We start from the raw sequence: 53,239 nt of genomic DNA on the forward strand, positions 1-53,239 counted from the left end.
TCAGCGATATGGTAATTTGCCGCCAATTCCAGTTGAGTGCTGTAGTTCCGTAAGTAATTGAGCGTTAATAACAACTGATCCTCTAAATCTAAAGTATGAGGACGACCTGATTTCTTTTTGAGTGATTCTGCTTTTTCTAAAACATCTACCATTTCGGTAAAAACTGGTCGAGGTACGCCAACCAGGCGTTTAAATTCAGAATCTGAAAAACGGTTTAATTTCTGATATCTCATGAAATCTATATTGAGGTGGTTTTTACTTTCGCAAGAGGTCTATTAAATAAATTTTATCTATATAACTCTTGAGATATTCAATATTAGATTTTTGAAATCAGTGCTGACTTATTTCGTTGATTCAATTTTATACCTTTGTATAGAGGTTATCTCTACTTTAGACCTCTTTCAACAATCATTGTTTGCTCAGTTCCCCCCCATATAAATTCCAGCAATTAAATTGAATCTTTTTAGGCCCAATACGTCTTCTATTAGTTTTCTGGCTATCGTATTTTAATCCTGATAGTCTTTATCTTCAGGGGATAAAAGCCCTGACAGGAATATGCTGTAAATTACCTTTGAATAACTCAAATTCATGTAGAGCACAGTGAAAACATTGTGATTTTTTTAGTAAAGAGAGATATTAAATTGCATGAGGATGAACCACCGCCATCATCATGCAATACATTTATTCTTTAATTTAATTCAGTAGCTTTTCTCGTTGTCAGAACAGGAGAAATCGATTGCCCTAGAAGAATTAGTTATTTTTCATGGTTTTATGTTTGAACTGTCTTATCGTTTATTGTATTAACTTGCCTTTGACCAATTTTCAAATTCATTTTGAATCTCATCAATCATGAAACGCTGACAGTCGCCATTCCAAAAACTCATTACCGTTTCAGGGATTTTATAACCTTTTAGCGTTTTCTTATAGTGTGTATTAAAGCGCTCTAACTGATCTTTTGGTACTTCATTTGATTTAATAAGATTGTGTGCAATCATTGCACGATACAACCAAGACTCCCATGCTGCCTGATCTTCTTTCACAATAAACTGTTGTGTCTCTGTATTATAGCCAATATTTAAAACATGAGGCTGTAATTTGAGAAAGTGAATAAACATTTGACATTCAGTCTCTTTTTGATCTGCAGTTAATTCCCCAATCTTAATGGGCACTATAGATTTGCGACCTGAAAAGATAGGTTTGATCTCCATAGGATCAGAAAAAGATTCTTTGAGAATTGAGCCTAAGTGGACGAAGATGTTAACCAAATCCAATTCGTTTATTGTTGTTGGTTTACGAACTAACTTGTCGACTGTTTCTAATAGGTTGCGTTTTGCTTGAATTTCGTTCATATCATACCTTGTGAAAAATATATTTTTAGAATTTATTAAAAATAAGTTGGGAAAAAGATATTCCAACTTTAAAAATTCTGCTTTTAAGCAAACATTTCCTCAAAATACAAAGGAAGAGGCAAAAAGATTTCCCCTGATTTTTTTTCGCCTACATACAGAACAAAAATTTGAAATGTACGTTCATTCGATACAGTTTGAATCTGTATAAGCTGCTCGGTAACTTCGGAAAGATCTAACAGACAAGTAGCATAGCGAGGTGAGTCATAGAATTGGGCATTTGCATGGGTTTGTCCAGATTCGTCCATCTCATTGGAAATATTAGCGAAGGCAAATTTTTCCTCATGCCAAAAACCAATCACAAAACCTTCAAACTTTGCTTTTTTAAAAATTTTTTGGGTCTCATGATCGATACTGAGTAAATCCAGAACAGCCTGTTCATAATTAGGTTTTTTGAAAACCATCTTCCCGGCATGATATGAAACTGGGTCATACTCATTGTTAATTTCTGCTGACTTTTTTAGTGAGTCTAGACTGACTTCCTTATTGCCGTTCACGATAAAAGCAATTTTATCGCTTTCATCAACTTTCGGAATTTCCTTTAACGAACCGTTTAAATTGGAGTCTTCTATATTTAGCTGGTCGGTCGCTGGATAAATTTTATTAAAATCGTTAATTTTCATTATTTTACCTGCTATTCAATTGTTGTTTCATCATCGCTCAGTGCGGTTTCACATGATTAAAAATTCACTACATTTAGATAATAGTTTCAATTGCTTCACTCTTTTTGTGGAGGTGATAAAGAGGGAAACTGAATCATTACCGTCTGTAGTGTAAGAATTGATCTCAAAAGTATGAGTTTTTATTGCTTTTGTAGTAAATTCCATCTTGTTTGCAGCAATCTCAAAATTATTAAGTACCTCCAGAATTTATTTGGACTAATTTTTTCTAAATTCTATTTTTTAGTCTGAGTCATACGTTTTTTACTATTTATTTAATGCAATAACCCATTTCTCGTTATAGTTTACGCTTGAATTGTTAGCGTTTTATTTCAAAGAGAAATTCGTCTCGTAAATGTTTCATTTTCTTCTCATATACTGAATGGGTTATCATAATAAGTGCAGTATTTTAATTAATAAGCGTCAATATTGTTATGACATTAAATTTCAAAGGTAGATTATTTGAATAATAGTATTCTTATACTTTATGGATGAATTTTAGGGAATTAAATTAAATTTAGTTTTTCTATAATTTACTTGATTGATATTTTGTATGCAGAGTTACCCTATAGTTGTTTGAGTAGGCCTTAATCCTGGATATTCTATTCATCTTATATTTATTTAGAGACAGTCATCAATTAACTCGAAAAATCTCATACGTCCTTATTTTTCCATGAATAAACGCTAGGGATTTACAGAACATCAGGGGGGGACAGATTAAGCATCTGTTACCTGAAGGAACGGGTTATGTTGAGGTAACTACCCAAAGAATGATTTAAACCCTAAAATTTATGCATCGGACTGACTGCAGTAACCAATTCGCCAAGATTTTACTTCTAGGCAGGAGTCAACTCTGATCTATTCAATAATGAGGAACGGAATTCTGCAAAAGTAAGACTTGTATTCTAGTCATCTTCCAAAACAATATAACACCAAGTTGAATAATAATTACATGGAGCAATATGTATGAAAAAATCAGAAACGTAGTGAAAAATATTTTTTTTAAGACTTAAAAGTTTTAGAGAAATCGCAGATAGAAAATTAGTCCACTAAAAAGTAGACTAATTTATTGCTTATAAAGAATTATTTTGTGTGTTTTACCACCAGTACCGGTACATGGCTTGAGGTTAGAATCTCTTGCGCAATACTGCCAATAAAAGCTTTTTTAAAACCTGTACGTCCATGAGAACCGACGACAATTAGATCAACATTTAGTTCATCAGCGATTTTGGCGATGACCTCACCGGGTGATTGACCGCTGAGAAGTTTGGTATTGGTTTCAATACCCAGATTAGTAAATTTTAGTCCTAGCTCGGCCAAAATATTTTTAGCATGAGCTTTTGCTTCCATATAATAATCCGTTATTCCAGGTACATTTTTATAAAAACTTACACTGGTTAATGGATCTATCACGACAACGCTTGCTATGGTGACTTTACTTCCCAATGCTTTAGCTAAAATGATGGTTTGATCAGCTGCTGCAATGGCAATAGGGGAATCATCAACAGCGACTAAGATGTGTTGGTAATTCATGATACTTTCCTGTTGTTTCAAGATTAGTTATCTACTCAAAGATTAACATAACTGGAGTACAGTGATAAAAAAGGATAAAAGTCTATCTTTTAGCTAACACTTCTCTTATCTTGCAGAAGCATTTGAGGTGGAGCTCCCATAGTGGCTTTACTTCAAAATACCTGAATAATTGGTAGTACTCATTATCAGTGATTATTAATTCTATTTCACCCAAAACGCATAAAATTATGGTCTATAACCGAGAGGTTTAAATACAAGCATACAACTCGATTATTTAGGAGAATGCTTTAGATGCCAATCAATCCGACCATATAGATGTAGCCAGGAAATATTTCAAAGATTTTATTAAATCGGCACAATTGTCAAAACTATTAGTGACTTCTTTGAAAGCAGAATAATATTCACGTTTGTAGGGTTTACCTGTTAATGTTTCCCCGGAAGTATTTTCATAATCATAAATTGCAGTGCGCAGATAGATTTCTAATATTTTTTTATGTTCGGAAGAAGCACAGTTTTTCTGAACTATTTCACTTGTAGAATGGCAATCGAGTTTGACATGACCATAAAATTGACCTGAATTTTGATAAATATTATTTAACTCTTTTAATTCACTTGCTGATAAGCATTGGGTAGCATAAGCAAAATTATAAGTCACAACCATACAAATAATAAGTAAATTGAATTTCATTTTTTATTCCTTATTGTTTTTTAATGATCTAATCATATCGTCCAGACTTACACAACTACAACATTAGACAACCGGATGAATCAAAATTTTATTCAAACCGAGAACAGAGAAAGTAATGAAAAACAATAGCTCTAGATATTAATTAGGAGGCAGACATTTTGACTCTTATCTTAAACGCATCATTTTTGACTAAGTAGGTGATGGAAAGTTTTGATGAAGTAGGAGGACGTGAGTCATTTCGATTTTTGTAGATGGCTGCGCAATGGAATTGCATATCTGGGATTTAATCTGAAAGATTAACTGTGCTTCTGGATGTATTATGGAAGAAAGCACGACCTTATTTTACTTATAGTAAAAGAAATTAAGGTACAGTATCTTTTAACACTTTATCCAGCACATGCTGATGTATAAACCTGAATTTATCCAATACTACATTCGACAGGGTAAATGGGTAAGCATCTTCCAAACCCATGCTGCGGTTTAAAGCATTGAGGTTAAATGTTACCGTCATCCAGTTCTGTAAAATCTTTTCAAAATCCTTTGCACCAATCGGGTTTTCTATAAATTCCATATTGGACAGGTCAGGCTGGTTAGGTTTTACCACAAGACCCGCATAGTATGCTGTTTCCAGCGTATCCATCATATGCTGATAATGTGCCCAAGTTTCAGCCCAGTCTTCCCAAGGATGCGTACTAGCATAGGAACTGACAAAATTCTCTGGCCAGTTAGCGGGCGGACCTTGTTCATAATGCCGCTTTAAGGCTTCGCCATAATTTTGACGTTCATCGCCGAATACAGCGCGAAACTCATCAATCACTTCTGGGTGCAAATATTGCATTACATCAAAATAATAATGTCCGCTTTCGTGGCGGAAGTGTCCTAAAAGTGTCCGGTAATTTTCACCCATCTTAATACGTGTAGTTTCACGGTAAACGACATCTGCTTCACTGACATTTAATGTGATAATGCCATTAGCATGACCTGTCAGTACGGGTTGGCCCTCTACTGAAATTTTAAAATTAAACCACAAGCCATACCGGTCATCTGGGGAAATTTTAGGGCGGGGCATAATGTTCAGCCGCTGCATCAGATACAGAAAACGCTGTTTAGCGTGTTCGATGCGCCTCCAATAAATAATATTCTCCGGAATATCCAGGTCTGGGAGTATCTGGGTGAGCTGACAGGATTCACAGTAAATTTTCTCACTGTCCGCCGGTAGCATCCAGTTGCAAACCTGATAATTCTTATAGTTATAACAAGGCTTAAAGCGTTGCTGTTGAAAACTGGGATTCAACGCAATCCAGAGCTGATCAGACTCTTGCTGAAAACTACCCATATCTTTTTCAGAAGCAACATACCCTAATACGGTTTGACAGTTGACGCACATCGAATTTGCAAAAAACACCTGATTATTACAGCTAGCACACGAAAAATACTTCATAACAGGTCCAGTTTTTTATCATAAAGTCCCAAGAGTGGACATACAATCTCTACTTTTACACATATGTTTCTTATTTTTGTGAGTTTTTAACGGTTTTCTTGTTTTTAAAATTGGTACACTTTCTGCTTATCTTTAAGTAATAAAAACAGAATGTTGGTAATATCTAAAACAGGATGCACATGAACGTTGAAAAACAGAAAAAAGTACTCCATCCATGAAAATAATTTTTAATTGAACTTTTACTACACGTACCGGTTTATACGTGAAGTAGGTTCACCCGCGAGGATAACCTTGTGTCAAAACAAAATCAGTATGACTGTGCCTGAACAAATGATGCATCCTCTCGATCAAAAAATTGTAGAGCGCCACTATCAAAGTCACTCACAAGCCGTTGTTGACATGATCAATAAACATGTAATTGCCGGTCATACTGAGCATAACGCAGTGATGGTCGACATCTCGATTTTATTTATGACGTGAGCTGGATATAGGGGCAGTGGAGAACTACTGCACGTCAACCAACAATCTATTGCTTTAAAAGAGGTTAGCAGAGGGCATTTGGAGATGCTGGATGCGGTGATGACAACTATTCCCCGAAATGTTGAATAAAATCCCGTGTTAAGATCAGTACCTATAGTTGATACCTCAAGCTTTCAATAGGTTCAATATTCTTAGTTTCTAGAGTATTTGTAGTTGAATCCTAATATTCTGTGTTCTAGGTAAACCTGTCAGGGTGTAGACCACATGCTGATCACACAATCAAGCATCAACCATAGTAAGCTGTCGACTTTTTTAAAATGCATCGCCGTATATAAGTTTTTAATTTTTACTAATATATAAATTTATTTATCATAAAAATAAATAATAGACATAAAAAACTTGAATATTAATTTAATTCATGTATTATTAGCTCAACTAGAAAAAAAGTCTTGTTTCGGTAAATCTTCTTTAAGTATCGCAGTTTTAGTCATAATCCTTCGTTTTTCAGATTTTAAGTTTCATTCTTTATTATTTTCAAGTTATGAATAGTCATTAAATTGGCTAAAATTATTAAAAATCAATAGGATTTATTATGTCAAACTCAAATGTTGTTAAAGGTACTGTAAAGTGGTTCAACGAAACTAAAGGTTTTGGTTTTATTCAACAAGAAAACGGTCCAGATGTTTTTGCTCATTTCAGCGAAATTGCTAGTTCAGGCTTCAAAACCTTAATGGAAGGTCAGCAAGTAGAATTCAGCGTTGCACAAGGTCAAAAAGGCCCAAATGCCGTGAATATCGTTGCTATCTAAAAGATATTAATATACAGAAATTAGATGAATTAAAAGTAATGTAAATTACCAATTATTTTTAATTTTTGTATGCTAAAAAAAGTCGAGAATCTCGGCTTTTTTTATGCCTATATATAAGCTGATTTAATACCTTCAACCAAGTAGTAGCTGCTCTATTTAATAACAAACTGATTGCAAAAATCAGCTGCAAATTTTCAATCAAATCCGCCATGATGCTATATATGCGATCAATTTCCTGCGCAATGCTCATGGAGACTCTAATGAATCCAGATCAACAACAAAATATCCCTAAGCGAGAATCACGCGTTTTTTCAAAAAGTTTTGATTATTCTTTAGATTTTAAAAAAATCAATTTTAGAAAAAGACCCGAACTGTATCGTATTGGCCGCGGTGAACAAGGGGTACTTCTGGTCGAACCGTATAAATCAGAAATACTGCCGTATTGGCAATTTGCCGATGAAGTTAAAGCTACCCAAAGTAGTGAAAAGATTTATGCATTATTTTTAGAGTATTTAGAGCAGGCTGACTTTATTGGTGCGGATATGGCCAGAAAGTTTTTACAAATGGGCTATACTCGAGCACGTCGCTATGCCAATCATAAAGGCGGTAAAAAATATAAGGGTCCAGTTCCTGAAGACAAAAAAGGTTTGAGTGGGGCACATGGTCGGCCAGAGTTAGTACGTAGTGCAGAAGACCCTGTTAAAGCTGCGGCAGCACAAATTTTTAAGAAGAAATGGGATGACGCCAAGTCAAACCCCACGTATCTGGAATTAAAAGATCAATTTAATGCGTTTATTCAGAAAAATAGCCAAGTGTAAGCTGTAATAGATATTCTGATAAGTAGAATGAATCAACACCAGAAATTTAATGTATTACCTCCTATATATTCTAAAACTTATATGAGATTGAATTAGGGCTTAAGGTTAAATCAAAGCAATACTTAAACCAATAATGATCGGAGCGCTAGAGAGTCCTTACTTATCATATTTATTCTCTTATTTTGAAATACATGACTTGAGATTGTCCATATTTTTTCTAAGCTTTTCTTTTATTAAAGGTTTTTATAATTAATCTTTAAAGACAGAGAAAAGTTATCAATTAAACCAAATCCCTCTATAATATTGCCCATTATTGCAAATGTCGGATGTTCGGTGTGCTCACTAAACAGATGACGCTAGTTACTCTCTTTTTTAAGTCAATTTCTTTTTCGTGATTCGGCTTATGTTTCAATATTTAGAATCTTATGGGTCTGTCGTGACACATAAGAATAGTTAGGTGCCAGCAGCATGGAAATCAAGGTTAATTATCTCGACAACCTTCGACAAGAAGCCAAGTTCGATGATTTTTCGGTAATTGCCGACCAACCAATTCGTTATAAAGGGGATGGTTCGGCACCGGGACCCTTCGACTATTTTCTTGCATCTTCTGCTTTATGTGCAGCCTACTTTGTGAAGGTGTATTGTGCAGCACGTGATATCCCGACCGATAATATTCGTCTGTCGCAAAACAACATTGTAGATCCAGAAAACCGCTACAAACAGATTTTTAAAATTCAGGTGGAATTACCTGCGGATATTTCAGAAAAAGATCGCCAAGGTATTTTGCGTTCAATTGACCGCTGTACGGTTAAAAAAGTGATCCAGACGTGTCCTGAATTTATTATTGAGCAAGTGGAAAGCATTGATGCGGATGCACAGGCTTTGTTGATGCCAAGTTTAGCATCTGAAAGCAGCACCTTTATTCCCGGTAAAGATCTGCCCTTAGAAGAAACAATTGCCAATATGTCAGGGATATTGGCAGGTCTTGGCATGAAGATTGAAATTGCATCATGGCGCAATATTGTACCGAATGTGTGGTCTTTACATATCCGTGATGCGCAATCGCCAATGTGCTTTACCAACGGTAAGGGGTCAACCAAAGAAAGTGCTTTGGCATCAGCATTGGGTGAATTCATTGAACGGCTGAACTGTAACTTTTTCTACAATGATCAGTTTTGGGGTGAAGACATTGCCAATGCTGAATTTGTACATTACCCAGATGAAAAATGGTTCAAGCCAGGCCTGAATGATGAATTACCAAAAGAAATTCTGGATGAATATACTTTAGAAGTTTACAACCCAGACGATGAATTACTTGGCTCGCATTTGTATGACACCAATTCAGGTAATATTGAGCGTGGTATCTGTTCATTGCCATTTATGCGTCATTCTGATGGGAAGGTGGTTTATTTCCCATCGAACCTGATTGAAAACCTGTATCTAAGTAACGGTATGAGTGCCGGCAATACTTTGGCCGAAGCCCAAGTACAGTGTTTGTCTGAAATTTTTGAACGTGCGGTGAAGCGTGAAATTTTACAAGGTGAAATAGCACTTCCCGATGTACCAGAAGAGGTATTGTCGAAATATCCAAACATCGTGGCAGGTATCAAAGCTTTGGAAGAACAAGGCTTCCCGGTCTTGGTTAAGGATGCATCTTTGGGTGGGAAGTATCCAGTCATGTGTGTGACTTTAATGAATCCGCGTACGGGTGGGGTGTTTGCTTCTTTCGGTGCACATCCAAAGCTGGAAGTGGCTTTAGAGCGTAGTTTGACTGAGCTATTGCAAGGCCGTAGCTTTGAAGGTCTAAATGATTTACCAAAACCAACCTTCAGCAGTAATGCAGTGACTGAGCCAAATAATTTTGTAGAGCATTTTATTGACTCAAGCGGACTAGTGTCTTGGCGTTTCTTTAGCTCAAAATCTGATTATGAGTTTGTCGAATGGGATTTTACTGCTGATGGTGAAAATGCCAATGCGCAAGAAGCTGCCACCATGTTCGGCATTCTGGAAGAAATGGGCAAAGAAGTGTATATGGCGGTGTATGAGCATTTAGGTGCAACAGCTTGCCGTATTTTGGTACCCGGTTATTCTGAAATTTATCTGGTTGAAGATTTAATTTGGGACAACACCAATAAAGCTCTTCAATTCCGCGAAGATATCTTAAATATCCATCGTTTGGATGATGAGCAGCTTGAAGCCTTGGTTGAGCGTTTGGAAGAATGTGACTCTGATGATTACACGGATATTGTGACCTTAATTGGGATTGAGTTTGATGATAATACCGTTTGGGGTCAGCTTACTATTCTTGAGCTTAAACTACTGATTTATATTGCCTTACAGCAATTTGAAGAGGCAAAAGATTTAGTTGAGCAATTCCTGCAATACAATACCAATACGGTTGAACGTGGTTTATTCTATCAGTGCCTGAATGTCGTTCTTGAAGTTGAACTGGATGACGGTATGGATTTGAATGATTATGAAACTAATTTCCGCCGTATGTTTGGTGATGAGCGGATGGATGCCGTGATTGGTTCGATGGATGGCAGTATCCGCTTCTATGGTTTAACTGAAACCAGTATAAAACTGGAAGGCTTAGACCGTCATTTACGTCTGATTGAAAGCTATAAAAAGCTTCATGCAGCACGTTCTAAGTTTGCAGCTTTATCAAAATAGGAATACCACATAGCAGGAAGGGAGCAATCGCGCATATTACGCAGTTGCTCCTATACTTTTGATGGAAACTAAAGACAGTTAAGGAAATGTTAAATGCTTATGTATCAGCAATAAGCCTAATGATATTCAAAATATTAGGCTTATTTTTTGGCTTATGAATATATACATAAAAAAAGCATATCCAGATTAAATCACTGAAATAGATTTTTTGTACGTGTTAAGCTAAATTTTTGTTTTATCCATACTTTTCAATGTTTTATTTAACTTTCTTGACACATGCTAATCAGTATAAAATCCTTTGTAGCGAATTATATATTTGCTAAATTACTCAATTTTCATCAACATTCGAGAGCCATAAGATCAGCTTATTATATTGCTAAACTTTGATATCTCGAATTCGTCAACTTAAGGTAAGGGATCCAGACATAGTATTCATGTAGCTAAAAACAGAAAGACTTATAAATCAGATTTAACTACTAGGACATATCATCAATTAAACTAAATATTGGTTAACGTAAGATAGATCGTTGACCTAAATAAAGGATATGAACTTTAAAGATATTGTAATTAACTTATGTTCACTTAGAATCTAGTTCACAATTAAATTTATGTTTAATAAACAATAAATTTAATTACTTAGAGCACTAAATTATAAAATATTTGGTTCATGAACCTAGCTATGAATACATATTTTCCTACTAAAAAGATCTTAAGACTAGACTCAATTTGTCTGGGAGAGTGGTGGCAGGCCACCACTAATTAAAAGGTGTCTATAAAATTGGTGACTATTCAATAAGTGTAGGTTACTATTTGGTATAAAATATTATGCTGAGACTAGGATTTTGATAGCTACTAATTCTGTTTGGCTTTTTGGCGTAAGACATACAGATATAAGCTTTCTACTTTTTCACGTGCCCATGGTGTGGTACGTAAGAATCGCAATGATGATTTAACACTTGGATCTATGCAAAAACATCTAATTTCAATTTTACGATTTAAGCCTTCAAAGCCACCGTAGTAATCCAATAATTCATCCAAAATGTCAGCAAGTTTTTTGCCGTGTAAAGGGTCATTGGAGGTGTTCATAATAGATCAACCATATTTTGGGAGGCTATTATTATAACCTGAGCTAGTTAGAAAATGAGAGGGTTGGAATTTAAACGTAATTAACATAGAAAATTACAGCTTATCTTCTTATTTACAACAGTGCTGATGCATAAAATAGTTTAACTAATTAATAATTCAAAGAAAGCTTTTTAATATATGCTACCGTTAAAAAGCTACAAGAAAACGACTTCTTTCAGGTGCACACCATTTAACATAATATACATTATACGAAATCAAAGATTATTTATAAAAAGCCACATAAATGTAGCTCTTTATATACTTCATAGAACTTCGAATTCGATTCTACGGTTTTTCTTTCGTCCTTCGGATGTTGTGTTATCTGCAACTGGCTTGTTTGAACCTAGACCTTCGATACTTAAACTTTTTATTGGAATATTCTTTCCAATTAAATAATTTTTTACTGCAGCTGCACGTTCGTGACTTAAAGTTAAATTTTTAGCCGCGTCACCTGAACTATCCGTATGTCCAATAATTTTGACTTTCTTTCCAGTAACCTTGCTTAATGCAACTGCCATTTCATCCAAAATTTTGGTACCTGATTCAGCTAGTATTACACTGCCAGATTCAAACTCAATAATTCGATTTTTTAAAGTATCATCAAGAATTTTCTGTTCCGCCTGATTTACAGTTAACCGTATATTTAAACGATATGGTGCTTGAACCAAATTTTGCAAATTTGCTGTAGTTTGCGGTATATCGCTTTGATTTGAGACTTTTCCAATCAATTCAAGCTGTGTACTGCGTATAGATAATTTCCCTTGTTTAACTTTATTTAAATCTGATGTAATGATTTTTGCAACAGAATCACTCCAGCCATTAGGTGCAGATACAGTACGAACCTGAATTTTGTCAATTACTTGATCTGCACCGTAAATAGCATACATTTTATTTAAAATCGCTTGTTTACTTGTTTCATTAGGTACAGCGCCTTCAGCTACGATTGGTTCTGCATATGCAATGACGACCGCATTTAACATCAAGAAAATGATATTAAAAATAAATCTAATTATTTGTTTTTTCATATTTTTTATTCATTAATAAATGTTTGTTTAAATAATTTCATAGCTTGGCTTAAGCTCATTTGGCGTTCACTTAGGCATTATTCCAAAGCTGCTAAACCGGCATTTTGTTCTAAATACGGATCAATCCAGTCTGCATTAAGCAATGAAACCCAATGCTTTGAATCCATTTTTTGATTAAATATTTCGCTTAATGCAATAATATCAGCACCTTGGAATCCAAATAACAATACCGGTGAATCACTGTGTAAAATTCCAAAGAACAATTCAGTATTTTGTTTAGACACAAAACAGGTAATTAAATTGACCCAAAAAGCGGCAATTTCATAGCAATAACTTGGATTATTTACCGGTAAAATCAGTACCTTTTTTAATCTGTTTGTTCCTTGTTTAATTACGGGTTGCAACAATAATCCTAAACCGATCATACTTTGAGCAAAATCATAAGTACTTATTCTGATTAACTGTGAAAATGAATGAATCGTATGATGTTCATAAAATTCCGCACTTTCCGCATTGGTAAGTATTTGAATTTCATTACTTAATTTTTCTAATTTATCTAGCAGAACGTCTGGATCACGTACAGAATGTATCATCCTATTTTTTTGAAACAAATCAATCAAAGTTTGCTTATGATTATAAGGTGCATACAAAATATGATCGTATGCCGAATCAACCTGTAATAAATGACTCAGTAACATCGGAAATTGACGACCTGAACTATCTTCACTGGCGATCAAATTAGCTACCATAAACTTACTTTCTTGTAGATTAGCAATAAAAAAATCCAATGAGGGTATTTTTGCATACGTAGCACTAAAATCTGATGACTGCATTGCATCTTCAAGTGCCTCCGTAATCCATTGATCTATCGATTGAATTAAAGAAGACTGGCCTCGAGTTTTCAGAAAATCACCCCGTGCAGGACATTTACCATAATAAAGTGGGAAAGTTTTCATTTTATACATTAAAACTCTCCTCCTCTTTCTATTATTCTGATTAGTCGTTTATGATCAATCATGGCATTGTTTCATTAAAATCTGATAATGGAGAAGTTGCATTGGTTTTAAGTGATGCGACAGGTGTCGAGGTGGCTTGTGCAGTGACAACACGCACGGATTTATGATTTACGACTTGATCAACCAATTGCATGCCAGCATAACCACGGCTCGAACCAATTTGACCTGAATTGCCACTTATCAGACGAAAATTCACTTTCACAGCCAAGTTTGGATTTTGTGGATTTTTCCAAATCATTTCAAAACTACCATCGCGTTGAGTACGCTGCGCACGATCAATTAAACGGTTTATTCCATACTCGCCCGGTTCATCAAAAATCGTATGGGTCTGCCCTTCTAAATCTATAGCTGTAATACGTGCACCCGGAATAGCCCCTTGGTTTGGCCAGACAAAATTTACCCATTGCTGAATGCCATTTTCGTAGACCATTCTTTGTCCATCAATATCAATCGTATAAGAAAATAGCTGGGTATTTTCCAAGGGATAAAATTGGAAATTTGATTGATTCGTTGCAGCGGATACTGAAGCTGGATTCAACTCTCCTGTCGCCACTCCATTACTCGGTGCAACATAACTTTGGAAATTCATGACAAATTGAGGATTTAAGCTCAGTCCTAAATCCTTCCATGTTTTAGAGGTCAAGGTATATCCACGACGAATTACCAATGGATCAAGATGATCTTTCACAAAGCGTGCAATACTGCCATTTCCACCAAATATTTGGCTAATTTCATTGCTGGTCGCCTGCAAGCTCGCAGAGGAATTAAACGGATATTTTTGGCTTAAATTTGCTGTAAACGGTTGATTGACTTGCAGTCCCCATAAGTTATTAAGCTCATCCTGTGCAGGAATCAATAAACTATTAAATGCTTGCGTTAATGGACCCATCAATAGTTTTTGCAAAATCTGTTGATCCAGTTCATTTAGTCCAATGGACATTTTTTCATCAACAATTTTTTGGGTAGCGTTAAAGACTGAATTTTGATCATTAATGGTTTGCTTGACCAAGGTCATGGCTGAAGGACCAATATCCCCTGCACTTTTTAGATCATTAAACTTGCTACGAACTTGCGCAAGTGATTGCATATATTCATCCAATAAAGATTTATTCTGCTGATCATCCCGCTTACGCACCATTTGATAGAACATCGAGAATTCTTTTGAAATCACAGTTTGAGCTTGATTCGATGCCTGTTGGGCAATGTGAGCATCATCATTACTTAAAAATTTACGTTTAAACCAGGCCACAAAACCTGTTTGCGGTGCAGCGAGTTCTGCTTGAACGACTGGATTATCCCAACTGGTTTCTTTAGCAATATGATTGATAATAGAGCGAATCGGTGTATTTTCTGGTTCACCTAAAGTGTCTATATTCTTTGCCTGTTGTTTGAAATCATGGGGCTTTGCATAATGAATGCCATTCAAAAATTTATGCCATTCAGCGATATATTCCTGTTGATATAGTGCAGTCAACTGCTTGCGAATTTGTTCTGGACTGCCACTAAAAGTCAGATCGTCCGATTGCGTACTATTTAAAACCCAGTCTTTACTGTCCGTTGGACGGTTTGCAGCTACATCAATGGCTTTTTCTACATACTCCGACCATGCTTTATAGGTAAATATTCCAGGTAAGGCATAACTGCCCAGTAGTGTATTTTGGCTATTTGCCCCAACTAACTGCTTCACCGTGACTGCAGGATAACGCACGGCTGCACGCATTTTTATTTCGTTATATACACGATCGCGCGCAGGCATACTACGAATCATGGACAATAAAACTTGGCGAGTTTGATCTACCAGCAAAGTATCCGATTCAAGAATAGGAAATTTCTGCTCATTCGTTAGTGTCATACTGTAGGATAAAATTTGCTCCGCTTTCTGGACCATTTCCCCACGCAGCATTTGACCACGGTTTGTATCCAGCCAAGAGCGCCAGAAACGTGTGACTTGATCACTTAAATGACTTGAATCCATAAACTGTGGATTACTCATCATCAAATAAGCTTTTAATGCATTATAAGCATCTTGAGGATTGGTTTCAGATGGCTCTAAATATTGTTCATTTCTAGCAGTTTGCTTAATTTCAACATTGGTACGATTGGCTTTTAAAGTCGCTTCATTGCTTTTTACCCGTTGTAAATACTGGGCAATATTTTGCTGTGTCGGCTGTAAAACAATTTGCTTCACCCCTTTTAAATATTCCACTTTTAATTTATCACGCAATTCATGGCCTTGATACAAACCAAAACTAAATTTAATGGGTCGATCTTCATCAAACTGATCCAGTTGTTGTATGCGATGTTGTAAAATCAACAAAGCGTTCAATTGTGTCGATAACTCTTGTCCATGTTGTTTTTCTAATCGTACAATTTTGTCTAAATCCGCTTGAATATCAGCAATTAGCTGTTGATTATTTCGATAGGACCATACCCATAAACTGAGAATAATAGACATACCCAACAATGCGGCAATAAAAGCAAGATTACGTTGTCGCTTACGTTCTGGGTTAATATGCTGTTTAACTAAATTCTTGTCTTTTAAAATTACCTCTGAAAATAAACCTTTCAGGAAGTAACCATGATTTTGGGAAATCGAATTGGTCGATATGCTATTTTCAATATTCAGACTTCTGGATAAAAGAAAATCCTGTGCAATCTGTTCTGTCATTGGACTTTCGATCTTGCCTTCTTGCAAGGCACTGGTGAAATAGAAACCACGGAATACAGGTTTAAACTGGTAGGGATTTTCTTCAAATAAAGTTCCAATAAAGGTTTTTAGTGCCGGTTTTAAGCTCTTAAACTCTAAAGGAAATGTCATTACACTCGGTGAGATATTTTGTGAATGACGTCGACTAAGATGCGTGGTACTTACCTCTTTTAAACCATCATATAAAATAGAATAATGCTGTTCAAAAAGTTCAACCGCACTATTTGCAGAATTCGAGTCATATTTTAAGGTGGCACCCCATACCTGATCAAATTCACTGACTTCATAACACTCAAAAAAATCGGTAAATCCTGCGATCAAATCCATTTTAGAAAATACCAAATACACAGGTGCAAAAATCTCTAAACGTTCGGTTAAATCTTGGATTCGTGCTCTTAAATTTTTAGCCAGTTTGATTGATTTTTCAGGACTTTGACTGACCAGCTCCGCAATACTGACAATCACGATCAGACCGTTAATCGGTGCTTTAGGGCGGCTTTTCTTTAATAGACCTAAAAAGCCTAACCATTCAGAATGATCTTCAGCATAAACCGAATAACGCCCAGCCGTATCGAGTAACACCCCTTCAGTCGAGAAAAACCAGTCGCAGTTACGTGTGCCACTTAAGCTTGAAGAAACCATTTTTTGATGCGACTGTTCAAAGGGGAATTTAAGCCCTGAATGATAGATCGCTGAACTTTTACCTACTGCCGGATTACCAATCACCATATACCAAGGTAATTCATATAAGGCAGCATTACCCTTTCTATCTCCTAACTTCGACTTGCGAATCAGTTGAATAGATTCCTTCATTTGCTGATTAATCAGTTGTAATTCATCTTTATCTTTCTGCTTACCATATTCTGCATGCGTATTATTTTTTATTGCTTCAGCAAGTGCTTCACCCTGTTTAGAATGACGATATTTTTTTATCAGCCAATATATGCCATATCCGATGAGTATCAAAACATAGGCTGTGACCAAAGCCCACAAAATATTTGGGGGAATGACATTATATGAAGAAACCAGTGCTATTAAAAAAGATAGTGCAATAATGGCTTTAGGATGGGTTACATACTGCCAAACATAAGCTAAGAGGTTATAAAACATAAGATTCTCGTTATTCTATTCATTTTTATTAATATTTAAATGGTTTATTTTTCGAATTTATTTGATCCAGCAACCGCTTGAAAAATAGCATGAGTTGAGACTTGATCGATACTGTGTACCATTGCTATAAGATCTTTCGGCATATGCACGCCCAACATAAAGCTAAAAATTTTTGCAAGTGATTGTGTATGGCCAAAATTTTGTTGTGTATATAAAAGATGATATGTTTCTATTAAAATTGGGGCAAAAATCTGGTTGGTTTGTTTAATTACTCTGATATCAGTCGCATCATTTAAAACCAGTACAAAAGGCTGTTCGTGCTGGGTGTATTCCGCATGATGAGGCACGGCCTGATCTAGACATGCTGCTAGATCATGGACATTAAATGCAATTTTAAGTGACTTAATGGGTTCTGCATCGTTAATCTTTAGGTCCTGAGCAGCTACGCACCAGCTAGATGCAAATTCTGTAGCCAAATAATGATCTGACAACCATATTTTTTCATCTAGCCATTCTTGATCAATTTCAGAATCCACATTGATCATTAATGACACTTCATGTGATTGTGTTGATATTTTCTTCAATAAATTCAGCCAATTTTCATAGGAACTTTGCTGATTTATAAAGTAATGTTCGATATGCATATGCTGCGAAATAATGCCCAATGACTGCATAAAATTAAGCAACATTTTTTCGCTGAAATGTTCATTCCACACATGCAATAAACTGTCTGATAATAAAATATGAATATTCAGTCGATTTAAACGTGGTATTTGTTCAACTTGAAGCTCCCCTTTCTCTTCATTGCTAGTCGGATCGCTTACAGAGAAGTCCAGGTTGTTCCAGGCAGTATGCATACGATACTGATATGCTAGTTCGCTATCATAAAAAAATGCAGACTGTTTTAAATGTTCTGCCACTTGCAATAGAATTTCGCTTTGCTGCTCCAACTGGTGTTGAATTAAGGCTAGGATTCGTTGCAAACGCTCCTGCTTCTCTTCCATTTCCTCTTCATCGTTCTGTTGTTCCAATACATTATCCAATGCCGTAATTCTATAGGATAAGACAGGTAACCCATCACCATTGGTTAAGCTATGATCTAATTCTGGGCTTTTAAAGTTTTTCATTTCATCAATAATGGCTTCATTTTCACCAAATGCACTAAATGCCGATGAAGAGAAAATATGTAGATTTAAGCATTTAACATTTTCAACTTTTTCATTGGCTTCTGGTATTTCTTTATTCGATTGTTGCTCTAATAAAGCTATTGCTTGTTGTTGTTTACGTAATTTATATGCATGGTAAGCTTGATAAATTAGATAGGGTGAAAGCAGGATTAAAGATAAAACTAAAGGTAAAACGATAAAATATGACAATAAATCCAGGCTGGATGGATCGTATTGGATGTCACGCCAATAATAAATAATCGTTATGCTGACAATTAGAAAGATACTGCTCAATGCTCCTAGAATGAGTTTAATCATTGCATATCTCCCAATAATGCATAACAGGTTTCTGAATTATGTTGAGCAAGTTTAGGCATTAAAAAAGCCCCCTGTGACAAGCCAAACTGCGAGTTGGAATTTAGACAAAGAGGCTGCATTTCTTCTTTTTTTAGAATTAAACGTAAATCCACCACCACGGTTGGACTGCACCAAGTCGATAAAAAAAATTTAAGCTTTTCACTCAGCTTCTGTTTAGGCATAAAATTAAAATAATCTTTTTTAGATAATGGACCGACTTGTATTTCTATTTTCCCGTCGATTTGTCGAATACTTTCTCCACAAAAATTATTAATACCTAATAAACTGGTATTTAAACTGCCTAAAGTTGTTTTTTGTGTCTCATCTAATTTGAATTTTTCTTCAATAAACTCTTTTATTTCAAAATCAGCTTTAAAGATACAACTCAGCATTGTCTTTAAAGCATAGACCGTATTATTTTGCCCCTGCATTAAACCTGAAAATTCAGCGAAATAATCATCTAATTCAGCTTGATCCTGTTGCGAACTGACATAACCATTTAACGCATGCAGAATATCAAGATAATCATTTTCTTTTTCAATTTCATAACGTATCGGCAAATGATAGGTCAAGCTTGCGTCTACATATTGTGCAGTGAGCTTATGATTGAACAATCCCAGAAAGTTAATGATTTCTAATTTCTGCTGTCGACTACTGTGTTTCATTTTATGGGTATAGGTATACGGTAAAGCACCTTGCATCCCTGTTAAGCCAAAAATCAGATTGGTTAAATGAATCTGCCCATTTTCTAAAGTTAGTGTTTCGATTTCAGAAGCAGGAAAATTAAGGTTTAAAGAGCTGTTAAATTTAAAGTCATTTGCCCAATACTGTGTTGTAGCGGTATAAGGCATATGTCTTAATAAGCGTGTAGCTTGAATAAACTCATAAGCTGTAGGTGTATTCATCAGATCATCAATTACAGAAGCATCTTTCCACCAACGTTCTGAACGCATTGGTATAACTCCTGTTGTGTGTTTGCATCACTGACGATAATGTCTACATAACTATTCATTTGAACTTTTAAATTAAATACATGACTTAAAAGTTGCGAAAAAACATATAGGCTATGTCCTCTAAAAACCTGTGAATCGATGGCTAAATTGACTTTGACACCTCGCACAAATAAAGGAAATGGCTTAGTTTGAATAAGCTTTTGCGTTAAAGAAAAATCAATATTTTTAATGGAATCGATAATGAGATGATTTTCTTTTAATTTAGGTAAATTATACAACTCCAAAAGTTCCTTCATATGACTAATTGCATCGCCTTTCATGAATGACAATGTGTTTAGAGAAAGATGAGAAATAATGCGCCATTGTTCCTTTTTATTTTGTTCAAAATAATAGGGCTTAGTGGGCCTTTTTAACATAAGCGCACGCCGTGCCAAATTACTATCATTTACATAAAGAATATTATTGGCCTGACTTAAAGCCTCATGCGGTAAATCTCGATTGCAACACAATAATCTGATACTGATAAAATCAGACTTGGTGCTTTGAGGTGACAAGTGTTTCGAAATAATCGAATACCTCGTTTCAACCGGTTTATTTTGTAATTGGATGGGATTCAAACTATAAAAAAACTGAATACTCTCCTGATGATAATGACTCATCGCAAAAAATGGCAAAACAGGAAAAATGACCTGGTCTTGATTGCTTTTTTCCCGAATCATATTCATCTCATAAATTGAATAAACTTGATAAAAGTCGGGATGATGAGCATCTGTCACCAAGGAGTATTCTAGTTGTTTATGATTGATTTTCTGGGGTTCTGCTTGCTTATTAAATAGGTTCACCACTGGCGCTGAAAACAATTTAAAGTTAGCGACATTTAATTCAGCATAATTTCGAATACAAGCCTGATCATTCAGATTTAATTTTAAATGAATCCTCACTTCAAATTCGTTTTGCTCAGCGGGTAAATGCTTTAAAAAATTTAAATTGAGATTTAGATAATTAAATTTTTCAGGAAAGCAAAAATATTCCATTAACAAACGATAAGCATGATGAGTATGCTGATCGATGGGTAATAAACTTTCTGTTTCATCAAAACCCACCACTTCAAATGGGTTGGTGATTTCAATAAAATCATTCCCTGTTTTTAATGAAAATCCAGTACTTTTATTGAATATGTTATCTAAAACCTGTAACGGAAAGCTTGAAATTGCATCCAAATAAATCGGTAATTTTTCATTCGTTAAATTTTTTTTACTGTGATTAAAAATTTCAAAGCTGAAGCTCAAGGTCGCATTTTGATTTAAATGCATATGCGCACTAGGATTAGTTTTAAAGCTTAAATTATTCAATAAAATAGGCAGCAATCTAATGGGCCCCGTCGTCGTGAATTCACACTGTACCCCTTTAAAACTACGTGACTTTAATGCAGTTAATTTAGGAATTTCATGTGCTTCAGTCAATTGTTTGATCTTGTTGATATCCTCAAAACTCACCACTGAACATGCAGGGAAAGGTTTAAGATATTGAGGAAACATGACCTCGAATAATGAGCAGGTAAAAATATCATAACTGTCCGCTAGTTTTTTATCGATACGAGCAGCAACCAGTGAAAAAGCTTGAATCAACCGCTCAATATGCGGATCATCAATTTGTTCCTGATTAAGCGATAAGCGTTGAGCAATTTTTGGGTATTTTTGTGCAAATTCACGCGATTGTTGCCCAAATTCTTGTAATTGCTTTTCATAATACGGTAATAGTTCTTCAATCACGGAAAACCCACTTAAGCTCGCGCGGAAATAACATATTGTTGTGTTGTTGGTTTTAATGAAGCATCAAAAATAACCGGTTCAAATAGAGGATGAATGTTTAAATAGGCTTGAATGCTTAAACATAAAGCTCCCATATTATGACTATCGAGCAACATCTTTACTTTAATTTTTCTTAACCTCGGTTCATGTGCAGCTATTGATTGTTCAATCGATTGACAAATTTTATCCCGATCGGTTGGATTAGCGGTCGATAACCCAACAAAATCAATAATCCCAAATCGCAAAATAGATTGTTTCGCTAACGGAAAATCTTCAATGAAGTCATCTAATTTAGCCATGCGGCTATTGAGTAAATCCTCGAGATCAGAAGCAATAGATTCCCGTAGTTGTTGAAGCGATATCCCCTGATAATTTTTCTCTGTTTCAGGCAATAAACGGTCAAATAAAGTTGTTCTAAAACCATATGGATATAATTGATCTGGATTCATATTTTTCTTATTTATTCATGTGATTGATGAAAAAATAGAGGCCAACATAGGTTAGCCATTATCCTTATCATCAAATTATGCAGCGTAAGATGCTGTATTATTTGAAAGTGACCATTTCTTAGTTACAGCACCTTTTTGTGTGCCGTTAATATCTTGTTGATTATAGGTCCACTCTACCGCTGCATATTTCAATCCGAATGATTCAGTAGGTACACCTTCTTCATTTACATGTGGTATTACGCTTGATACCAGAACATGTTTTAGTTTTATTTGAAGATATTTAATACGTTTATCACCATTTGCACGATAAAAGTCGATTTGAACTTCATCAAAGGTATAACCGGCTGAACAGGCTTCCCAAAGTTTTGGGCTTGTTGCATCCAGATCTTTAACAAACAGCATATCTGAATGTTCAACACGTTCAGCAGTATGACCACCCACACTTGAAGATGTTGCAGATTTTGGTTGGCGGATATTGTGTGCCCAAGAGTTCACTTCTAGCCAATCTTTATGCTCTGAGTCACGAGATTCGCCATCAACTTTATATTTTCCTCGAAATTGTACGTATATATCTTTCATTTTTATAAATTTTCCTATTTTAATTTTAAGTTATTATAAATTGCACTCTGATTAATGAGAGGACTGAGGTAACTCAGTAACAAGTCGTAAAGAAACCGACAACTCATCCAATTGAAAATGTGGTCTTAAAAAAACCACAGACTTGTAGTGTCCAGGTTGAGCTGGGTTCTCTACAACTTTTACTGAAGCTTCACGAAGCGGATATTGTGCTTTCGCTTCTTGCGATGCTCCATCGTCCAACAAAACGTATTGCGATAACCATTCATTTAAAAATGCTTCAACATTTCCAGCAGAGGCAAAACTACCAACTTTGTCACGCATCATGGCTTTTAAGTAATGGGCAATACGAGAAACTGCCATAATGTATTGAATCTGGCTAGATAAAGCTGAATTGGCATTTGCAGTATCGCTATCATATTTTTTCAGTTTTTGAGTCGATTGCGCACCGAAGAAAGCGGCATAATTTGTATTTTTACAATGTACCAGCGGAATAAAGCCTAAATCACTGAGTTCTTTTTCACGACGGTCAGTAATGGCAATTTCAGTTGGACATTTAACAACAACTTCACCATCATGGGTTTTAAAAGTATGTACCGGTAGGCCTTCAACCAAGCCTCCACCTTCAACACCCCTTATGGCTGCACACCAGCCATGCATATCAAAGGCATTGGTTAAACGCGTCGCAAATGCATAGGCTGCATTCATCCATAAATATTCCTCATGATTTTGGCCCGAAACTTCTTCTACGAAGTTAAAACCTTCAGTCGCAGTACCTTCTTTAGGATGATATGGTAGACGACTTAATACGCGTGGCATGGTTAATGCGACATAGCGCGCGTCATTACTTTCACGGAATGAACGCCATTGTACATATTCAGCTGTTTCAAAAATTTTAGAAACTTCACGTGGACGATCAATGTCAGTAAATGATTCAAGTCCAAGCATATTAGGACTTGCTGCTGAAATAAAGGGGGCATGGGCCGCAGCTGCAACATGAGAAATTTGCTCTAACAAATACATATCTGATGGCGTGCGATCAAATTCAAAATCACCAATTAAAGTTGCGTACGGTGCCCCACCAAATGAACCATATTCTTCTTCATAAATTTTTTTAAATAATGTACTTTGGTCAAAATCTGTCGCACCCTGAAAATCTTTGGTCAGTTCTTTTTTAGTCGTATTGAGCATACGAATTTTGATTAGAGAATTTGAAGGTGTTTCTTGGCAGAAATAATATAAACCACGCCATGTTGATTCGATTTTTTGAAATTGCTCATGATGAATGATTTTGCTTAACTGGTTTGAAATTAAAGCATCAATTTCTGCAATTCGCTTATCAATCGACAAAACCATGTTTTCAGAAACTGTAATAGTTCCCGCCATGACTTCCTTTGCTAATTCGCCAATTAAGCTTTTTGCGCGGTCATGTTCTTCATCATTACGGGCAATACGGCTTTGCTCTACAATAGAGTCAAGCAAAGTAAATTCGTCAACATCTGTATGGGGCATACGAGCAGTTTGTAAATTATTCATGTTCTGCCTCCGCCCTTAATCTGCGAACTTGATCGGTATTGTGTAAAACTTCATCAAGTACGTCTTCAAGACGTTCATTATTCGAAATTTTGTTGCGTAACTCGGTTAAACGCTCACGCGCTTCTACCAATTTACGTAAAGGATCAACCTGCTGTACCACATTTTCTGGACGGAAATCTTGCATTGAGTTAAAAGTTAAATCGATCAACATACGCCCACCTTCTTCAGTTAAAGTGTTTTCAACCTGAAAATTTGCACGTGGCGCAAGTGATTCCATGACCTCATCAATATTATCCAAATCAACATTGATAAATTTTTTATCTTTTAACTTTGTTTTTTCTAATTCTGAAGCCGCTGAAAAGTCACCTAGCACTCCAATAACAAAAGGTAATTCTTTTACCTCTTTACCACCCCCCACTTCCACATCGTAAGTCAGTTGTACACGCGGTGGACGAATTCGTTGTAATTTCTTTTGCACACTTTCACGTTTACCCATGAATATTTCCCTATTTTAGTTCTTATTAAATGAAGCAAAAGGACTTGAACCAGAAGCTGCTGTATTACCGCTTTGTGGTTTTATCATTACTATTGTCTTTCTGGTGCTTGCTTTTATTGGTGTTGGATGAACATTAATATTTTTTGCGCGGTCTATTCGTGTTGTCTTATTGCCTGAACGATTTAATGAAACAGTTTTAGTTAATCTTTTTTGTTTAATAGATGCCTCCGTGATTGCTTTAGCATCAGATGTGTCAGGTTCAGGTAGTGAGGTATAAATACTTTCAGACAGTTTTTTCGCTGCAGGATAAGTCGTTTGCGCACTTAAATAACGCATTTCATTAGAACGCATATGCTGCAAAGAACTCTCAGCAATACCCACTCCTGCAAGAAAAGCAATATCCGTCAGTGCAGTACGTTGAACATTTTGTTGACCTAAACTTTCTATGAGCTGTAATGCTTTTAGATTCTTTCCAAGTTGTTGATATTTTTGTGCAGCTTGAATTAATAATTCATTTTGCAAGGCAATATTTTTCTTATTCTTTTTATCGCATATTTGGCTATAGATATTGAGTAAGTTTGGGTCAGTTTCGCCAATAACTAAAGGATAATCTTTCATACACCCTTTTTTTAGCTCGACTGGCCTTTCATCAGCAAAAGTTAATTGACTCACCGAGATCATTACAATCAAGGGGATAAAAAATATATTTTTATTCAAAAGATGCCTCTAATTATTCTAATTTTATTGTTTAGCTGAGTTAAATCATATTCCGCGATTTTCTCATTTTAGTTTAATTTTTATAATTTCAAATCAACGTTGCGAATTTAACAAAAAATAACCACTTAAAGTCAACAGGTAATTAACAAAAAATGATGCTTTTATCATTTTTATTGTTTATTTATGTAAAAGAGACTAATTTTTATCAAATATTTTTTAATATTTCGAAAGAAATGTGTAGAATGTGTCAGATGCTTTAACCAATAAAAAATAAACTATTGTTTTTAATATAAATTTATAAAAATAAAATCCGATCAATTCAGTATTGAGATAAAAATAAAAACTGATTGTTCTTTTAGCATGTTGAGTAACATATGAATAATTTAAAAATTTTAATTACAAAACTATCTTCTGGTGCCCGTTTAGCCTTGGAAAAATCAGCCAATACGTGTATTTCTCAACAAAATTATGAAATAGAAATTGAACATTTCTTTTTAGAACTTCTACAGAATAATTCAAAAAATGATTTACAGTGGTTATTAGAAAAATACAAAATCTCGGCTGATCGTTTAATTAATGATTTAAAAGAAAGTATTTCACATTTACCTAAAGGCAATACACGAACCCCTATTTTTGCAAAATCAATTATACGTCTATTAGAACAAGCCTGGTTGTTGGCCTCAGCAGAACAAAAACCACTCATTCGTAGTGGGCATTTACTGATTGCATTGTTGACTGGGCCGGATCTTTATCAAATTGCAGTTCGCGCTTCCAGTTTATTTGAGTTGTTCCCTTTGGATACCATAAAACATAAGTTTTTAGATATATGTTCACACAGTATTGAATGTAAGAATGAACAAAATGGAGATCAGCAAGATACAATAAAAACAAAGCAGCAATCCGAGCCAGTATTAAAAACCCCTGCTCTGGATCAGTACACCATTAACTTAACGGAAAAAGCAAAAAATGGTGCGATTGACCCCGTCATTGGTCGCGAGTTTGAAATTCGCTTGATGCTTGATATTTTAATGCGCCGTCGTCAAAACAATCCGATTTTAACAGGGGAGCCTGGAGTTGGAAAAACTGCAGTTGTTGAAGGTTTAGCCCTAAAAATAGCCAACAATCAGGTTCCTGATGCTCTAAAAAATGTCCATTTGCATGTGCTTGATATGGGGTTATTACAAGCAGGTGCGAGCGTTAAAGGGGAGTTTGAAAATCGATTAAAACAAGTCATTCAGGAAGTTCAAAGCTCAAGCTGCCAAATTATTCTATTTATTGATGAAGCACACACCTTAATTGGTGCAGGTGGTCAAGCGGGTCAAAATGATGCTGCAAATTTACTCAAACCCGCTTTGGCTCGTGGTGAATTACGAACTATCGCTGCAACCACTTGGACTGAATATAAGCAATATTTTGAAAAAGATGCTGCATTAAGTCGTCGCTTTCAGGTTGTCAAAGTGGAAGAACCAGCGACAGCTGTCGCAATAGATATGCTTCGTGCCATGATTCCTGTTATGGCAAAGCATTTTAATTTGCAGATTGAAGATGAAGCGATTGTGACGGCAGTACACTCCTCTCATCGATATATCAGTGGACGTCACCTTCCGGATAAAGCGATTAGCGTACTTGATACTGCAGCCGCTCGTGTTGCACTCACGCAGAATGCTCAACCAGTCAAGCTAGACCAGCTCAAAGCACAACAACATAATTTAAATTTGGAGCGTGAAATTCTAGAAAATGAATATAAGCACCTACCTATTCATCATGAACGTTTAGAAGCATTACGTCAGAAAATTCAATTACTTGAATCTGAAATTAAAGCTACAGAACAACAATGGCAAGCTGAACTTAACTTTTTTCAACAGATTCAATCTCTAGAACAACAAGAACAGTCTCATAAACCCGTAGATCAAAACAAAGGCGTTATCACTGCCCTTCGTCAGCAATTGGCTGACATTCAAGGAACATTCCCCTTGGTTTATGAACGTGTAAATGCACAAATAATCAATGAAATTATTTCGGATTGGACTGGTATTCCTGTAGGAAAGATGGTCAATAATGAAATTAAGCAGATTCTGGCTTTAGAAGGCAAGTTGGCTGAACGCATCATGGGGCAAGATTATGCATTGCAGCAACTGGTTCAGGGCATCAAAACTTCGAAAGCAAAACTTGAAGATCCAAATAAGCCGCAAGGGGTATTTTTATTGGTGGGTCCAAGTGGTGTAGGGAAAACTGAAACTGCACTTGCCCTTGCCAATGAATTATATGGGGGTGAATCTCATCTGATTACCATCAATATGTCTGAATACCAGGAAGCGCATACCGTTTCATCGCTTAAAGGTGCTCCTCCCGGCTATGTCGGATATGGTCAAGGGGGTATTTTAACCGAAGCGGTACGACGTAATCCCTATAGCGTTGTTTTGCTTGATGAAATAGAAAAAGCCCATAGCGATGTTCAGGAGTTATTTTATCAGGTTTTTGATAAAGGCATGCTTGAAGACGGTGAAGGTCGTTTAATTGATTTTAAAAATACCACTATTCTTTTAACGTCCAATGCAGGCTCAAGTGACATTATGCAAGCCTGTTTAAAGTTGCCTGTTACTGAATGGCCTACTGCAGAAGAATTAACAGATCAATTAAAACCTAGTTTATATAAGCAGTTTAAACCTGCATTTCTAGGTCGTATGCGTGTTGTACCTTACTTCCCTTTGCATGATGAATTACTGCTACGTATCATTAAGCATAAATTGGGGAAAATTGTTGCACGTTTAGAACAACAATACACAACTAAAGTTACCTATAGTGAAGATCTGCTTGAATTACTGCTTAGCCGGTGCACCGAAGTAGATAGTGGCGCACGCAATGTAGATAATATTCTTAATTCTTCGATATTACCTGCTTTAGCCACACACATTTTAGTGTGCTTAGCAGAACAAAAATTACCAAAGCAAATCTATATTGATGTTCAGGATGAAAAAATTATTTATCAGCTTGACCCTGTTGCGAAAACCACAAAAAAACGAACAAAAAAGACCAAAGCTACAGAAGCATAATTTATAAAAAATTTTTAAAAAAATAAAAGGCATAACATGAGTTTAGAACTCGAAGTATTATTAAAAGCAATTTCAGATGAAGCCCCGTGCGGGATGGATTGTTCATTTTCAAATGAGTTTCATGCCATTAAGAAAGCAAAAACTCAGGATGATCCATTATTAGATCAGGGTGATTGGATTGCTGAACCTAAACAGGCGGACTGGATTTTTGTAAATTCCAAATCAACTGAATTACTGACTGAGAAAACGAAAGATATTCGGTTATATAGCTGGTTGATTGAGGCATGGTCAAACCTATATGGTTTTGAAGGCATAGCCAAAGGTCTAGAGCTGATACAACGTAGCTTAAATGATTTCTGGATGTTATTACATCCAAAAATTGACGATGATGATTTGGATCAACGTCTGGGGTTGCTGCAGGGAGTGATTAATCAACTGCCAGCGCTAATCAAAAATACCCCCGTGGTGAATGTGTCACCTTTTTATTCTTTAATGGATTATGACGGCTTATTGCACCAACAAAATTTACGCCGTAAACAACCTGAAGATAATGAAAAGGTGCAAGAAAAATTGTCACTTGAGCAATTTGAACAGGCACTCATCAACACAACTCAATCTTTTCAATATCAAAACTATCAGAATTTTTTAGAAATTTTGAAGCAGTGGAATATTTTAAAAAATGTGCTGGATGGTCTACTAGGTTTAGATGCACCAAGTTTTGCGGCAATTGATATGCAAATGGAATCAGTTCATAACAGTCTGAGAAAAATATATAAAACAGAGGCTTTCGAATTACCATTAGTAGTAATGAGTCAGCCAAATACTATAGCAGGAATAAAAATTTCACCTGAAGCTATTCATTCATCCATTGAAATTGCATCCACAACGCATCCACAAAAATTTCAACCCCAAGCTCAAAATCATGTGGCAAATCGTGAACACGCCATGCAAGTTCTACAAGACCTCATAGATTATTTTCAGGCCAATGAACCGCATAGTCCAGTCAGCTATATGCTGCAAAAAACCATAAAGTGGAGTCAGATGCCATTACATGAATGGCTAAGCCAAGTCATAAAAAATGAAAATCCTTTAGAAACTGTACATGAGCTTTTAGGTGTACAAAAAAATAATCATGAAACAAATAATAATTGGTAAATTACATGTTTAAAGCAGAAAAAATTCTTTGGGGCGAAGGCTTATTTTTACGCCCACAACATTTTCAATTACAAGATGCCTATCATGAACAGCGCTTAAATCATACCATTCGCTCGACTATTCCTTTTGCTTATGGTGTGCAATCCATCCAGTTTGATGAAGTGCAATTAAGCACTCATGTCTTGGCTTTAGAAAAAGTGAATATGATTTGGCAAGATGGTGATATTTACCACGCACCTGCACGTGACTTATTACCACAACCGATTCAACTGAATGAGTTAAGTTTATGTGGTGAAATGACAGTCTATTTGGCCTTACCGATTATTCAACCTAATAAACGCAATGTCTCTTTTGAGGAGAGTACCCAACCAAGCCGTTATCATTCACATCTTAGCGAAACACATGATTTATTTACTGATGCAAGCGTAGCAGATATCACTTTATTACGACGCCGTGCGGAATTTAAATTATTTGAATTCGGTATTGAGCCTAACCATGAACTGGATGGCTTTTTATATTTACCTGTGGCTAAAGTTAAACGTCAAAGTTCTGGAAATTTTGAACTCGATCACAAGTTTATTCCACCAATCTTGCATATTGACGCATGTAAAACGCTGATTTCAGGATTAAAACGTACCTTAAATATAATTAAAGCCAAGATAAAAACCATTCAAAGCAATAATCGTGAAAACGAACAAAAACTGATTGAATTCCGTTCAGGCGATATTGTCTCTTTTTGGTTAGTCAATGCCTTAAATACCGCATATACTACTTTAAATCATCTCTTGCAGTATCCACATAGCCACCCGGAACGATTGTTTTTTGAATTATTGCGTTTAACCGGATCATTACTTACCTTTTCAACAGCATATGAAGTTGATCAATTACCGCAGTATAAGCATCATCAGTTACAAGAGAGCTTTTATCAACTCGATGTGATTTTACGTGATTTGCTGGACACAATTATTTCAAATCGCTATCTCAGTATCGCGTTGAAAGAAGCTCGACCATCTTATTGGATAGGGAGTCTTGAATCCGACAAAATTACGCGTGACACGCGACTTTATATTGCAGTTTCAAGTGGCATGATGCAAACCCATGAACTGGTAAAGTTCGTCCCGCTGCGTTTTAAAGTAGGTAATTCTCGCGATGTTGAACAACGCGTTATTGCCGCACTTCCAGTTATTCCTTTACATCACTTAATGCAGGTTCCAACCGCAATTCCGGTACGTTCTGGGGTAAGTTATTTTGAAATTGAACCGAACAATGACCTATATCAACAGATGCTCGATGCTGAATCAATCTGTATTTATATTCCTGCAGGTTTTCAGGATATTTCGATTGAACTGATTGCAGTAATGAAGAGCTAAGGAGGATTCAGATGAATCTAAATGATAATGCGCCTTCACTTTTTGATGATGGACAAATAGGCCTAGGTTCTAACTCAACCACAATTCAATTCAAAGCTAGCAGTACGACTAATCTTGTTGATTTATTACATGATGCTTTCTATATCGTTTTTTTACTGAAGAACCAATATATCCCTTCTAATGCAGATGAGTTTCGGGATAAAATTTTAAATCTTTTAAACCGCTTTGAAAATCAGGCAAAAAAACTGCAATTTTCAGCGGATGATATTCATGATGCAAAATATGCTTATTGTGCATTGCTGGATGAAACGATTGTAACCCAACAAGATGTTCAGTTTTTTGATTTGCAAAACACTTGGATGATTAGTCCTTTACAGTTAAGTCTTTTTGGTTCGCAACTTGCGGGTTATCGTTTTTTTGAAATTTTAGAATTGCTCCGTAGCTGTGGTAAAGAAAGACTTGCAGCATTAGAAGTATTTCACTATTGCATGTTACTCGGTTTTCATGGCAAATTTCGAATCGAGTCTATACAAAATTTAAATCATCTGGTCGCACGTGTCGCAGATGAAATCGACTTCCTGAAAGGAAAAAAAGCATCTTTCTCCCCTTTTTCAGGTTTACCTGACCAAATCAAACATATTATTCATCGTGAATTACCGTTTTTTGGAATTTTAATCTTTTTAGCGATTTTTGCCTTATCGTCATTTATTGGCTTAAATTTTATGCTTTCATATCAAAATAATAAAGCATTAGCAGGCTATCAGAATATTATTAGCTCACCTGCTGAACAGGCATATATCACCATACATTTACCCTAAGGAAATATAAAAATGGCAAATAAATAAATAAACTTAATAATATTAGATACTTAACAACAATAATCTATGCACCGACATTTTATTGATTTTAGGTTTCTGTAATGGGTTAGTTTTTAGCTCGATTGTGGGCTATGCGTATTTAAATACTTTAATTTAAAATGAAATTGAGCGAAACTTGAGACCTATTAATACCCCCTATTCAGAAAAAACTCTCTTAAAAAAGAAACAGCAGCTCGCTAAAGGGTTAGAAATCCATGTCACTTCACCCAATATTCAAATCAATCAGCCTATGCAGGGTAAGGAATCTCCTGTTGAATTTCCTCAACTCCAAGAGGATGATTTAAGTAATGTATTTATACATCAGAATCAGCTAAGGTCTATGGTAAAAAGCCTAAATAAAATTCCATTAGTATCTAAACAAACCGCCGTGTCTCCATGAGTATCATTATTCTTATTGGATTCATCTTAGTTTCTTGTAGTCTAGCATTCCTATCCTCCTATGAGTTGCGGGACAAAGTACAACAATTTTTCTTGGGTGTTATTCCTCAAAGTAAGAAACAATTTAATTTTGCAAAGCAATTTGCTCTACAGTTAAATCAGGCTGCTGCACCTGAGCAGATCCAGTCACATTGGCATTTACAACAATGGTGGATTCTGGTTTCAGGTTTTTTTCTATTCACCAGTATCTTGATTTTTACTTTTACGCGACCGATTAATCCAACAAAAATCGAAGCGGATTATTTAAGAGAAGCAGATCCTCAAATTTATGCCTTGCTGGATGGGCAGATGCTTTCATCACCACCAGAAGTGGAAGGATCATTAATTGAAGAAGCCATTATTGCTGCGACAAATATTGAATCTATTCAGACTACTATTCGGGCAGAAGTGTTTAACCCAAATGTTGCAGATGTACATATGCAATATTTGCATGGTGATCTTGCATCAGCTGATCGAAAATGGCACAAAATGAATCCGCGTTATAAACAGCGTTTACTGATGGTGTTTAAAATCATGCAAGAACGTCATGGATATGAAATGGTTTTATTAGAGGGCTATCGCAGTCCTGAACGTCAGAACACCTTGGCTGGAAATAGTAATATTACCCGTGCCAGAGGTTTTCAAAGCTATCACCAATTTGGTTTAGCTGCCGATGTTGCATTTAAGAGAAGTGGAAAAGTTGTTATTTCTGAACGTGATCCATGGGCAATGCAAGGCTACCAATTATATGGAGTAGTTGCAGAATCGGTTGGTTTAACTTGGGGTGGCCGCTGGAAGTCGATTCAGGATTATGGACATACGGAGTATCGTATACCAGGGCTCAGAAAAACAGCTGAAATGGCAGAGCAATTAACTTCTGAAGGAAATTTATTGACAAATCATATAAATTAATCACTTTAAGTAACAGCTCAATTTTTTCATTGAGCTGTTACTGTTAATACTTTAATTTAGTTTAAATATTGATTAATTTCATCAAGTACTTGCTGAGGTTTTTCTGCATGTAACCAATGCCCTGCACCTTCTATCATCTTAATTGTGGCATTTGGAAATTGCTGTTGAATTGCATTGAAATGTTGAGCTTTACTTATATAGGCAGATTTATCACCACGAATAAATAGTGCCTGTTTTTGCCATGGCTGAATAGTTTCCCAACTTAGAATATCTGAATAATGGTTAAATAAGGCTTCAACATTAAATAGCCACTGCCCTTGGCTAAAGGATTTCATTAAAAACTGAATAACCATTTCTTCATTTAAATATTCACGCATGATTTGAGTTGCTTGTTGTCGGTTTTCAGCCTTGGCATTTTGTACAGCAAATAATGCTTTAAAAATTTGATCATGATGATTTTCCGTATAAGCAAAGGGTGCAATATCCAGAATAACCAATTGTTCTAATCGCTCACCTGCTCTATTCGCCAATTGCATGGCAATTTTTCCACCCATTGAGTGACCAATAGCAGAAAATTTTGAAATATTTAAAGAATCTATAGTATCTAAAATATCCTGTGCCATATCCGCATAATTCATTTCTAGTGAATGTGTTGAATGTCCATGATTACGTACATCAATTTGAACAACCGAGTGTGATTCATAAAATGTACGCGCCAACATACCCAAATTACTTAAACTTCCAAACAGACCATGTATAAATATAAGAGGGGGTTTTATTGAAGTGGTTTCATTTAGATGAATTTGGTAATTTAAAATCATAAATATCTTTTATAACACTTTTAGTTGTAATTATTTTTGATGATAATTGAGATTTAATCAATTGTCATTTTTTGAAAACTTATTTTTTTTTGCTTAGGCTATTTATAGAATATCAAAAATGTTGTTTATTATTCAACATTTTACGTTTTAATAGTATTTAAATATGGCAAACCGTCTTTACGTACTCATAAATAAATAATCAAAAACAAATATTTATAAGATTAATTATAATATTTACTTAGGCTATATTCTAAAATAAGCTGCTATAAAACCCGCTATTACCGAGTCCATCTATGCATTAACTGTTTTAAATCTGCTCCACTCTTGAGCTATTTAAAATAATTCAAAGGTAATTTTAAGTAGCGAATACCGTTTGCTTCTGGTTCAGGAAATCTCCCCCCGTCCATATTGATCTGAATTGCAGGTAAAATTAGCTTAGGCATTGAAAGTGTTGCATCACGGCGGTTTCGCATTTCTACGAATTCTGTTTTGCCTGTATGCTCATTCAGATGAATATTGTTTTTTTTCTGTTCTTGAATACTGCTTTCATTTTGATATTCTTCTCTGCCTGTAGGTAAATAATCATGACACAGAAAAACCCGGAACTTTTCATCTAACTGATATAGTTTTTGCACTGAATCAAACAGAGTCTCGGAACTACCCTTGGGGAAATCACAACGTGCTGTTCCATAGTCTGGCATAAACAAGGTATCACCTACAAACACAGCATTTCCGATTACATAGCTTAAGCACGCAGGTGTATGTCCTGGAGTGGGGATGTTATACGCTGCCAACTCCCCTATTTGAAACTGTTCTCCATCTTCAAAAAGATGATCAAAAGTTTGGCTCGAATTAAAGTGTTTCATATCCAGATTATAAATTGCACTAAAACTCTCTTGTACAATGGCAATCTTCTTGCTCATTGCGATTTTTCCACCTAATTGCTCTTTTAGATATTGAGATGCTGTGAGATGGTCAGCATGTACATGGGTTTCTAAAATCCATTCTACGCTTAGGCTATTTTGACGAACATAGTTGATTATCAGATCTGCCTGCGCGGTTTTGGTTGTGGCTGACGGCGCATCATAATCCAAAACACTATCAATAATGGCACAACGCTGGCTGACAGGGTCTGTCACCACATAACTAAAGGTATTGGTCTGCTGATCAAAAAAATGCTGAACGTGTGGATATTGCATCATAAATGTTTTCCCATCAATTGGCGCTGAATCAACATACCGGTAAACATGGCAACAATAAAGTAAAGGGCCTGATAATGCCCTAGACTGATTAAAATCAGGCTAGGTGCAGGGCAAATTCCTGCAATTCCCCAACCGATTCCGAAGACTAGGCTCCCTATCAGCAAATTAGAATCGATCTTGTTATTTTTAGGTAAATCAATGAAGTCTCCATACACAGTTTTTGGATTCTGTTGATGTATCGCTCTTTGAAACGGAATAAATGCCACGGCGATTGCGCCTAACATGACAAATGCAAGACTTGGATCCCATTGACCAAAAAAATCTAGAAAATCTAATACTTTCTTAGGATTAGACATGCCTGAAAGCATTAAACCAATCGAAAACAATCCGCCAAATACAAAAGCCCATATATTTTTCATATCAGAATGCTCCTGTGATATGGCGAAGAATATAAACCGTTACAAAACCTGCAAACATAAAAGTTATGGTTGCTACAATCGAACGTTTAGACAGGCGGCTTATGCCACAAATGCCATGCCCACTGGTACAGCCAGAACCCATACGCGTACCAAAGCCAACCAACAAGCCAGCAATGATCATCATCAGCGGGCTAGCCTCCAATACAATATTGGGAGTTTGAACCATGCCATAGAAAAATGGCACGACGAACAGTCCTAGCAAAAACCATAAGGCAGGCGTTTTGACTAGAGCTTGAGGGTTTAATACTTGCGCAATTAAGCCGCTTACCCCAGCAATACGACCATTCACATACAAGTATCCCACTACAGATAGACCAAGCAGAATCCCACCGAGAAATGCGAGTAGAAAGTCATGCATAATCGCTGCTCCAAAAAACAATATATATTTATATAATATATTTTAAAATATATCAACTAAGGGAATTTTGTGGATAATGAATTGAAAGGTTTATTTTATCGAGATCATTTAACAATGCAGTTGAGTTTCAACAGTAGTCTTTGGAAATTAAAAATCCATCGATCGACATTTTTATACTGAATTATTATATCTAATCCATGGCGTATGCACTATGAGATAACGTTTAAGTCTTGTTTGATTTATTTCAAATTTTTTTTAACAGTCCAGATAGAGTGCACCCTTAGCTTCCTTAAGCTATTAATCAATACCCTGGCTTGTTATATCTCTTGGGATCAGATGATTTGTCAGACTTTTGTTCATTAATTTCTTGCCAGTTCTACTCAAAAGCTTATTGATATATATACAGTCTTTTATTTTTAGTCTTTTATTCTTCAGTGAAATTTTTCAAAACTTTGTCTGCAAACCACCATGGCAATTGCTGAACCTCAGGATTCATTTTTAAAGTTTCTGCCGATTGAATTTCTGCAATAAACGCTGCCTTTTCCCCATTAGAAGAGTTATCAAATAAATAGGTTCGATCACTGGCATCTACCGCCTGCATAAGTAAATCCATACTACGGTAATAACGTTCCACAATATTTTTTTCAGGTACAGGATGGCCACCGACACTGACTCGATACTTGACTCGAGCAATATTAATTATCGGATCGACAGTCGATACATAATACAAATAGGTTCTAAAACCCTGCCGCTTTGCTTCTTGCAGAAACTCTACTTTGGAAATATGTGACATCACCGTTTCAAAAGTAAAACTAATCTTTAAGCGTAAAAATTCTAAACGAATATAATCAATGATACGCGCGCAGAGATAGGAGTCTATTTCTGATGGATGAAACTGAATAATATTGCAATTATTCAATATCACCGATTCCATTTTTAGCAACGAAACCAGCTGTCCCGCATTAGGACGTTTTTTCTGTTTTAGAAAATCAATGAGATTGTGTGCTTGTAAAGCTGGATGATAAGTCATCAAATTTAGCTGATGACTGCTATGAAGGTTTTGTTCTAGTTCATCAGCATTTAAATAAGCCCCAATATGATGGGGCAACAAATATTCTTTGACTGTGCTTTTTCCAGATCCATTCGGACCCGCAAACATCCTTATTCTTGGTTGAGGCATTAAGTTATACAGCTGCCTCTTGTTTTCTGTTACGTTTTAAAACTTTAGGAAGATGATCCGCAGTGACATAAGCCTGAGACAAGTCATGAATCACGGTTTCGTTTCCATTGGCCTCGCGTCGTACCAACTGCTGTTCTTTTGCATAAACGACCGTCGCGACCGAACACGCTTTATTAAAAGCATGACGAAATGCATGTACAGCAAGTTTAGGAATCATATCATCCTCATATTTGCCTGCTTTCATAATGGTATAAGCTGTCATATCACAACTCCCCTTACACAAGGTATATTTCTCTAATATATTAACATAGTGCAAATAATTGTCTATTTATACACCAACATAGAAATGTAACCTGTAAGGGAGTTAGGGAAATAGATTCAAAATTTAATCGCGCTGTTTCATTACAAGCGATTAATGACTTATTTACTATAGAATCGCTTTAAGCATTCTAAAATATTTATTGGTGTCTTAATCGATATTTTAAATATTGTTACTTTTATCCAGATTCTTAAAAATAAAAGCCACTAACTCAGTGGCTCATATCATCAATTTGATTTGATCGGCTTATTCTTACTTAAGCTTGGCCTTCTTTCCATACATCTTCATAATCTTCACGATCAATCATAAAGCGGAAACCTTCTGCCAAAGCCAAGTACGGAAGCACTTCAGGTAAAATATCCTGTAACTCTCGAACAGTCATGGTTTGAAAAAAATCTTCACCCTCTCCCATTTCCCCCCCATAGATAAACCAAGCGACATTTTCTTCAGTTTCAGGCTTTTTACGAATTCCGACAATAGGTTCCTGATTTAATGTCTCTACAGCAACTGCAACGACATCATCCCCACTGACTTGGATATAAGCAGAGTCAAATTCCTCACACAATAGTTTTTGTTCTGCAATTAATTCTTCTAAAGGAGATTTCTGGTTCATGGCTTATACCTTGGTAAATTGAGCTGAATAGTGCATTTTATCCTAGATCATAAATAGGTAGGCAATCTTTTTATTTTCAGTGTTTTTTGTTAAACTTGAAAAGGTTACAAATTCAAGAAACAACAATGAAACTTAAAGATATAACGATAATCGAACATAGTCACGGCGGCAGACGTAAAAATGCAGGGCGAAAAACACAATATCAAGAAAAAACGGTAGTTATGCGTGTTCCAGAGTCAAAAGTGTTGGAAATCAAGGCATGGTTAACCCCTAAGCCTGAAGATGACCGTATTAAGAATATTGCACTCCAACCGATTCAAATCCAAACACCGTTAAATATTCCTTATCCTTTAGAATCTGATGCCGCAGGTTTTTCCTCATCCGTTCCGGATTACACAGAAGACTTTATCGACTTAAATGAATACTTGATACATAACCCACTTAGTACATTCATATTACGGGTGAATTCTTTGTCGATGGAAAATGCAGGGATAGATATAGATGACCAGATTCTCATTGATCGCAGCTTGACTGCAGAACACGGCGATATTGTTTTAGCCTTAATCAATAATGAGTTCACCGTAAAACGACTGATGAAAGAGAAACAAAAAAATGCCGAACTTAAGATCTGGTTAAAAGCAGAAAATCCAGAATATCCTGATATTTATTTACGTAGTGAAGACCAGTTGATTATTTGGGGAGTTGTGACCTGTATCTTAAAAAAATTAAGATAATGGAAGTTTAACCAGAGCAGAAATAAAAAATAAAAGTTACTTTTTTCATATTTAAATTAAAGCCATTCACTCGGTATTCAGTTTTACATTCGCTGTAGAAGTCTATAAACAGACAAAAGCCCCAAGAAAACCTTGAGGCTTTTTGTTTAACCCTTAGCGTTGTTGATGCTGTGGATTTTTTTGCTGTTGATTTGATTGTTGCTGTTTGTCTTGTTGCTGTTGTTGCTGTTTGTCACTTTGTGGGTTGTTTTGCTGTTGTTGACGTTGATTGTCATTCTGTTGATTAGGTTGTTGTTGATTAGCCATTTCCATATCCATCCTTTAGTTGTTAGGGATATGCCGTACTAATTACGACTCTTACTAATCTAGCGGATATTTCCGTTTCACCAACCCCCAAACTGTATCGAGTTAATTCATTGTAATATTCAAAATATTAATTTATTGATTCGTAGTAAGTAAGCCTTGCTCCTGTTTACGCTATTAACTGTAATTACACTGAAGCTTACATGAGGTTAAACCTCCTTATCTAATCCCCTATTGATTATTCACAAATTTTTAATTTGAGTTTTTAAGCATCTCTTTATCATTAACTTGATAAAGTTACAAAATCAAGATTAAAAATAATGGAACAATAATTGTTTGCTTTAATAGATATTAATAATTATTGGGTCTGCTGTGAGCGCGTATTTAATTCACTTTAGAATGAAAACCTGTAGTTGTACTCTCTAATAACGACGGCTGCGTAGTTTCACGTAGTAATAAAACATTAAATATTGGAATGACTAGTGCTTAGTATGAAATTGAAAAAAGGCTTTGCAGGCAGGTAAAAGTATTTTCCTTAAATTACTAGCTCAAATTAGGGATTATCTATGGACATAAAAATTTTTCAATTTGAAGTTAAATCATTAGCTTATTAAATGTCCATAGCACCTCAACTACCCCTTAAATAGATGAATGATTTATCCGTTTAACACCGTATGCAAAAAGCCTCGACATTGGATAACATTGCCATGATTTGATAAGCATCCTTGATTAATGAATTGGTTTATTCTGCTGTATAGGAATTAACATAACCATTCTACAAAAAAGTCAAACTAGCAAATCATTTTGTAAAAAAAGACTCTCTTTAATTTGGTCTGCTTTTTATCCGACTTAGATTTATATAGGCATATATGTAGTTATAAAAACCTACTTCAAGGAACACCGGTAGCAGATATTCGGGGGTATTGATCGTAAAATCAGCAAGCAACTTCAAGGTTATAAAATTTATAATAGCTATGACTTAACTTTTGCCAATGAACATCATCTTGCCAAGCAGTTTTCAGTAGTCATTGCACAGACTATCCGTGAGCTAAAAGGTCAGTCCTGTATTGATCTGGAGGATCCTTCAATTGCTTCAAAAAGAATCCTTTCCTCCCGTAGCTTTGAGTTAGTTTTAAGTGAAAAGAGCATCATAAAACAAGCGGTTACTTTCTATGTAAAGATTGCTCATAAAACGCTTAACTGCACAACAGCAACTTTGCGCATATGTGCATGTCATGCTGTATGGAAAAACACCCCTTCATCCCTATAAAAAGAGTGCTTCCCATGTATTATGGTTTGGAATCTGGAGCAGATGATTTCCTGAATTTAAACCCAGTTTAATTAAAGTAAATAGATGTTTTAATTAAGGAAAATAAAAAACATGTTAAACTCGAGGTTATATTTACTACGTTACAATCAAAGCAGCAATATATTCATGACTTATGGCAGCCATCAGAATTGATTCAATAACGTGAGGATTTGATGAAAACCTTATTAAAAATGAAGCAGCGATACGGTTCGGACTATATACAAGTTGGTTAGCATTGCAGCAGTCAAGCATGGCAAATGAAGTAACATCACCGATCTCCACTCTACACTACCTGCTGGCAGGAACTTCTGATAATTAATGATTCAGTAGTAACTGTTATACAAAATAAATGAACTGTTTTGGCCAATTGGGTTTACAATGTAAAAAATAGTAATAACTATAAAAAATTATAAAAAATGTCATTTTTTAACATTGCCAATTCCTTGCAAAGTTTTCATTATATAGCTCAGTTTTGACAGATAGCTTCCGCATTGATTCAAACAGTTTATAAAAACAATGTGGAAATATATGCCATAATACGCAAACTTTGCTGACATCTTGCAAGGTGGATTTGCAGACTTATAATTGGAGCAAGCTGAATGAGCTCGACCATTTTGGTTATTCATGGACCGAATCTAAATTTGTTAGGAAAGCGAGAACCTGAAGTTTATGGATATCTCACCCTAGAAGATATTAATAAGAAGCTCATCTCACAAGCTCAAAATGCATCTATTTCATTAGACACTTTCCAAAGTAATTGGGAAGGTGCAATTGTGGACCGAATTCATCAAGCCCAACAAGAAGGCATACAGTTCATCATTATTAATCCTGCTGCATTGACACATACCTCTGTTGCAGTACGTGATGCTCTTCTGGGTGTCGCAATCCCGTTTATTGAGGTTCATTTATCGAATGTACATGCTCGAGAGGCATTTAGACATCATTCATATTTGTCCGATAAAGCCGTTGGCGTAATTTGCGGTTTAGGTGCTCAAGGCTATGCCGCTGCACTAAATTACGCCATCGAAAAAATTCAACTTTCTACGCAATCATAATTAGGAATACTGTCTCATGGATATCCGTAAAATCAAGAAACTCATCGACTTGATGATTGAATCTGACTTACAAGCGATAGAAGTTAAAGAGGGTGATCAATCCATTGCCTTAACTCGTCGCAATCCAGTGGTTGCGGCAGGTGTTCCAACCATGCCTGCTGCTGTAGCAGCTCCTGTAGCTAAAACTCCACGTGGCGCTGTAGAAAATTCACCGATGGTTGGTGTGTTCTATGCTGCACAAAGCCCTGGCGAACCACCATTTGTTAAAGTGGGTCAAACCATCTCTGCTGGCGACACTCTAGGCATCATTGAAGCCATGAAAATCATGAACCCAATTGAAGCAACTCAAAGCGGTGTGGTTGAAGAAGTTCTAGTTAAAAATGGTGAAGTCATTCAATTTGGTCAACCACTTTTCCGCTATCGCGCGTAAAACCACGGGGATTTATAAATGTTGCAAAAGGTATTAATTGCAAACCGTGGTGAAATTGCTTTACGCATTACCCGGGCTTGCAAAACTTTAGGAATTAAAACCGTTGGTATTTATTCCGATGCCGATAAAGACCTCATGCACCTTCGCTTTGTTGATGAAGCTGTATGTATTGGTCCGGGTTCAAGTAGTGAAAGCTATTTAAACATTCCAGCAATTATTACTGCTGCAGAAATTACTGGTGCAGATGCCATCCACCCAGGTTATGGCTTCTTGTCTGAAAATGCCGAATTTGCAGAAATTGTTGAAAATTCCGGTTTTATCTTTATTGGACCACGTCCAGAACATATTCGCTTAATGGGGAACAAGGTTTCTGCCATTATTGCAATGAAAAAAGCAGGTGTACCCACCGTTCCAGGCTGTGACCATGCTGTAACCATTCACAATGCTCTTGCTGAAGCAAAAGAAATTGGCTTTCCGCTGATTGTTAAAGCGGCATCAGGTGGTGGTGGTCGTGGTATGCGTATTGTTGAACGTGTAGACACTTTACTTGAATCTGTTCAGGCAGCACAGCGTGACGCAGAAATGTGGTTCGGTGATGATACCGTGTACATGGAACGCTTCTTGCAGAAGCCGCGGCATGTTGAAGTACAGATTTTGGGTGATGGTAATGGTCATGCGATCCATCTTTTTGACCGTGACTGTTCTTTACAACGTCGCCATCAAAAAGTACTGGAAGAAGCACCTGCTCCAGGCTTACCGGAACAGGCACGCGCTGATATTTTAGAAGCTTGTGTTAATGCATGTAAACTTATGCAATACCGTGGTGCCGGTACATTCGAGTTCTTGTTTGAAGATGGTGAATTCTTCTTCATCGAAATGAATACCCGTGTTCAGGTTGAGCATCCAGTGACAGAAATGGTAACTGGTATTGACATTATTGAACAGCAACTGCTTATTGCAGGCGGTCTTGGTCTTAATATTGAACAAGCCGATGTTGAATGTCATGGTCATGCGATGGAATGCCGTATTAATGCGGAAGATCCAACTAACTTCCTGCCATCTCCTGGAAAAATTGAACATTATTATGCGCCAGGTGGTGCAGGTATTCGTTTGGATTCGCACATCTACCAAGGCTATAGCATTCCCCCTTACTATGACTCAATGATTGCCAAACTCATTGCACATGGTAAAGATCGTAAAACTTGTATTGCGCGTATGAAACAAGCATTAGAAGAAATGATCTTAACGGGAATTAAGACCAATATTCCTTTGCATAAAGACCTGATCTTACAAGATGAAAAATTTTGCGATCAAGCCATGGATATTCATTATCTTGAAAAGCATTTACTTCAGAAATTAGAAGGTCAGCAAAAAGAAGCCTCTTAATACTAACTTCTTAAATAAAAAACCGCTCCTAATGAGCGGTTTTTTATTTCTTTACTTTTATTCTTTAGTTTTTAGCTGTTACGGTAAAACACGGCGTAATGTCGCAAAACATTGTTCTGCTTTTTCATTACTACAAAAATTAATTGTTGATGGATTTTTCCATTGCACAAAATACTGAGAAATCTCGCCTGTTTGATCTTCCTGAAGACCCGAACAATCTTTTTCATTATTATCATACTTTACTTGCAAAACCAGTGCAGGTAACAAAGTACGTTCCTCTTGGGATGGCTGATAGTCATAAATGCCTGACGACCACTCTTGCCCACTTTTTATGATGACATTGTTATTACTTTTAAAATTATAGTATTCAATACATTTTTTATTATTGGCCACTTGCATTCCCCATAGGCCAACAATTTCAGGACGAGTTGCAATACGAATAGTATTTGAACTTTCTGTTTCAGCTGTGTCATCTTCTGTTGCCACAACTGCTTTATTGTCATTTGCCATCGTTACAGATGAGCATAATATAAGTAAAATTGTTAGATATGCGTTTTTCATACAGGAGTTCAATGCTAAAAATCTCTTTCTATAACTTAGCATATTTTTATGAAAAACCAGTATTTATCACCATATTACAACAATATACTTGCCCATTTTTATCTAAAAAATGGAAAGATAGCGACTTGAAAATATTAAATTATTCATTATGAAATTGAATAATAACGATCTACTTAAACTGACTTCTAATAACATTAAAAGCGTCGCTATTTTTGCCCCTAATGGAATTATCTATAGCTTGTTCTGGGTAGGTAATACTTATCTCATTGCTAAATTGCGGTGATTTTTATCTTTTACAAAGTTTTGCTTTCGATATCTAAAGGTTAACCAAACGCTTTATCAATTAAAAGCCTTGAAGCCTAATCAAGTCTATGTTGCTTCTTTATATAAAATCTATTACAACAACTAAAGTTCATATCAAAATAAAACAAGGGCCTTAATGAATCTTTCTGAATATCTACACTATGACGGCCTAGGGTTGGCCAAATTGGTTGCCAAAAAAGAAATTTCATCTTCAGAATTACTGAATTTAGCACTAGAGCGTGCAACCCATACCAATCCCAAATTAAATGCCATAATTATTCCCATGCATGATTATGCACAGAAACGTACTCAACAAGAATTAACAGGACCTTTTGCGGGTGTGCCTTTTTTAGTCAAAGACTTATTTCAAGAATATGCAGGCTATCCCACTTCCTATGGCTGCAAAGGCTTAAAACGCATCAATCATATTTCTGAGCAAAATTCTGAAATTGTAAACCGTTGGGAAAATTCCGGTATTGTCACCTTTGGACGGACCAACACTCCAGAATTTGGTATTAAAGGCATTACCGAGCCAGATGCCTGGGGAGCTTGTCACAATCCTTGGAATTTAAAACACAATAGTGGCGGATCCTCAGGGGGTTCGGCATCTGCAGTTGCAGCAGGCATTGTTCCGATTGCCGGCGCTGGCGATGGTGGTGGTTCTATTCGTATTCCAGCATCTTACTGTGGCTTATTTGGATTAAAACCGAGCCGTGGCCGTACACCTTGGGGGCCACAACTAAGTGAAGCCATGCATGGAGCAGCCATTCAACACATACTCGCCAAAACAGTACGAGATAGCGCTGCAATGCTCGATGCGACACACGGCGCTGAACATAGCTCTTTGTTTAAAATTGAACATCCTCAAAGTAGCTATTTAGACGCTATTCAACATCCGCCTAAAAAATTAAAAATTGCTTTTAGTACCCACTCCCCGATTGGCACCCACGTTTCTAAAGATGCAATTTCTGCCGTGCACCATACGGCAAAACTATTGGAGTCATTAGGTCATACTGTAGTCGAAGATACGCCACCGATTGATGGTATGGACCTCGCCAAAGATTTTATTACCACCTGGTTCAGTCAATTTTCTTATATCCTGAACCAAATTAAACAACAACATCAGGCAAAAAATAGCGATTTTGAACTGGATTCACTCGCACTTGCTGCATTCGGTGGGCAAACCACGGCAATTGAATATATTCACAACCTGAATAACTGGGGCGTTTACGCCACAAAAATGAATCATTTTTTTGATCGCTATGATTTATATTTAACTCCTGCAACGGCTACTGTCGCCCCTAAAAATGGTGAAATTAAAATCCCCAACTGGCAAAAACCAATTCTGAAAAGTTTATTAAAATTGGGGAAAGCACATCTACTCGCTCAAGGAAAATTGGTTGACCAAATTGTAAAAGAAAATTTAAAATGGGTGCCCTTTACTCAATTGGCCAATATTACCGGTCTTCCTGCAATGTCTGTTCCACTGTACTGGAATCAAGACAACCTACCTTTAGGTTCACAGTTTATCGCACCTTTTGCCCGTGAAGACTTGTTACTGCAACTTGCGGCTCAACTTGAGGAAGCACAACCTTGGTTTAACCGATACAGCCAAATTCAATTATAAAACTAATCGGGCCTTTTAGGCTTGTTGAATCTGTTTCGGTAACCATCGGACAAACAGCAAGCCCACTAGAGTTGAAAGCCCGGCAATCATAAAAACCATCTCGCCAGAGATCAGTTGCCAGTATCTACCTGCCAAGATACTGCCTAGAGCTACACCTAAGCCCCACATGGTGCTATACATCGCCTGCCCACGACCCTGTTGCCCCATGGAGAAGTTTTGAAAAATAATGCGCATGGCAATCATGTGAAATAGGCCAAAACTAAAGGCATGAATGGTTTGGGCTAAAAACTGCGCAATAAATGAATTGGGCAACAAACCAACAACGATCCATCTTGCTCCTGTCAGCACCAAACATAGAATCACCAAACTACGCCAAGAAAATTGAGTTAAAAATATATGGGCAAAAGCAAACATGATAATTTCAGCGACCACGCCAACTGACCATAAAAAACCGATTTCTGTGGTGCTAAAACCGACTTGATGCAAGTAGTTGCTATAAAAACTATAAAATGGCGCATGGGAAAATAACAACACAAATTCAATTGCAAAAAATGCCGCCACTACAGGGCGTTTTAATATGGGTAAGAGCGGTTCTAATTGTATTTGTGAACGCGGCGCTGTACTCGGTTCTTTAATGCTAAAAGACCAAATAAAAGCCAGAAATGCAATACACAGCAACATGACAGGTAACATTGAAATAGGAACAATTTCCAATAAAGCCCCAATCCCAAAAACCCCTATAATAAAGCCAATCGAGCCCCATTTTCTCACTTTGCCATACAGTTGCGTTCGCTTTTCCCCCAGCCAAAATAAAGTCACTCCTTCAAATTGCGCTAAAATTGCATTTTGAAAAAAACTAAAAATTAGCATAAGTAATGCAACAGACTGAAAAGTATTTGGGATCAGGAAAATCATGAACCAAATGCAGGCTTCCATCCACGTTGCAATGCGTACCAACAACATTCTTTTGCCAGACTTGTCAGCAATCCATCCCCAAATAAACGGTGCAAAAAAGCGTGTCACAATGGCTAGGGAAGATAAAAGCCCAATCTCTTGATAGTTAAATCCCTGATCTTCAAGATAAAGACTCCAAAAAGGCATGAAGGTTCCTACTATTGAATAGTAGAAAAAGTAGAATCCTGACAGTTTGTGCTGGATTGACAAGCTTAGCATTTAATTGCATTCCATCATATTTTCAATAGCTTAAATATTTAATAGTTGCACCATATTGCAGGGGTTTACCACTAATTGCACTTCAATAGTCTATAAATCAGTTTACGAAAATTAAAATAAATATTTTTTCATTTTTTTGTAGATTCATATTAAGCAGCCCTAACCTTACTGATTTTAGAATAAAAATTTATAAATGAGCATAAATACATTTTTAGAGGATCTTTACAACAAAATGGAATAGTCAATGTGACTTAGAGCATGAATTAATATTATTGTATATTTTTCTTCCTATAACCCATCGCGCGCTAGAATGTTCTAGACATAAAACTTAATTATCTCAATATGAGTCAAATATACAAGTTTTGAAAATCCTAATTTTTTGCAGGCGGCACAATGGAATCAACACATTTGATGACTGTATTAAGATAGTATTTTAGAAAATAGAGAGCCACTCAGATTAATATGGTAGCACGCGCTATTTTTGATGCATAGTTGGATGAATAGGATTGATCGCTGGGAAGAATGGTCCTTAGAAATATGCAAATTTGCGTACTGGTGCAAGTAGGTGAATGAGTTTGATAAAAATATAGGCCCTAATGGAATTAGAGCCTATTTGTATTTATAGCGTTTATTTTTGCTCTTTAAGCGGATTCTCGGGTTGTTCATTTGGTTTTTTCTGTGGCTCTGAATTTTTATAAGAATCTTGGTTGCCCTTATCATCGTTAGATTCTTTTTGCGGAGTTGATTGTTGGTCTAATTTATTAGTCATGCCTATTTCCTTTTTATCTATGATTAGCAAATAAATATGACATATAGAGTTAAACATCAATAATATTTATGTTGCTCATTTTGTTCCCTGCGCTCTGCAAATACGTATCCACCTCCCAAGTTTCTTATTTAAGTTTTTCAATAAGCAGGCATTTTGGAATATATCAGACCTACTCGAAATTCAACCTATAGCCAAAGCTAGAATGAACGGATGACGTATTCCAGTAGAAATTACTATAGCTAAGGATCAACTTCATGTAAAAACCACTTCCAACATATTCATAAGTGTTCATGCCACCACATCAACCAATCGGATAGCTTTCCACATAAAACCTCCTATAATTACTTCTAGTCTCTAAAATAATTATAAACTAAGTTAATTTTCGTCTCCTAATCCTGCTTGGTATGTCTTTGCGATGCGTATGAAGAGATTAATAAATTGAAAGAGTAGGATTGCGTTAGGCTTAAAAAGAACTCAAAAGCAGCTCAGCTTTATAAAAAAGTTTAAAACTTAATTATTTCAAAATTTGTATACAACTTAAAAACTATTATTTTTCAAAAATCTAGGATACATCTCGAGTATCAGTTATGTCTGTTAAGTTTTTATTAATTGATTTAAGATTACTAATACCATCTATTTGATTTTGTGGGAGAATGAAAATATGCCTACAGGTGAAAAATCGGCTTATACAGATAAGCAAAAGCGGAAGGCAAAACATATTTTCGAGAGTGAAAGAGAACGTGGTCTTTCTGAAGAAGAAGCAGAAAGTATTGCTTGGGCTACAGTAAACAAGCAAGATGACGGCGGCAAGAAAAAAAGACATTCCCATTAGTGAATATCAATGTTTTGCACTATCCTAAAGCCCTTTGATTAGGGCTTTGTTCTGTTTGCTTCGTAGGTATTTAGGATCATTTACCGCTTATCGGATAGTAAAATAGAATAAACCATGTAAAACATAGTTTTAATCCTGTATTAACCATACTTTCACTTGCAGATCACAATTTAACAATATTAAAGTCTCCTTCATCCTCTACAATTTTATTTTTACCTTATATGAGGTGGAAAAGCGGATGGCGCTTTATTGCATAAAAAGAGATGGAAAATTTTTAACTTACTGCGATCAATTTAATGACTCACATACATGCGAGATATCAGAATTGCATATTGCAATATTTAGTGAATGGCACTGGACGTCCGATGAAGATCGATCAAAAATTTTTATGAGTCAAAAAGAAGCTGAGCTTTTTATTACAGAGAGTGAAAATGATTTTTTAAAGGGTGCAGAGGTTATTTTATTTAAATTATAATTGCATCAGTGACCAATATGTGACAAGCAATCTTATATAATCAACTCTACTTAGAAAACTTGTTTTATTTTTCAAAATACTTCTTACAACCTTCAAAAAATTCCTCATTAAAATTCATCGATGGATCATCTTTATCATCATCACATTGATCTATGGACTTTAACGTATCCTGTGCATAGCGATAACCATTGTATTGTTCAGTGCCCTCTTTAAAGCCACCAAATTCTTCTGGTTTCATGGTGGATTGAAAATAGATGAAGGCCACAATTCCTATAATTGCTAATACAGCGCTGATGGTTTTGAAAGGTTTTAAGTTCATTATATTTATTTTTTGCCTTTGAATGAAATAATGATAAATAGAGATAAACGGAATTTATGTATGGGAACTTTAAAACAATAAAGACCCTGAATACTTAGATTCAAGCCAAGTAAAGCAAAGTTCTATTTCTGTTGCTTTTGCGGCTGTTCAGGTGGCTGATTCGATTGTTTCTGCTGGTCAGGTTGTTGATTATGTTGGCTTTGCTGCATTGGTTGTTGATTAGCCATTGTTATTTGCATCCTGTAGTTTGAAATACGTCATAAAGATTACGACTTTTTTAATCTACTCCTTAATTCTTTTTATCCAACAGTGTATCTGTTTCAATTTGCTTCCATGTAAGTTTAAATCACTCATATGATTGATTTACAAAATAATCTTTCCATCCAAGTTCACATTATTTACCAAAAGTATGAGAAATATTATTTTCACTAACAAGGTAATTTTAGGCTCCATTACCTCCCAAAAGTTTTGATCTAATTCAGCACACCCACGTGCTGATACAAATTCAAATCTCCCCTGACGAAGGAGTACGGTTAGTTTCTTAAAAACTGCTACTTAAAATCTTGATATTTCGCAAACGCATTGCAACAGAACTGCAAATCTTTTTAACGTATAGGGGTGCTTTTACAACTCATTATGAGGTCAGAAGAAAAATCCTACCAATATCGAGTATTTAGTAGGTATTTATGAGCTTTTAACTACCGCTGGATAAAAAGCGAATTAATCAGCTTTACCACATTTTCGGCACTTATGCGTGTACCCTTGCTAAGGAATTAAGCATATTTTGTCTACACAAAATTATAGTGAGCGCGCGCTCTATAGCCTGACTTCATCATCATTAGCTAAAATATAGCTCGAGATGAAATAATATAAATTCCAACTAATTTCTATCACTTATTTCCCAGAAATAATGAATCAAACTCATTGGCAAAAAATTCCTTATATCAATTAATCCAAATAAACGATTACATTATCAAAATAATCTACATACTATTTTCAATAGCCCCCTCGAAAATAAACTGGAAATATAATTTTTTTTCATCCTGACATTTACATTTATACAGATCAATCTGCAAACCTGACTTTCCGAATTGACGTTATCAACTCTTTATCACTCAACGCTTCTATTTATCCGTTTGCGTAATATAATTAAAGCCCCCGACAATAACTGCCCGGAATAGGAATGGTTTTAGATTTGTAAGATTCATTATGATTGCTGATTATTTTTGATTTAATGAATATGAATAAAAATAAAGAGACAGCTCATGTGTGCAAATTTTGAAGCCATCAAAAAAAATCGGGCATTCCTCCTGGATCTTGCGGAGCCTCCATTTGAATTTCCTGACGATATTTTTCCTTTATACAATGCGCCAATTTTAATGCATGGTGCTGATCAACTCGAATGGGATCTCGCCAAATTTGGACTCATTCCTTTTTGGGCTAAAGAGTTAAAATTTGGTCGTCATACCTATAACGCCAGAACTGAAAGTGTTGCTGAAAAGCCCAGCTTTCGACATGCTTGGCATAAAAATCAATTCACCTTAGTCCCCGTGGAAACGGTTTTTGAACCCAAATATATAGATGGAAAGCCACATTGGTATGGAATTTCTCGTGAAGATGGATTACCTTTCACTCTTGCAGCGATCTATGAAGATGCGGTTATCAATAATAAACCTGTCAGATCAATGAGCCTGTTAACCATCAATGCAGATCATCATCCCTTTATGAAGCAATTCCATAAGCCTGATGATGAAAAGCGTTCCGTTGTTGTAATACCAGAAGACAAAAGAATGGATTGGCTAAATTGCAAAGCTAATGAAGCAAATCAATTTTTCTTAGAAATGAAAAATGAATATGTGGCGGCACCAAAACGTCCTTAAGCAGAAAAATTATAGTAGAACGATATTCTAGATGCATAACATATTTAAAATTTTGTCTTTTTATTCGCACCAGATTATGCTGTTCATTTTATGAATAAAACTAGATTGCGATAGAAGTGTGCTTCTATAAAATTTCGGAATTTGTAAATAATCCCGGTAATTATTTTTTAAAATAAATAGATATTTTTTCAGGAATTTAATAAATTAACAAACATTTATCCACTCATAATTAAACAATGAAGAAGGTAGTCATCACCTTATTCCACTTTTCTGGATAAAGAAGATTAAAGATAATCAAATACATTTCAATGTCGACTTGAAGAAATAAAAAAATGTGGGTCGCAGCTTAAGTTAAAGCTGCCATATAAAGCAAAAGTCGTTTATTTGAAAGGACTTATTGTTAGTTTAAAGCATTATTGTGCTCAAATTTGATAAACGATAAACCAGCGAATCCTATCACTTAAAGTAATGCTTACAGCCGTATAAAAAATCAGGATTAAAATTGATTGCTGGATCATGTTTTTCATCATCACACTGATCTACAGAGTTCAGCTGATTATCTTGGGCATAGCGATAACCATTGTATTGTTCAGTGCCCTCTTTAAAACCACCAAACTCTTCAGGTTGAGAAAAATACTGAAATACGAAAAATGCAGAGATACCGAGAATGGCTAAAACAGAGCTCATTATTCTAAATTGTTTTGATATCATTTTTGCTTGCCATAACAGCTTGTGCATAAGAAATACAAATATATATGATTTCCTTAAACTTTTCCTTAATATTTCATCATGATTAAATTTATTTAAAATAGTTTATTTTATTGAATAAAAAACTTAATTTTTATTTCTTATTAATTAAATTATATTTAAATTCTATATATTTTTTTATAACAGCCTAAAGGAATGTAAATCAAATATCTATTTAAAATGATCTTTACACACCCATACTTCTCCATCTATCCGAACACGATCAGATCCAATTAATTCTAATTTTTTACCATAATAATTGGTAAGATTTATGAAATTTCCATTTTTATCATAATTAGCCCAAACACCTCGCTGAATATCAGGACTGTCTAATTTATAAAATGTAACTAATTTCTGCGGATATGTTGTTGTCATGTTCATTTTACATAACCCTGTTAATCTGTTAGATCAGAAAGATCTTCTTCTATAAAAAAAACCTCCCCGGTGGAATTTAAAATCCATTGATAAGTCCCCATAATTCTGGTTAATTTTTCTTGAGATGAGTCATAGACATTCATCAAATTATGATCGTCATCGTACTCTGCCATATAAATGAGCTTGGGTGAAACTTTAAAATCCTCATTCATTTTATATACTTTCACGGGTTTAATATGCATACTTTACTCCTTTTGTCCTGTTAAAAGGGGCCTGAACCCCTTTCAATATAATAGTGACATAATGAGCTGATTCTTATTTTTCACCCTGTGTTGGCTTTTCAGGCGATCTTTTCTCATTATTCCTATGGTCATGCTCTGGTAGGTGATGAGGTTGATTTCGTTGAGTAGACTCAGTTTGATTTTGAGGTTTCGATTTAGGCATAATAGTATTCCTGTTGTCTATTTTACTTAATGAAAATATCAGCTCAATTATTAATCATAATATCAGCATATACTCAAGTTAACTTAATAAAAACAGCAATGATGTATCAAAATATAATATTAAAATAAAAGTATATTTATTAAGTTAAATATTATTCCAAAACAAAATGTTAATTAAAAATTTTATATATAAAAATTAGTTACTCATATA

At 35.7% G+C, this 53,239-nt stretch carries 47 protein-coding genes and 6 pseudogenes; 19 read left to right on the top strand and 34 right to left on the bottom strand.

Annotated elements, in window-relative coordinates; genetic code table 11:
* From E0H89_RS14980 to E0H89_RS15005, 6 genes and pseudogenes are all read right to left on the bottom strand, one after another.
* Positions 1–233, bottom strand: a pseudogene (locus E0H89_RS14980) (hypothetical protein); the annotation flags it as partial.
* A 567-nt stretch (positions 234–800) separates the two neighbouring features.
* Positions 801–1,349 (bottom strand): hypothetical protein, encoded by a 549-nt coding sequence (locus E0H89_RS14985; protein WP_131218129.1) that lies wholly within the window; start codon positions 1,347–1,349, stop codon positions 801–803.
* Positions 1,350–1,432: 83 nt separating this feature from the next.
* Positions 1,433–2,029: a hypothetical protein gene (locus E0H89_RS14990; protein WP_131218131.1), complete on the bottom strand. Its 597-nt coding sequence runs from the start codon at positions 2,027–2,029 to the stop codon at positions 1,433–1,435.
* Positions 2,030–3,148: 1,119 nt separating this feature from the next.
* Positions 3,149–3,598, bottom strand: coding sequence for a universal stress protein (locus tag E0H89_RS14995; protein WP_131218133.1), 450 nt, complete (start codon positions 3,596–3,598; stop codon positions 3,149–3,151).
* A gap of 298 nt (positions 3,599–3,896) precedes the next feature.
* The gene (locus tag E0H89_RS15000) at positions 3,897–4,286 is read right to left on the bottom strand and encodes a hypothetical protein (RefSeq protein ID WP_131218135.1); all 390 of its coding nucleotides are present in this window, start codon (positions 4,284–4,286) and stop codon (positions 3,897–3,899) included.
* Positions 4,287–4,647: 361 nt separating this feature from the next.
* The gene (locus tag E0H89_RS15005) at positions 4,648–5,727 is read right to left on the bottom strand and encodes a zinc-binding metallopeptidase family protein (RefSeq protein ID WP_131218136.1); all 1,080 of its coding nucleotides are present in this window, start codon (positions 5,725–5,727) and stop codon (positions 4,648–4,650) included.
* 312 nt (positions 5,728–6,039) lie between these two features.
* On the opposite strand from E0H89_RS15005, the pseudogene E0H89_RS15010 reads away from it, so the two are divergent.
* Positions 6,040–6,336 (top strand): annotated as a pseudogene (locus tag E0H89_RS15010) (hypothetical protein).
* Positions 6,337–6,799: 463 nt separating this feature from the next.
* Entirely contained in the window at positions 6,800–7,015 is a 216-nt protein-coding gene (locus E0H89_RS15015; RefSeq protein WP_067723482.1) for a cold-shock protein, read from the top strand.
* 58 nt (positions 7,016–7,073) lie between these two features.
* Here the strand turns inward: E0H89_RS15015 and E0H89_RS15020 are convergent, their stop codons facing one another.
* Positions 7,074–7,265, bottom strand: a complete 192-nt coding sequence (locus E0H89_RS15020; RefSeq protein WP_131218138.1) for a hypothetical protein — start codon at positions 7,263–7,265, stop codon at positions 7,074–7,076.
* Positions 7,266–7,275: 10 nt separating this feature from the next.
* Here E0H89_RS15020 and E0H89_RS15025 point away from each other — a divergent pair, with 10 nt between their 5' ends.
* Together E0H89_RS15025 and E0H89_RS15030 are read left to right on the top strand one after the other, a co-directional pair.
* Entirely contained in the window at positions 7,276–7,833 is a 558-nt protein-coding gene (locus E0H89_RS15025; protein WP_131218140.1) for a DUF4385 domain-containing protein, read from the top strand.
* A 468-nt stretch (positions 7,834–8,301) separates the two neighbouring features.
* Positions 8,302–10,506, top strand: coding sequence for an OsmC domain/YcaO domain-containing protein (locus E0H89_RS15030; protein WP_131218142.1), 2,205 nt, complete (start codon positions 8,302–8,304; stop codon positions 10,504–10,506).
* A gap of 852 nt (positions 10,507–11,358) precedes the next feature.
* On the opposite strand, the gene E0H89_RS15035 is transcribed toward E0H89_RS15030, so the two are convergent.
* The 12 genes and pseudogenes from E0H89_RS15035 to E0H89_RS15090 all read right to left on the bottom strand — a co-directional run bounded on the left by E0H89_RS15035 (position 11,359) and on the right by E0H89_RS15090 (position 25,505).
* Positions 11,359–11,592: a VF530 family protein gene (locus E0H89_RS15035; protein WP_131218144.1), complete on the bottom strand. Its 234-nt coding sequence runs from the start codon at positions 11,590–11,592 to the stop codon at positions 11,359–11,361.
* Positions 11,593–11,894: 302 nt separating this feature from the next.
* Positions 11,895–12,590: pseudogene (locus E0H89_RS15040) on the bottom strand (OmpA family protein); the annotation flags it as partial.
* A 71-nt stretch (positions 12,591–12,661) separates the two neighbouring features.
* Positions 12,662–13,621 (bottom strand): annotated as a pseudogene (gene tagF, locus E0H89_RS15045) (type VI secretion system-associated protein TagF).
* A gap of 49 nt (positions 13,622–13,670) precedes the next feature.
* The gene (tssM, locus tag E0H89_RS15050; RefSeq protein ID WP_131218148.1) at positions 13,671–17,489 is read right to left on the bottom strand and encodes a type VI secretion system membrane subunit TssM; all 3,819 of its coding nucleotides are present in this window, start codon (positions 17,487–17,489) and stop codon (positions 13,671–13,673) included.
* A 44-nt stretch (positions 17,490–17,533) separates the two neighbouring features.
* Complete coding sequence (locus E0H89_RS15055; protein WP_131218150.1) at positions 17,534–18,973, bottom strand: hypothetical protein; 1,440 nt, start codon at positions 18,971–18,973, stop codon at positions 17,534–17,536.
* Positions 18,970–19,965 carry a type VI secretion system baseplate subunit TssG gene (gene tssG / locus E0H89_RS15060; RefSeq protein WP_131218152.1) on the bottom strand — a complete coding sequence of 332 codons (996 nt, stop codon included), beginning with the start codon at positions 19,963–19,965 and terminating at the stop codon, positions 18,970–18,972. The genes E0H89_RS15055 and tssG overlap by 4 nt, the downstream gene beginning before the upstream one ends.
* Positions 19,929–21,737 (bottom strand): type VI secretion system baseplate subunit TssF, encoded by a 1,809-nt coding sequence (tssF, locus tag E0H89_RS15065; RefSeq protein WP_131218154.1) that lies wholly within the window; start codon positions 21,735–21,737, stop codon positions 19,929–19,931. Before tssF ends, tssG begins: the two co-directional genes overlap by 37 nt.
* Positions 21,738–21,748: 11 nt before the next feature.
* Positions 21,749–22,225 carry a type VI secretion system baseplate subunit TssE gene (gene tssE / locus E0H89_RS15070; RefSeq protein ID WP_131218156.1) on the bottom strand — a complete coding sequence of 159 codons (477 nt, stop codon included), beginning with the start codon at positions 22,223–22,225 and terminating at the stop codon, positions 21,749–21,751.
* Positions 22,226–22,300: 75 nt separating this feature from the next.
* Complete coding sequence (locus E0H89_RS15075; RefSeq protein WP_131218158.1) at positions 22,301–22,804, bottom strand: Hcp family type VI secretion system effector; 504 nt, start codon at positions 22,802–22,804, stop codon at positions 22,301–22,303.
* Positions 22,805–22,855: 51 nt separating this feature from the next.
* Positions 22,856–24,337: a type VI secretion system contractile sheath large subunit gene (tssC, locus tag E0H89_RS15080; RefSeq protein ID WP_131218160.1), complete on the bottom strand. Its 1,482-nt coding sequence runs from the start codon at positions 24,335–24,337 to the stop codon at positions 22,856–22,858.
* The gene (gene tssB / locus E0H89_RS15085; protein ID WP_131218161.1) at positions 24,330–24,833 is read right to left on the bottom strand and encodes a type VI secretion system contractile sheath small subunit; all 504 of its coding nucleotides are present in this window, start codon (positions 24,831–24,833) and stop codon (positions 24,330–24,332) included. The genes tssC and tssB overlap by 8 nt, the downstream gene beginning before the upstream one ends.
* A gap of 15 nt (positions 24,834–24,848) precedes the next feature.
* Positions 24,849–25,505 (bottom strand): hypothetical protein, encoded by a 657-nt coding sequence (locus tag E0H89_RS15090; protein ID WP_131218163.1) that lies wholly within the window; start codon positions 25,503–25,505, stop codon positions 24,849–24,851.
* Between the two features lie 419 nt (positions 25,506–25,924).
* Between E0H89_RS15090 and tssH the strand changes: the two genes are divergently transcribed.
* The 5 genes from tssH to E0H89_RS15120 all read left to right on the top strand — a co-directional run bounded on the left by tssH (position 25,925) and on the right by E0H89_RS15120 (position 33,335).
* A complete protein-coding gene (tssH, locus tag E0H89_RS15095) occupies positions 25,925–28,603 on the top strand; it encodes a type VI secretion system ATPase TssH (RefSeq protein ID WP_131218165.1) in 2,679 nt (892 codons plus the stop codon).
* A 36-nt stretch (positions 28,604–28,639) separates the two neighbouring features.
* Positions 28,640–29,758, top strand: a complete 1,119-nt coding sequence (tssA, locus tag E0H89_RS15100) for a type VI secretion system protein TssA (RefSeq protein WP_131218167.1) — start codon at positions 28,640–28,642, stop codon at positions 29,756–29,758.
* A 5-nt stretch (positions 29,759–29,763) separates the two neighbouring features.
* Positions 29,764–31,128, top strand: coding sequence for a type VI secretion system baseplate subunit TssK (tssK, locus tag E0H89_RS15105; RefSeq protein WP_131218169.1), 1,365 nt, complete (start codon positions 29,764–29,766; stop codon positions 31,126–31,128).
* A gap of 11 nt (positions 31,129–31,139) precedes the next feature.
* Entirely contained in the window at positions 31,140–31,946 is an 807-nt protein-coding gene (gene icmH / locus E0H89_RS15110; protein ID WP_131218171.1) for a type IVB secretion system protein IcmH/DotU, read from the top strand.
* A gap of 435 nt (positions 31,947–32,381) precedes the next feature.
* Positions 32,382–33,335 (top strand): M15 family metallopeptidase, encoded by a 954-nt coding sequence (locus E0H89_RS15120; RefSeq protein WP_131218175.1) that lies wholly within the window; start codon positions 32,382–32,384, stop codon positions 33,333–33,335.
* 56 nt (positions 33,336–33,391) lie between these two features.
* Here E0H89_RS15120 and E0H89_RS15125 read toward each other — a convergent pair whose 3' ends face one another.
* The 7 genes from E0H89_RS15125 to E0H89_RS15155 form a co-directional block, all read right to left on the bottom strand.
* A complete protein-coding gene (locus tag E0H89_RS15125; RefSeq protein ID WP_131218177.1) occupies positions 33,392–34,156 on the bottom strand; it encodes an alpha/beta fold hydrolase in 765 nt (254 codons plus the stop codon).
* 329 nt (positions 34,157–34,485) lie between these two features.
* Positions 34,486–35,355 carry an MBL fold metallo-hydrolase gene (locus E0H89_RS15130; RefSeq protein ID WP_131218213.1) on the bottom strand — a complete coding sequence of 290 codons (870 nt, stop codon included), beginning with the start codon at positions 35,353–35,355 and terminating at the stop codon, positions 34,486–34,488.
* A complete protein-coding gene (locus E0H89_RS15135; RefSeq protein ID WP_131218179.1) occupies positions 35,355–35,777 on the bottom strand; it encodes a DUF6691 family protein in 423 nt (140 codons plus the stop codon). The genes E0H89_RS15130 and E0H89_RS15135 overlap by 1 nt, the downstream gene beginning before the upstream one ends.
* A 1-nt stretch (position 35,778) precedes the next feature.
* Positions 35,779–36,195: a YeeE/YedE family protein gene (locus tag E0H89_RS15140; RefSeq protein WP_131218181.1), complete on the bottom strand. Its 417-nt coding sequence runs from the start codon at positions 36,193–36,195 to the stop codon at positions 35,779–35,781.
* A 424-nt stretch (positions 36,196–36,619) separates the two neighbouring features.
* The gene (locus tag E0H89_RS15145) at positions 36,620–37,354 is read right to left on the bottom strand and encodes an ATPase (protein ID WP_502698416.1); all 735 of its coding nucleotides are present in this window, start codon (positions 37,352–37,354) and stop codon (positions 36,620–36,622) included.
* Positions 37,355–37,379: 25 nt separating this feature from the next.
* Positions 37,380–37,637, bottom strand: coding sequence for a hypothetical protein (locus E0H89_RS15150; protein ID WP_131218185.1), 258 nt, complete (start codon positions 37,635–37,637; stop codon positions 37,380–37,382).
* 313 nt (positions 37,638–37,950) lie between these two features.
* Complete coding sequence (locus tag E0H89_RS15155; RefSeq protein WP_131218187.1) at positions 37,951–38,307, bottom strand: immunity protein Imm33 domain-containing protein; 357 nt, start codon at positions 38,305–38,307, stop codon at positions 37,951–37,953.
* A 125-nt stretch (positions 38,308–38,432) separates the two neighbouring features.
* Here E0H89_RS15155 and E0H89_RS15160 point away from each other — a divergent pair, with 125 nt between their 5' ends.
* Positions 38,433–39,041: a LexA family protein gene (locus E0H89_RS15160; RefSeq protein WP_131218190.1), complete on the top strand. Its 609-nt coding sequence runs from the start codon at positions 38,433–38,435 to the stop codon at positions 39,039–39,041.
* A 153-nt stretch (positions 39,042–39,194) separates the two neighbouring features.
* Here E0H89_RS15160 and E0H89_RS16500 read toward each other — a convergent pair whose 3' ends face one another.
* Complete coding sequence (locus E0H89_RS16500; RefSeq protein WP_165494063.1) at positions 39,195–39,347, bottom strand: hypothetical protein; 153 nt, start codon at positions 39,345–39,347, stop codon at positions 39,195–39,197.
* Positions 39,348–39,676: 329 nt separating this feature from the next.
* On the opposite strand from E0H89_RS16500, the pseudogene E0H89_RS16985 reads away from it, so the two are divergent.
* From E0H89_RS16985 to accC, 4 genes and pseudogenes are all read left to right on the top strand, one after another.
* Positions 39,677–41,006, top strand: a pseudogene (locus E0H89_RS16985) (DUF4113 domain-containing protein).
* A gap of 246 nt (positions 41,007–41,252) precedes the next feature.
* Positions 41,253–41,708, top strand: coding sequence for a type II 3-dehydroquinate dehydratase (gene aroQ / locus E0H89_RS15170; protein ID WP_131218192.1), 456 nt, complete (start codon positions 41,253–41,255; stop codon positions 41,706–41,708).
* A 16-nt stretch (positions 41,709–41,724) separates the two neighbouring features.
* Entirely contained in the window at positions 41,725–42,138 is a 414-nt protein-coding gene (gene accB / locus E0H89_RS15175; protein ID WP_131218194.1) for an acetyl-CoA carboxylase biotin carboxyl carrier protein, read from the top strand.
* Positions 42,139–42,156: 18 nt separating this feature from the next.
* Positions 42,157–43,524, top strand: coding sequence for an acetyl-CoA carboxylase biotin carboxylase subunit (accC, locus tag E0H89_RS15180; RefSeq protein ID WP_131218196.1), 1,368 nt, complete (start codon positions 42,157–42,159; stop codon positions 43,522–43,524).
* A gap of 78 nt (positions 43,525–43,602) precedes the next feature.
* On the opposite strand, the gene E0H89_RS15185 is transcribed toward accC, so the two are convergent.
* A complete protein-coding gene (locus tag E0H89_RS15185) occupies positions 43,603–44,085 on the bottom strand; it encodes a hypothetical protein (protein ID WP_131218198.1) in 483 nt (160 codons plus the stop codon).
* A gap of 439 nt (positions 44,086–44,524) precedes the next feature.
* Here E0H89_RS15185 and E0H89_RS15190 point away from each other — a divergent pair, with 439 nt between their 5' ends.
* Complete coding sequence (locus E0H89_RS15190; protein ID WP_131218199.1) at positions 44,525–46,015, top strand: amidase; 1,491 nt, start codon at positions 44,525–44,527, stop codon at positions 46,013–46,015.
* Between the two features lie 15 nt (positions 46,016–46,030).
* Here the strand turns inward: E0H89_RS15190 and E0H89_RS15195 are convergent, their stop codons facing one another.
* Positions 46,031–47,188, bottom strand: coding sequence for an MFS transporter (locus E0H89_RS15195; protein WP_131218201.1), 1,158 nt, complete (start codon positions 47,186–47,188; stop codon positions 46,031–46,033).
* A gap of 628 nt (positions 47,189–47,816) precedes the next feature.
* Entirely contained in the window at positions 47,817–47,957 is a 141-nt protein-coding gene (locus tag E0H89_RS16505) for a hypothetical protein (protein ID WP_165494064.1), read from the bottom strand.
* A gap of 661 nt (positions 47,958–48,618) precedes the next feature.
* Between E0H89_RS16505 and E0H89_RS16510 the strand changes: the two genes are divergently transcribed.
* On the top strand, positions 48,619–48,789 hold the full coding sequence (locus E0H89_RS16510) for a hypothetical protein (RefSeq protein WP_165494065.1): 171 nt from the start codon (positions 48,619–48,621) through the stop codon (positions 48,787–48,789).
* Positions 48,790–49,027: 238 nt separating this feature from the next.
* A complete protein-coding gene (locus tag E0H89_RS15200) occupies positions 49,028–49,264 on the top strand; it encodes a hypothetical protein (RefSeq protein WP_131218203.1) in 237 nt (78 codons plus the stop codon).
* A gap of 64 nt (positions 49,265–49,328) precedes the next feature.
* Here the strand turns inward: E0H89_RS15200 and E0H89_RS15205 are convergent, their stop codons facing one another.
* On the bottom strand, positions 49,329–49,583 hold the full coding sequence (locus E0H89_RS15205; protein WP_131218205.1) for a hypothetical protein: 255 nt from the start codon (positions 49,581–49,583) through the stop codon (positions 49,329–49,331).
* 1,265 nt (positions 49,584–50,848) lie between these two features.
* On the opposite strand from E0H89_RS15205, the gene E0H89_RS15210 reads away from it, so the two are divergent.
* Entirely contained in the window at positions 50,849–51,463 is a 615-nt protein-coding gene (locus tag E0H89_RS15210) for an SOS response-associated peptidase (protein ID WP_131218207.1), read from the top strand.
* Between the two features lie 247 nt (positions 51,464–51,710).
* A pseudogene (locus tag E0H89_RS16935) lies at positions 51,711–51,791 on the top strand (hypothetical protein); the annotation flags it as partial.
* A gap of 128 nt (positions 51,792–51,919) precedes the next feature.
* Here the strand turns inward: E0H89_RS16935 and E0H89_RS15220 are convergent.
* From E0H89_RS15220 to E0H89_RS15230, 3 genes are all read right to left on the bottom strand, one after another.
* Complete coding sequence (locus tag E0H89_RS15220; RefSeq protein ID WP_250697879.1) at positions 51,920–52,150, bottom strand: hypothetical protein; 231 nt, start codon at positions 52,148–52,150, stop codon at positions 51,920–51,922.
* A gap of 231 nt (positions 52,151–52,381) precedes the next feature.
* On the bottom strand, positions 52,382–52,591 hold the full coding sequence (locus E0H89_RS15225) for a hypothetical protein (protein ID WP_250697880.1): 210 nt from the start codon (positions 52,589–52,591) through the stop codon (positions 52,382–52,384).
* 14 nt (positions 52,592–52,605) lie between these two features.
* On the bottom strand, positions 52,606–52,827 hold the full coding sequence (locus E0H89_RS15230; RefSeq protein WP_131218211.1) for a hypothetical protein: 222 nt from the start codon (positions 52,825–52,827) through the stop codon (positions 52,606–52,608).
* Positions 52,828–53,239: the final 412 nt, after the last annotated feature.

Source organism: Acinetobacter sp. ANC 3781 (assembly GCF_004331285.1).
Lineage (GTDB): Bacteria > Pseudomonadota > Gammaproteobacteria > Pseudomonadales > Moraxellaceae > Acinetobacter.

Coding starts and splice junctions, on each gene's coding strand:
- E0H89_RS16500 (WP_165494063.1), bottom strand. CDS start 39,347: ATGGCTAATCAACAACAACCTAATCAACAGAATGACAATCAACGTCAA.
- E0H89_RS15230 (WP_131218211.1), bottom strand. CDS start 52,827: ATGCATATTAAACCCGTGAAAGTATATAAAATGAATGAGGATTTTAAA.
- E0H89_RS15150 (WP_131218185.1), bottom strand. CDS start 37,637: ATGACAGCTTATACCATTATGAAAGCAGGCAAATATGAGGATGATATG.
- icmH (WP_131218171.1), top strand. CDS start 31,140: ATGAATCTAAATGATAATGCGCCTTCACTTTTTGATGATGGACAAATA.
- E0H89_RS15055 (WP_131218150.1), bottom strand. CDS start 18,973: ATGATTAAACTCATTCTAGGAGCATTGAGCAGTATCTTTCTAATTGTC.
- E0H89_RS15020 (WP_131218138.1), bottom strand. CDS start 7,265: ATGAGCATTGCGCAGGAAATTGATCGCATATATAGCATCATGGCGGAT.
- tssE (WP_131218156.1), bottom strand. CDS start 22,225: ATGAATCCAGATCAATTATATCCATATGGTTTTAGAACAACTTTATTT.
- E0H89_RS15130 (WP_131218213.1), bottom strand. CDS start 35,355: ATGCAATATCCACACGTTCAGCATTTTTTTGATCAGCAGACCAATACC.
- E0H89_RS15190 (WP_131218199.1), top strand. CDS start 44,525: ATGAATCTTTCTGAATATCTACACTATGACGGCCTAGGGTTGGCCAAA.
- E0H89_RS15030 (WP_131218142.1), top strand. CDS start 8,302: ATGGAAATCAAGGTTAATTATCTCGACAACCTTCGACAAGAAGCCAAG.
- E0H89_RS15145 (WP_502698416.1), bottom strand. CDS start 37,354: ATGTTTGCGGGTCCGAATGGATCTGGAAAAAGCACAGTCAAAGAATAT.
- tssH (WP_131218165.1), top strand. CDS start 25,925: ATGAATAATTTAAAAATTTTAATTACAAAACTATCTTCTGGTGCCCGT.
- accC (WP_131218196.1), top strand. CDS start 42,157: ATGTTGCAAAAGGTATTAATTGCAAACCGTGGTGAAATTGCTTTACGC.
- E0H89_RS15195 (WP_131218201.1), bottom strand. CDS start 47,188: ATGCTAAGCTTGTCAATCCAGCACAAACTGTCAGGATTCTACTTTTTC.
- E0H89_RS15140 (WP_131218181.1), bottom strand. CDS start 36,195: ATGCATGACTTTCTACTCGCATTTCTCGGTGGGATTCTGCTTGGTCTA.
- E0H89_RS15120 (WP_131218175.1), top strand. CDS start 32,382: ATGAGTATCATTATTCTTATTGGATTCATCTTAGTTTCTTGTAGTCTA.
- E0H89_RS15155 (WP_131218187.1), bottom strand. CDS start 38,307: ATGAACCAGAAATCTCCTTTAGAAGAATTAATTGCAGAACAAAAACTA.
- E0H89_RS15200 (WP_131218203.1), top strand. CDS start 49,028: ATGGCGCTTTATTGCATAAAAAGAGATGGAAAATTTTTAACTTACTGC.
- E0H89_RS15225 (WP_250697880.1), bottom strand. CDS start 52,591: ATGAACATGACAACAACATATCCGCAGAAATTAGTTACATTTTATAAA.
- E0H89_RS16510 (WP_165494065.1), top strand. CDS start 48,619: ATGCCTACAGGTGAAAAATCGGCTTATACAGATAAGCAAAAGCGGAAG.
- tssK (WP_131218169.1), top strand. CDS start 29,764: ATGTTTAAAGCAGAAAAAATTCTTTGGGGCGAAGGCTTATTTTTACGC.
- accB (WP_131218194.1), top strand. CDS start 41,725: ATGGATATCCGTAAAATCAAGAAACTCATCGACTTGATGATTGAATCT.
- E0H89_RS15000 (WP_131218135.1), bottom strand. CDS start 4,286: ATGAAATTCAATTTACTTATTATTTGTATGGTTGTGACTTATAATTTT.
- E0H89_RS14990 (WP_131218131.1), bottom strand. CDS start 2,029: ATGAAAATTAACGATTTTAATAAAATTTATCCAGCGACCGACCAGCTA.
- tssG (WP_131218152.1), bottom strand. CDS start 19,965: ATGCGTTCAGAACGTTGGTGGAAAGATGCTTCTGTAATTGATGATCTG.
- E0H89_RS15025 (WP_131218140.1), top strand. CDS start 7,276: ATGAATCCAGATCAACAACAAAATATCCCTAAGCGAGAATCACGCGTT.
- tssM (WP_131218148.1), bottom strand. CDS start 17,489: ATGTTTTATAACCTCTTAGCTTATGTTTGGCAGTATGTAACCCATCCT.
- E0H89_RS15205 (WP_131218205.1), bottom strand. CDS start 49,583: ATGAACTTAAAACCTTTCAAAACCATCAGCGCTGTATTAGCAATTATA.
- E0H89_RS15035 (WP_131218144.1), bottom strand. CDS start 11,592: ATGAACACCTCCAATGACCCTTTACACGGCAAAAAACTTGCTGACATT.
- E0H89_RS15220 (WP_250697879.1), bottom strand. CDS start 52,150: ATGAGCTCTGTTTTAGCCATTCTCGGTATCTCTGCATTTTTCGTATTT.
- E0H89_RS15135 (WP_131218179.1), bottom strand. CDS start 35,777: ATGAAAAATATATGGGCTTTTGTATTTGGCGGATTGTTTTCGATTGGT.
- E0H89_RS15125 (WP_131218177.1), bottom strand. CDS start 34,156: ATGATTTTAAATTACCAAATTCATCTAAATGAAACCACTTCAATAAAA.
- E0H89_RS15160 (WP_131218190.1), top strand. CDS start 38,433: ATGAAACTTAAAGATATAACGATAATCGAACATAGTCACGGCGGCAGA.
- E0H89_RS15210 (WP_131218207.1), top strand. CDS start 50,849: ATGTGTGCAAATTTTGAAGCCATCAAAAAAAATCGGGCATTCCTCCTG.
- E0H89_RS14985 (WP_131218129.1), bottom strand. CDS start 1,349: ATGAACGAAATTCAAGCAAAACGCAACCTATTAGAAACAGTCGACAAG.
- E0H89_RS14995 (WP_131218133.1), bottom strand. CDS start 3,598: ATGAATTACCAACACATCTTAGTCGCTGTTGATGATTCCCCTATTGCC.
- E0H89_RS16505 (WP_165494064.1), bottom strand. CDS start 47,957: ATGACTAATAAATTAGACCAACAATCAACTCCGCAAAAAGAATCTAAC.
- tssA (WP_131218167.1), top strand. CDS start 28,640: ATGAGTTTAGAACTCGAAGTATTATTAAAAGCAATTTCAGATGAAGCC.
- E0H89_RS15015 (WP_067723482.1), top strand. CDS start 6,800: ATGTCAAACTCAAATGTTGTTAAAGGTACTGTAAAGTGGTTCAACGAA.
- E0H89_RS15005 (WP_131218136.1), bottom strand. CDS start 5,727: ATGAAGTATTTTTCGTGTGCTAGCTGTAATAATCAGGTGTTTTTTGCA.
- tssC (WP_131218160.1), bottom strand. CDS start 24,337: ATGAATAATTTACAAACTGCTCGTATGCCCCATACAGATGTTGACGAA.
- E0H89_RS15075 (WP_131218158.1), bottom strand. CDS start 22,804: ATGAAAGATATATACGTACAATTTCGAGGAAAATATAAAGTTGATGGC.
- tssB (WP_131218161.1), bottom strand. CDS start 24,833: ATGGGTAAACGTGAAAGTGTGCAAAAGAAATTACAACGAATTCGTCCA.
- aroQ (WP_131218192.1), top strand. CDS start 41,253: ATGAGCTCGACCATTTTGGTTATTCATGGACCGAATCTAAATTTGTTA.
- E0H89_RS15185 (WP_131218198.1), bottom strand. CDS start 44,085: ATGAAAAACGCATATCTAACAATTTTACTTATATTATGCTCATCTGTA.